Below are 52,074 nucleotides of genomic sequence, written 5' to 3' on the forward strand. Positions count from 1 at the left end.
ACCCACTGTCACTGAAGCCGCTGCGGAGGCCGCCGACGCCGTGAGCGAACAGCCCCCGGCAGAGCTGCCGGAGCCGGTGACGGAAGAACCCACTGTCACTGAAGCCGCTGCGGAGGCCGCCGACGCCGTGAGCGAACAGCCAGCTGGCAAGAAGGCACGGCAAGGCAAGGCCAGGGCCTGACCATGGAGCTGATCAGCCTGGAACAGGCACGAGCACATTGCCGTGTCGATACGGACGATGACGCGCTGTTGGAGCTTTACGGGACCGCGTCAGAAGGGGCTGCTCAGCAGTTTCTCAATCGCCGTGTGTTCAAAGACACTGAATCCATGGCCGCCGCAGTCCTGGATGGTACGGCGGGCGTCGATCCTATGCTGGCCAACGACTCAATCAGGGCGGCAATCCTCCTGATGTTGGGGCATCTGTACCGCACGCGTGAGGACGTGCAGGGCAGCGACGGGGCGACGGTCCAAGTCCCGATGGGAGCCCATAGCCTGCTATGGCCTTATCGAATCGGCCTCGGGGTCTGACATGAGCCTGCCGGCAGGTAAGCTCCGCCACCGCCTGCTGATCCAGCGGCAGGTGACGACCAAGGACGAGGACGGCGTGCAGACCACGACGTGGGTCGACGTGGCCACGGTATGGGCTTCGGTTGAGCCGCTCTCGGCCCGCGAGTTCATCCAATCCGGGCAGACCCAATCGGCGGTCACCGCACGCATCACCATGCGCCACCGCGATGGACTGCTGCCGTCGATGCGCCTGATACACCGCGGCGAGATCTTCAACGTTGCAGGTCTGCTGCCTGACAAGACGTCTGGGCTGGAGTACATCACGATCCCGGTTTCGGCCGGCGTCAACGACGGGCAGTAGTCGACATGAAGGTCGAGTTCAACATCAGCGGAATACCCGGGATCATCCGGACGCTGAGCAGCCTACCGGCCGAGGTCGTGAGCAAGAAGGGTGGGCCGGTGAAGCTGGCGCTGGCCAAGGGGGCGCGCTTCCTGCGCGACAAGGAGCGCCAGAACCTGCAGGCCGTGCTGGAGCCTGGCGACGAGTCCACCGGCCTGCTGGCGCAGAACATCATCGCCACGCGTGGTAAGGCGCCCAGCGACGGCAACGGCGAGCGCTACCTGGTCCGGATCAAGCGCAGGATGTACCCGGGCCGCAAGGGGGAGCAGGTCAGCACCCTGAAGTCGGCGCAGCTGAAGGAGTATGGGTCGGTGCACCAGCCTGCGCGCTCATTCATCCGTCGAACGGTGAACGAGCGCGGAGAGGAAACGATCAACCTGGTGGTCGGCGACCTGACCGTGAGGATTGATCGACTGGTGGCGAAGCTGGCTCAGCAGAACCGGGGAGGCCGCTGATGTTCCCGAAGGTGTTTCAGACCATACACACGCCCGCGGTCGCGGCGATCGTCGGTGATCGGATTGGCCGGCATGGGTTCGTCAAGCAGACGGAGAAGCGGCCCTATATCACCTGGCAGATCATATCTGGTCAGCCCTTCGACAACCTCAGCAGTGCGCCCACCAGTGACTTCACAACGGTTCAGATCGACTGCTACTGCGGCGGCGATAACGCCGACGGTCAAGTGGAGGCGCTGGCAACCGCCGTGAGGGCTGCCCTCGACGCGGAACTGATCTGCAATCGACTTGTGGTCAACAACCGCGACCCTGACACGGGACTTTTCCGCGTCGGCATGGAAGCCGACTTCATCGACCAGCGCTGAGCCGCTGGCATCACCCCAACAGCCGCCGAAAGGCGGTTTTTCTTTGACCAGAGGACTTTGCAATGACCGATGGCGTCATCAAAACCCAGGGGTCCGAGCTCTTCACCGTGGACAAGCTGAGTTCCAGCACCGCCTCGGTCCTGAAGTTCGAGTGCCCGACTGGCATCACCGGCCTGGGCGGCGCTGCCGACCAGATCGAATCCACCTGCCTGAGCACTGTCGGTGACAAGGAGTTCGAGGGCGGCCTGGGCAATCCGGGGCAGGTCAGCGTCCCGTTCAACTTCATCCCGCGCAGCCAGTCGCACCAGATCTTGTTCGATCTGAAGGAATCGCGCGAGGTCATCGACTGGCTGATCGGCCTGAGCGACGGCGTAGCTGCGCCCACATTGGGCACCGGCGATGCCTTGGTGCCTCCCGCATCACCCTTGCGCACCTCAATCGGCTTCCGTGGCTACGTCGCGGACCTGAACATCGACATCGCCACCAACGAGATCGTGCGCGGCACGCTGACGATCCAGCGCAGTGGCAGCGTCGTCCCCCACTGGAACGGGCCGTACTCGGCCTGACGGCTCACGCAAAGACTTTCGGGGTGTCCGGCTCTGCGCGCCCAGCCGTCGCGTACCCGGCCCCCACCTACTGAGAACGGCTGATGGACAAGAGCAAGATCCTGACGAGCAACGCCCCTGTCGCGCGCGAGGTGAAGTTCAGCGACGGAACGACCGAGACCGTGCACTTCCGCCAGGTCAGCGCCGGCCAGATGCGCCGCTGGCGCGCGGCTGAAGCTTCCGGCAACGAAGACGAGACCTGCTTTGCGATGCAGCGCCTGGTGGCGGCCAGCCTGTGCGACGCCGACGGGACGCTGGTCCTGAGCGAGGCCGAGTCGCAGAACCTGACGGCGAATGGCCTCACCGACCTGTTCCCCCACGTCATGGCCGTGGCCGGGATCGGTGAAGACGCAAAAAAGTCATCGCCGAGCGTGGACGCGAGTACTTCAGCTGCATCCTAGGCCTCGCGCTCGGCAAGACTCTCGGGGAGATCGACGATCTGCCCGAGCCTGAATTTCAGCGATGGCTGGCGTTCTATCAGCTGTACCCGTTTGACGATCTGCATCGCTACCACCGACCAGCAGCGCTTATCGGCGCCAGCTTCGGCGGGTCGATTCAGAAGAACCTCGACTTCCTGCAGCCGACGCCGGTTGCCCATGAGTTCCCCGACGCCGACCTGCGAACCCTTGCAGCATTCGGCTTGAAACCCCCGAGAGGCTGATCGCATGGCAACTGCCGGCTCCATCGTCATCGACCTGTTGATGAAAACCGGGTCGTTCGTGACGGACACCCAGCGGGCCGAGAAGTCCATGAAATCCATGGGCCAGACTGCGGCGGGTGTCAGCAAGGGCATAGTGGCCGGGTTCACTGCCATCGGCAGCGTGATCGGCGGTGTGATCGCTGCATTCGCGAGCGTGGACGCAGCGATCACCGGCCTGAGCAATGCGATCAATGCTGCCGATCGCATCGACGAACTGTCGGCCAGGTTCAGCATCTCGACGGAGACGCTGTCGGGGTGGGGCTACGCTGCCAAGATGACTGGCTCGGACCTGGAGGGGCTGGTCGGGATCATCCCCAAGTTCAGCAAGAACATTGCGGATGCGTCGAAAGCCGGCAGCGACGCGGACAAGACGTTCAAGGCACTCGGCATCTCGGTCAAGGACCAGGCCGGTAACCTTCGGAGCTTCGAGGACCTTCTGCCCGAGGTGCAGAATCGGTTCGCTGGCATCAGCAACGAGACCACGAAGACCGCGCTGGCGATGCAGCTGTTCGGCAAGTCGGGCTCGGAGTTCCTGGAGTTCCTCAGTCTTGGTGCCGACGGCATGCGGACGATGGAGGAACGTGCGCGTTCGCTTGGCATCGTCATCGACTCGGACACTGCAGGGGCTGCGGCCGAGTTCAACGATCGCCTGGACGACCTGCGCGCCGCAACGCAGGGCTGGTTCACCCAGCTGGCCAGCGAGCTTTTGCCCACGCTGACTGACTTGACCACGCAGCTGGTAGACGTTGCCAAGGAGGGAGGTGGCGTCCGCGATGTCGCTCACGGGATCGCCTCGGCGTTCCGCGAGATCGGCAAGGCGGCTGAGATCTTTGGGGTGGTCGAGGACTGGCTCGATCGGCTGCGGGGCGGCCTGGTGGCGGTGGAGAAGCAGGGCAACGCAGTCATCAAGCTGGCCACCGGCCAGTACAGCGGCCTGTTCGGATCGCAGGGAGGCGGATGGGACGCCTTCGCCAAGGACTACATGGCCGGCACCGCCTATGCCGACAAGGGCTGGGCTGCCATGCAGGGTGGCGGAGCCGGCATCCCAGAGGGGGCAAGGAGCGGCCCTCGGGGTCGACGCACCCAAGCCACGGCGGAAGAGATCCAAGCAACCAAGGACCAGACCGAGCAACTGCGCCGGGCAGCGGAGTGGGAAGCAAAGCTCCAGGCCACGTGGGCGGAGGGCGAGAAGAAGAAGTCGGCGGCTGCAACGCAGCAGGACAAGCAGGCCAAGAAGCTGCAGGACTCCTATCGGTCCACCAATGAGCAGCTGGAGCGGCAGATCGCCCTGTTCGGCGATAGCTCGGAGCTGAGCCGGGTCAACTACGAGATCCAGTCCGGCGGCCTGAAGGGCATCGACGCGGCCGCGCAGTCCGCGCTCCGTTCCAGCGCTTCGCTGCTGGATATGCTCGGCAACATCGACGAGGCCGAATCGATCATGGGCGAGAGCGCCCAGAAGTTCGCCGACGCCTTCGACGGCATGTTCGGTATCGACGACGACACCAGCTCGTCGGTGGAGCAGACCTTTGGGCAGTGGAGCACCTACGCCGACCAGGCCGCCCGGAACATGCAGGATGCCTTCGCCGACTTCCTGTTCGATCCGTTCTCCGAAGGGTTGGGCGGGATGGTTCAGAGCTTCGCGAAGACGCTGCAGAAGATGGCTGCCCAGGCGGCGGCTTCGCAGATCTTCCAGATGATCGGCAGCTGGGCCAGCAGCTACAGCGGGGCGGGGTCGAGCTGGATCAACGCGGTCGGCAGCGCAATCGGTGGGATGGCTGGCGGCCGCGCCGGTGGCGGCCCGGTTGCCGCCGGCAGCATGTACCGGGTGGGTGAGGGCGGTCGGCCCGAACTGTTCGACCAGGGTGGGAAGACCTATCTGATCCCCGGCGACGCTGGTTCGGTTCGCCCTATCACCGCAGGCATGCCCGCATCCGCCATTGGCGGCGGTGGCGGGATCACCAACAACTTCAACACCACGATGAACATTTCGTCCGATGGCACCAGCACCACCCAACAGGGCGATGGCAGCGAGGACGCTCGCCGGCTCAATCAGTTCTTCACTTCCAAGATGAACGAGTGGGCCACCCAACAGTCGCGGCCCGGCGGCCTCTTCCATCAGATGAGGGTGAGCAATGGCTGAGGTCTTCACCTGGTGCGTGCGCACCGAGATCACAGGCACCGGCGACTTCCTCACCCGTGAGGCCAGGTTCGGCGACGGCTATCGGCAGACCGCTGCTGATGGCCTGAACAACGAAACGCAGTCCTGGCCGATTTCCATCGTCGGACGCAAGTCGAAGGTTAGGCCGGCGCTGGCCTTCCTGCGCGCCCGCAAGGGTGCGGTGTCTTTCCTGTGGACGCCACCGCTCGGCGTCCAGGGCCTGTACCTGTGCAAGACGTACAACCTAATTCCCCATGGCAATGACGTGTTCACGCTCAACGCCACGTTCGAACAGACGTTCCAGCCGTAAGGAGTAACCATGGCCCGCCAGATTATCGACACGACCACTGACCATGGAACCTACAAGGGCGACCCGGCGAAGACCGCCTTCGAAAAGACCAACGATAATTTCGGTCAATTGTTCGGTCCGGACAGTCCATCGCTTCCCAAGTCCGGTGGCACTCTTAATGGTGACATGGTGATCTACGGGGGAACGCTTCGCGTTACCCCAAACACCTCAGGTGACCAACTGTTCTTCCGAACCGAGGGTGCATCAGGCGTGACTCTGGACGCCGTAAACAACGCGAACAGTAGTTACTCCCCTTTGTCCATTCGTGGCTCTGCCATCAATCTCAATGGGCCGGTGTCGGTAAGTGGTGGAATATCTGCAAATCTCACATTTGCCAGCACAACGTCGAACGTCGTGCTGGCGACAGGTGCCAGTGGTAGCGCTGTATTTCTGAGGCCGAATGGAGCGACCAACAGCTCTGGTCAGCTCTTGTTGGCGCCAGACGGATCCTGCAGTGCGGTGTCCTTCAATCCAACTTCTTCGGCCGATGTGAAGGACTTCATAGAGGGCTACAGTGGTGATGCTGACACGGACCTCAATCGTCTCGTCGTGATCACCCACAAGTACCGGCCGGAGTTCTTGGAGAGCGAGAAGAGCTACCTGAGCCTACTTGCGGAGAATGTCCACAGCGTCGTTCCTATTGCGACAGATGGTGACTATGACGTGGCAGAGAAAGAGCCCTACGAGCGGCCGGTGAAGGTCACGGTGCAGGTCCCCAACGAGAGCGGCGACGGCACCCATTCCGTCGAGATGGATGCCATTGAAACAGCATGGCGCGAGGTAACTCGTCATGTGCCGATGAACATCAACTTGATGGCTATAGTTGCGCTGTGTGTACGTGGCCACCAGACGAAGGACAAGCGCATCCGCGACCTGGAGGTGGCGGTTGCGGGCCTTGAGCAAGCGCTGGCTGATTTGCAGGCCGGCGCGTCATGATCACCGCCGATGCTCAGCAACTCGAACCAGGTGGTCGCATCACCCTGTTCGAACTGGACGCCAGCAGCTTCGGCGCCGATCAGCTGTTCTTCCACGCGCACCTGCAGTCGGGCGTGATCTGGTGGCAGGGCCAGGAGTACGGTCCCTGGCCGATCGAGGCCACCGGCTTCTCCCGCACCAGCGATCAGCCGCCGAATCCTCGCCTGAAGGTCAGCAACATCGACGGCCGGATCACTGCCCTGTGCCTGCTGTTCGACGATCTGGTTGGCGCGCGCGTGATTCGCCGGCAGACCTTGGCCAAGTACCTCGACGCGGTGAACTTCCCCGACGGAAATCCGACCGCCGACCCGGGCGAGCACTTCCAGGACGAGATCTGGTTCGTTGAGCGCAAGGTCTCCGAGACGAAGGAAACGGTCGAGTTCGAGCTGACCACAGCGATCGACCTCAACGGCGAGCAGCTGCCCGGCCGCCAGGTCATCGCCGGGGTCTGTGGCTGGCTGATCCGGGGTGGCTACCGCGGCCCCTACTGCGGCTACAACGGCCCGGCCGTGGCCGATGCCAACGACGTGCCCACCACCGACCCCGCGCGTGATCAGTGTGGCGGCAGGGTGGGGAGCTGCAAGCTGCGCTTCGGCGCCGACAAGCCCCTGCCCTACGGCGGGTTCCCGGCCGCCGGTCTACTGAGGACCTGATTGATGTCGATTTTCATGGTCAAGCGGTTGTATCGGCAGGGTCACGGTGATTTCATCGCTGCCCAAGCGAATGTCTACGTACGGATGAGTTGCGGTCGGCTGCACTTGGTCCGCAATCTGCACGGAAAAGTCGGCCATGAGCATGAAAGCAACTACACCTTCAGCGCCGACGCACCTTCCGGCGAAGTTGTGGTTGATGCCGCGCCTGATGTCAGGGTTGACGTGGTCAGGTTGAGCTGACGAATCCCCGCGATTCAAACCCGAGTTCATTACCCAGGCCCGCCCAGTGCGGGCCTTTTCTATGGGCGACACCCATGCAACAGACGACCCTGCAGGCCATCCAGGCGCACGCCGTGGCCGAGTACCCGCGCGAGTGCTGCGGCCTGATCGTGGCCGGCGACGATGGCGAGGCCTATGTCCCCTGCCGCAACGTGGCCACCACGCCCAGCGAGCACTTCCGACTTCCGGCAGAGGACTATGCCGATGCTGAGGATGTGGGCGAGGTGCTGGCCGTTGTGCATAGCCACCCGAACGCCCCTGCCTCGGCTTCGGATGCTGACCGCGTCATGTGCGAGGCCAGCGGCCTGCCGTGGCACATCGTCAGCGTGGGCCAGGTCATCGGTGCCGATCCCGAGTGCGGCGACCTGCAGACCATCGAGCCGTGCGGCTACGAGGCGCCGCTGGTGGGCCGGCAGTTCGCCCACGGCCAGTTGGACTGCTACAGCCTGGTGCGCGACTTCTACGACCGAGAGCTGGGCATCAGCCTCAGCCAGTACGAGCGCGACGACGACTGGTGGGAGAAGGGCCAGGACCTGTACAGCCTTGACCGGCTCCGCGCCGAGGGCTTCGACCTGATCGACGGCGAGCCGCAGCGCGGCGACATGGTGCTGATGCAGATCCGTTCGCCCGTCCCGAACCACGCCGGTGTGTACCTCGGCGACGGCCAGCTGCTCCATCACATGCACGGCCGCCTTTCGGAGGTCATCACCTACGGCGGCATGTGGGCCGAGCGTACCCGTTACATCGTCCGCCACAAGGAGGCAGCCCGTGTCTGAGCGACTGCGCACCGTCCGCCTCTACGGCCAGCTGGGCAGCCGCTTCGGCCGCTCTTTCCGGTTGGCCGTGAACAGTCCTGCCGAGGCTGTGCGCGCCCTGTGCGCGGTCCTGCCGGGCTTCCAGCAGTACCTGGCCCGTGCGAAGGAGAACGGCATGGCCTTCGCAGTCTTCGTCGGCAAGCAGAACCTGACGAAGGATCAGCTGCAGGACCCGCCCGGGAACGAGGACATCCGCATTGCACCGGTTCTACTCGGAAGTAAGCGCGGAGGAGTGCTCCAGACCATCATCGGCGTGGTGCTGATCGTCATTTCGTACGTGTTCCCGGTTACGGCGCCGTACCTGCTGCAGCCAGGTATTGCCATGGTCATCGGCGGCGTGGTGCAGATGCTTGGGCCGCAGCCGAAGGGCTTGGGATCGCAGGATAGTCCCGAGAACCGTCCGAACTACAGCATGAACGGGACCGTCAACACCCAGGCGCAAGGCAATCCGGTGCCGGTGGCGTATGGCGGCCATGACACGAAGGGCATGCTGACGGGTTCCGCAGTCATCAGTGGCGGCATCATGGCGGAGGACCAGCTTTGAACCTTCCTGTCCCAACTTCTATCGCGCAGGCGGTGCAGCTGGCCGGCGCCGGTGGCAAGAGCGGCAGCAACGGCCGCACGCCTGTGGAGACCCCGGACAGCCTGCACTCGATGGCCGTGGCCAGGATCATCGACCTGGTCAGCGAGGGCGAAATACGTGGCCTGGTCGCCGGCAATCAGTCGATCTACCTCAATCAGGTTCCGATCCAGAACCCGGATGGTGGGCTTAACTTCGCTGGCGTCACCGTCGATACCCGATCCGGAACGCAGGACCAGGAGTACATCCCCGGCTTCCCTTCGGTTGAGAACGAGATCGGGGTGAATGTCGAGCTGCGCAGCGACCAGCCGATCGTGCGCACGGTGAGCGGCTCCGACCTGTCAGCAGTTCGCATCCGGCTGGCTGTGCCTGCGCTGCAGAAGGTCGATGAGGAGAATGGCAACCGCAACGGGTATTCCATCAGCTACGCGGTGGACCTTTCCGTCGATGGCGGCGCTTACACGACTGTGCTCAACGATGCGATCACGGGCAAGACGACCACTCAGTACGAGCGCAGCCGCCGCATTGACCTGCCGACCGGCTCGCAGTGGCAGATCCGCATTCGCCGACTGACCCCGAACCAGAACAACTCTCTGATCTCGGACACGGTGAACGTGCTGTCGATGACCGAGATCATCGATGTGAAGCTGCGCTACCCGAACTGCGCTCTGGCCGCAGTGCAGGTCGACGCAAGCGCCTTCCAGAGCGTGCCGTCACGCTCTTATCGGATATGGGGCCGCATCGTCCGAGTGCCCAGCAATTACGACCCCATCGGGCGGACGTACAGCGGCGTGTGGGACGGGACCTTCAAGTCGGCATGGACGAACAACCCCGCATGGGCGTTCTTCGACATCGTCACGAACGACCGCTTCGGTCTCGGCAATCGCATCCCCCTGGACTGGGTTGATAAGTGGCGGCTGTACCAGATCGCCCAGTACTGCGATCAACTCGTCAGCGACGGGCAGGGCGGCCAGGAGCCCCGGTTCACCTGCAGCTTGTATCTCCAGACGCGAGCGGACGCGTACAAAGTGGTGCAGGACATGGCCAGCATGTTCCGCGGCATCAGCTTCTATGCGGCGGGGCAGGTCATGGCCTCGGCGGACATGCCCAAGGATCCAGGCGCCACCTACAGCCCGGCAAACGTGGTCGATGGTCAGTTTCGCTACGAGGGCAGCGGCAGGAAGGCGCGGCATACCGTAGCACTGGTGTCCTGGACCGACCCCGACGACTTCGGCCGGCAAAAGGTCGAGCCGGTGCAGCACCTGGATGGCATCGCACGCTACGGTGTGAACCAGACCGAGGTTACTGCCATAGGCTGCCATTCTCGCGGCCAGGCGCAGCGCATCGGCAACCACATTCTCTTCACCGAGAACCTTGAAACGGAGACGATCCGGTTCGCCGTCGGCCTCGATTCTTTGAACTGCATGCCTGGTGACGTGATCCAGGTGTCCGATCCGAACCGGGCAGGCCGTCGCAACTCTGGTCGCGTCCGCGCCGCCAGTGCCAACAGCCTGACGCTGGACCTCGTTCCGGAAGCCATGGAGATCGGCGACACGCTGCTGGCCACGCTCCCCAGCGGTAGGACGGAGGCGCGGACGATCAATAGCGTCAACGCATCGACTGGCGTAGTCACGGTGTCGGCCCCATGGAGCGCCGTGCCTGTTACGCAGTCGGTATGGGCCACAGAGTCCAGCGATCTGGTGCTGCAACTGTTCCGTGTGATCGGCATCGAGGAGGGCGAGGGGCTGACCTTCAACGTGACGGCGCTGAAGCACGTCCCAGGGAAGTACGCCGCGATCGACGATGGCACCCGGCTGGAGCTGCCGCCGATCAGCATCATCCCGCCCAGTGTGCAGCCGCCGCCGACCAATGTGGCCCTGTCTTCGCACGTGGTGATCGAGCAGGGCATCGCCACTCCGACGCTGACCATCCAATGGGAGCCAGCCGACAAGGCCATTGCTTACGACGTCGAGTGGCGCCGCGACGACCTCAACTGGGTGCGCCAGGGGCGGGTGGCCACCACCAGCATCGAGGTGCCCGGGATCTATGCCGGCCAGTATCTTGCGCGCGTGAGGGCGGTGAACGCGCTCAATGCCGTCTCGCTCCCGGCTATGAGCCCGCTCACGACGATTGCCGGCAAGACCGAGCCGCCGCCGGCGGTGACCTCTCTGACTGCCACGTCCATCGTGTTCGGGATCCGACTGGCGTGGGCATTCCCGCCTGGGGCGACCGACACCCAGCGCACTGAGATCTGGCGCAGCGCCGGCCCGAATCGCGAGACGGCCACGAAGCTGGGCGACTATGCCTACCCGCAGAACCGTCTCGAACTGGACGGCTTGGCCGCCGGTGCGCGGTTCTACTTCTGGGCAAGGCTGGTTGACCGCAGTGGCAACATCGGCCCGTGGTATCCGGCGGGCGCTGGAGTGATGGGAGAGGCCAGCACAAACCAGTCGGACTACGACGCCTACTTCTCGGGACGGATAACGGAGAGCGCGCTTGGTCAGGATTTGCTGACCAAGATCGAGAGCATCGACCAGATCGTGCCACTGATCTGGGAGGCCGGCGCCACCTATCAGCCTGGCGATACCGTCGTGTACAACGGCAAGATCTGGCTGTGGAACGACAGCACGGCAGGCAATGAGGAGCCGCCGGGCACGAAGTGGAAGGACGTGGGCGACGCGATCGCTCAGGCAGGCGCGGTGGTTGGCCGGGTAAACACCCTGGAGCTGCAGGTCAACGACCCGGAGACCGGCCTGCAGGCCATTGGCCAGAAGACCGACGGCCTGTTCGCACAACTTGACGTCCATGCTGCCGGTGACAGCGACTGGGGTGCAGGTGACTCCACGGTGTTCGCTGGCACGCTCACCATCCAGACGGTCATTGCAGAGGGTGACTACGCCCTGGCGCGCCGGCAGGAAACAGTTGAGGCGAGCGTTGGCGAAACTCAGGCGATCGTGCAGCAGACCTCTCAGGCCGTCGTGGACATGGATGGTCGGATCAGCGCGTCGTGGAGCTTGAAGCTACAGGTCGCGGCCAACGGTCAGTACTACGCCGCTGGCATGGGCATCGGCATCGAGAATCAGCCCGACGGCAGCTACCAGAGCCAGATCCTGTTCCAGGCTGACCGGTTCGCGGTGATCAACCTGGTGAACGGCCAGGTGACCACGCCGTTCGTGATTCAGGGCGGGCAGACGTTCATCAGCCAGGCGCTGATCGGCACGGCATGGATCACCAATGCGAACATCGCCGACGCGGCTATCACCAACGCGAAGATTAGTGGCGTAATCCAGTCCGACGACTACTCGCCGGGCCAGACCGGCTGGCGGATCAACAAGGTTGCAGGTGGTGGGTTCGAGTTCAATGGCACTGTCGCAGGCGGATACCGGATGAACATCACCAACGAGGGCGTTTACGTCTACTACCCGAACGGGGTCCCTGCGGTCGAACTTGGAGTGCTGCTGTAATGGCCGACGTGGGTCTGCGTGTTCGCAACGAGAGCGGGTATGTGGAGACCTCGGTCACCACCAAGCTGTCGAAGATGATCGGGTCCTACAGGTTTCCGCTCTACAACCCGGTTAACTCCAACAACAAATGGGTGGCACCTCCTGAAGCGAACGGGGGGCTCGTCGTCAACGATTTCTCCGGTGGCGAGCCCTTCTACTACTTCACCTGCGAGGGGCAGCGGTCGGTGTACGGGATGCTGGTGCCTTCGGTGACCATCTCGGGCAACAGCATCAACTGGTCCTGGGATCCTGACGTGGTGAACTACCACGTCAGGATGGAGATGTTCTTGAGCCAGTCGATCACCAACACCGTGGGCGGCATCACCCTTCACTACGGGATCTACAGCTGATGGCCGTCGGACTTCGCGTGCGGAACCAAGGAACCGGGCAGATCCAGATCGGTGCTGGCTATCGAAACCTGCAGTTGGCTAAGTCGGGAACCCTCGATACCGGTTCCTTTCAGGGCAGATCCACGGGTGGATCCCCCCCGTTCGCCTCTTCGTCTCCCTATGGGTTGCTGGCGAGCACTGCCGGAACAACGAACCTGCACGTGGTGAGGTACATCAACGACAGCGTCGCGTTCATCACTGGGTTTTCCATTGTCCAGTCGGGTTTGAGCTGTTACGTGTTTGCAGCGAACAATGCCCCGAACAAGACATTGGAGTACTACACCTTCGACGCTACCGAGCGGGCCGCTTCAGGGCCGGTGGGGCTGCGCATGCGCGGGGAGGACGGGTCAGTCTTCTATGACTCGAGGCGGAAGGGGGTGCGCGTGCTGCAGGTTGTGCCGCTGCCGCCGCCGCCGGTCAACACGCCGTTCGTTGAGGTCGGCCAGTTCTTCCCTGGCACCAAGATTGGCATCGCCATCCCATCTCCCAGGTTCTATTACGCATCGATATCCCGGGACCGGTGTACTGCCTACGCCGATGCTTTCCACATGACGAGCGACAATAGAGTCTTCATGTCGAAGCATGAGACGTTCTCGCAGACCCTGATCACCAACACCTTCCCGGTCGGCGGCGTGACTATGGGCCCTCAGAACGCCACGATCTTCATCGTGGACCTGACAGAGGTGCCGCTGGGGTTCGGCTGAGTACGCTAGGTTTACCAAGATCACAGCCGCGAGCAGTTGCTGTATCGTTGCGCCATGAAGACCGTGGCCTCGATCGCTGCCGCCTTGTTCGTGGCAGTCGCAACCCTAAGCTGTCGTGCTGAGTCTCTTGCGGTTCCATTGGCGCATGAAGGCGAAGCCAGTCGATGCATCGCAGCTGTCGTCAAGGATATGAAGGTGGCCTGGCCGGGCAACCAGACCATCAACATCGTCGCGTTCGGTCATAGCGTACCGGCGGGCTATGCGATTACCCCCGAGGTTCGAAAGAAGGACGCCTATCCTAGGCTGCTCGAAGACGCCCTGGCCGATCGATATCCGCATGCCGTGTTGAATGTCATCACCTCTGGTGTAGGTGGGCAGAATTCAACGCAGGGCCTGGCTCGCTTTCAGCGAGATGTGCTAGATCACCACCCGCGCGTGGTGCTCATCGATTTTGCGTTGAATGACCGACCGCTGGGTGTTGAGGTGGCTAAAGGCAATCTGACCAAGATCGTCGATGGTGTGCGTTCTGTGGGGGCGTGCCCAGTACTACTGACGCCGACATGGGATGAGCAGGCATCTCCGAACCAGCCCGGCGACGCACTGGGTGAGCAGGCCGCCATGATCCGTGGGTTGGCAAAGCAGCTGGACGTGCCGTTGGCAGACAGCCTTGCTGCTTTCGCCGCCTATAGGGGGAATCGGCACTTGTTGATGGCGCAGTTCAACCATCCGAACAAGGAGGGCCACAAGATCGTGCTTTCGCAGATCATGCCCTTGTTTGAGAAGTGAAGGTTAAGCAACCTGCTGCAGCAGGTCCTCGCGGTTGTTCCGCGGCGTGTTCACCGCGCGGCTGACGCGGTAGGCCTCCATGGCCGGGGGCTCGCTGGCCAGCAGCATCGCCATGGCGTCGTCGGGGCTGGCGGCCATCCACTCATCGATCTGGGCGGCCTGCAGCCACACCGGCATGCGGTCATGGATGTCAGCGGAGACGCCGCTGCTGTCGCCGGTGATGATGGTAAAGGTGCCCAGGTTGCCGTCGGGTAGAAGGGGGCTGGTGTCCTCCCACAGCCCGGCGGCCAGCAGCGGCCAACTGGCATGGATGAACCACGGATCCTTCTTCCCGTCCTCGGGGCTCACCGACCACTCGTAGTAGCCGGCCATGGGGATGACGCAGCGGCGCTTCTTGAACGCCGACCGGAAGGCGGGCTTGGTGACAACCGTCTCGATTCGGGCGTTGATGGTCGAGCCCTGCAGGCCCTTGGCCTTGGCCCAGAACGGCAGGAGGCCCCAGGCCAGCCGGGTTACCTGTCGGCCTTCGCCCCGGTCCAGAATCACTGAGGCGCGCTGTGTCGGCGCGAGGTTGTAGCTGGTCTGGATCTCGGCCAGGCCCGGGGCAAGGTCAGCCAGCCCCGGCTGGCTGAAGTCGATCACGGGGAGCTGGACGAATCGGCCGCACATGGCCGGAGGGTAGCCCTGAAGGCCGTGGCCGGGGCGTGATCCCGAACGGTTCAGCCGGTGAACGATCCCTTGTCGCAGCCTTTGCGACCGCCGGCCGTATCCTTCAGGCCATGCAGTACTCCCACGGCTTCCGCACCGCCCCGATCCCCTCTGGCTGGGTCCAGACCGGCGAGCGCTGGGCGCTTTGGTACAACGGCCGGGAGACGGCCAGCGTCACACCTGGCGGCGGCCCTGGGGTCCGGTTATGGATGGAAGGCCAGAAGATGTGGCAGGTGAAGGAAGTGCGCGCAGCCAACGTCCGGCAGGCGAAGCGGTACGCCGAGCGCTGGTGCGCAGCGCGGCTGTATCCCGAGCTGCCTCTGCGTGAGGCCGTCGCCCGTCTGACCGACAGCACGCCGGTCCAGTTGCCCCCGCCACTGCCTGGTCTGCCGCCGACCCGCGAGCAGCAGCAACAGGCTCGGCGCTTGGCTGAGGCCGGAGCGAAGGAGATCGAGCGGATCAAGGCAGCGCTGGAGCCGCGCAAGCCGCCGACAGAGACGAAGCCCCGCGCGAGGGACGTCCGTAGCAAGGCGCGGTTGAGGGCGGGGCTGGAGCAGATGCGGCGGGGCGTGTAGGCGTCATCCGGCCCGCAGCTTCACCACGTTGCCATCGCGCAGGCCATCGAGGTAATCCGCCCAGACCTGCATCATCCGCACACGCTCCTGCAGGTGCGATGTGCGGTTGTAAGCCCGACCGTTGGGATCCTTCACCGCGTGAGCAAGCTGGTGCTCGATGATGTCCGGGCGGAAGTGCAGGACCTCGTCCAGAATGGTGCGAGCCGTCGCGCGGAAGCCGTGGCCGGTCATCATCGTGCGGTCGTAACCCATGTTGCGCAGCGCTGCGGTAACGGCGTTCTCCGACATCGGGCGTTTGGGGTCGCGGGCGCCAGAGAACACCCACTTGTGCCGGCCGGTTATCGGCTTGATGTCCTCCAAGATCTGCAGCGCCTTCCTGGACAGCGGCACCAGGTGCACAGCACGCATCTTCATCTTGTTGGCGGGGATGGTCCACACGGCCGCGTCGAGGTCGAATTCCTCCCATTCCGCATGTCGCAGTTCGCCAGGACGCAGGAACACCAGCGGCGCCAGGCGCAGCGCCGCGCGGGTGACGGCAGATCCGCTGTATGCCTCGATGGAGCGCAGCAGGCCACCAAGCTGCACGGGGTCGGTAATCGCCGCATGGTGGGCCTCCTTGGGTGGCGCGAGCGCTCCCTTCAGGTCCGCAACGGGGTTCCGCTCGGCGCGGCCGGTGGCCACGGCGTACCGCATGATCTGGCCGCAGTTCTGCATGATCCGGTGCGCGGATTCGATCGCGCCGCGGTCCTCGATGCGACGGGCCACCCGAAGGAAGTCAGGAGCGGTGAGTTCACCTACGGAACGCGACCCGATCCACGGGAATACGTCGTTCTTCATCCAGGCCTCGACCTTCTCCGCATAGCTGGGCACCCAGGGGCGTGTGGCCAGCCACTCATTGGCGATGGTCTCGAAGCTGTCCGAGCCTAAGGCGGAGTGGGCGAGGGCGGCAGCCTTCTTCTGCGCGCCCGGGTCGACGCCTCGGGCCAGTAGCCGGCGGGCTTCGTCGCGGGCCTCGCGGGCGCGCGCCAAGGAGACATCCGGGTACAGGCCGATCGACAGCAGTTTCTCCTTGCCGGCGATGCGGTACTTCCAGCGCCAGCTGCGCGCGCCGGTCGGGGTGAGATAGAGGTACAGGCCGCCACCGTCGGTGATCTTCTGCGGCTTGTCGCTGGGCTTGGCGCGCCTGATGGCTGCGTCGGTCAGTGGCATTGGGGGTATCGCTTCAGTGGGTGCGGTCGGATACCCCTTGATATACCCCCACCGTCTCATGGATTGAAACGGATTGCCCCGGTCTGCTGCGGACAATAAAAAAGCCCGGAAACCCTTGTGATGCGGGGGTTTCCGGGCTTCTCCGGTCCTTGGCGAACCGTTCGTTGGTGGAGGTGGGCGGAATTGAACCGCCGTCCGAAGGCACTCCATCCCCAGCACTACATGCTTAGCTCACCGTTGGATCTCGTCCCCGAACAGCACGGCGTGCAAAGCGCATCCGGGAACCAGCCTGTTGTGTTCTAGTGCCGGACTGACAGGCAGCCACCCAGCGCGATTCCATGATAGTGACTCTACACCGCGAGCATGGACACAAGCGGTTTCGAGGCTTAGGCCTTAAGCGGCCAGAGCGTAGTTGTCGTCGTTGGCAACTAGAGTTTTGCAGCTGGATTTACGAGGAAAGCTACCCCCTCGGCATGCGCCAGGCGACTTCACAACCCCCGTCGAAACCAATGCACCCCCGGTTTCTACAGTGCTGCAAGGTACAGGGCCGATGCCGCGTTGCCACGGTCAGGGCCTGCCCAACGGTTGCAATGCTACGGCAAAACAGCTGAACAGTCACCTTTGCAATCCACAACACGTTGTAGAGCCACCGTCATAGCGGATTGGTAACGTCATGGGCACGAATTTGCGACACACTGGCCATCACGATCCAGGCCAGGACAGACACGGAGACTGTGGGTGACCGAGGCAAGCCAACAACGCAGCCTGCGACAGCTGATCGGGCCGGTCGGTGCCGACTATCGGCGGCGCGCGTTGCCGCCCGGCTGGGTCTGGGCCGTGCTGGCGGTGCTGCTGGCGGCCACCTGGGTGACGGAGTTGCCGGCCACGGCCGCGGCGGCACTGGTCGCCAGCGCGGTGGTGGTGCACTGGTCGCAGCGCGGTCGCATCCATTGGCTCGGCTGGCGCCTACCGGGCCTGGCCGTACTGGCGGCCCTGCTGTGGGGGCCGGAAGTGCTGTCGCAGTGGTTCGAGCACGGGCTGGCCGTGGTCCTGATGTCGCTGGCCAGTCTCAGTATTGGCGTGCACGTGTGGCAGTCGCGGCAGTTGGCGCGCCAGCTGCAGGGCGCCGCCGATGCGCTGGATGATGCCCAGTTGCTGTCGTTGCTGCCCGATGATGCCGCGCAGCTGGCCCAGCAGTGGCGGGAAGGCGATGACCGCTACGCGCCGGAACTGGCGGTGGTGATGCACCTGGCGGTGATGCACGCGGCGCTGGCGCCGCGCATGCGCGGGCAGGGCATGCTGGCGGGGTGACCCGCCTTTTGTAGCGTCGAGCCATGCTCGACTGCTTTTCTTACCGAAGCCGAGCATGGCTCGGCTCTACAGAAGACCAAGACAGCCGAGCATGGCTCGGCTTTACAGGGTGATGCGCAGCGGCCTTACGCGTCGCGGTTGCCGCGACGCATCACGCGCTGCTTCTCGATCGCCCAGTCGCGGTCCTTGGCGGCATCGCGCTTGTCGTGGGTCTGCTTGCCCTTGGCCAGCGCGACTTCGAGCTTGATCTTGTTCTTGCTCCAGTACATCGCGGTGGGCACGATGGTGTAGCCATCGCGCTCGACCTTGCCGACCAGCTTGTCGATCTCGCTCCGGTGCAGCAGCAGCTTGCGCTCGCGCCGGTCGTTGGCCACCACGTGGGTGGAGGCCTGGATCAACGGGGTGATCTGGGCGCCGATCAGGAAGATCTCGCCGTGCTTCACGTAGGCGTAGGCATCGATGATGTTGCCGCGGCCAGCGCGGATCGACTTCACCTCCCAGCCCTGCAGTGCCAGGCCGGCCTCGAAGCGTTCTTCGATGTGGTACTCGTGGCGGGCACGCTTGTTCAACGCGATGGTCTTGTTGGCCGTCGCGCTCTTTGCTTTATCCTTGCCGCTGTTCTTGCTCATTTCCGTATTGTCTCCGATTCGGGCCCGCCCGGTCGATTGCCGAAACGTCCTGTATTCATGCCTACTATCCGCCGCAGCGCCCTGGTCGAACATTCGTCCGCGCGCATGTTCGACCTGGTCAACGATGTCCAGGCCTATCCGCGCCGCTTCCGCTGGTGCTCGGCTGCCCAGATCCTGGAGCAGGGCGAGGACCGGCTGGTGGCGCGCCTGGACTTGGGCCTGGGTTCGTTCAGCACCTGGTTCCAGACCGAAAACACCCTGCAGCGCCCGCACAGCATCGACATGCAGCTGCGTGATGGCCCGTTCAAGCAGTTGCACGGCCGCTGGGAATTCCATGCGCTGGCCGAGGACGCCTGCAAGGTCACCCTGACCCTGGAATTCGAGCCCAGCTCGCGCCTGCTGGGGCCGGCCCTGGCGATCGGCTTCCAGGGTCTGGCCGATCGGATGGTCAATGATTTCGTCCGCGTCGCCGACGAGGCCTGAGCGATGATCGAGGTCGAGGTGGTGCTGGCCTGGCCGCAGCAGGTGCTGTCGCGCCGGCTGCAGCTGGACGAGGGCGCGACCGTGGCCGATGCCATTGCCGCCGCCGCGCTGGAAGGCAGTGACCGATGCCCGGCCGTGGCCGTGCATGGCGTACTGGCGCGCCCGCAGCAGGTGTTGCTGGAGGGTGACCGCATTGAGCTGCTACGCCCGTTGCTGGCCGACCCCAAGGACAACCGCCGGCGCCGCGCGCTCGGCGGTTGATACCCGCAACCCGTCCGTGGGGACGGGCAGGGGGCCTCAGCGGCCCTTCTTCTTCTTGTCCTTCGGCAGGTTGCGGCCGAACTGGCGCACGGTCTGCTGGGCCAGGGCCTTGTCGTTGCCCGGGAAGTAATCGCCTTCCCAACGGGTCACGGTGTCATTCTCGAAGAACACCACGAAGTTCTTCACTTCAGTACGTCCCAGGCGGTTCACCCGCTGGCTGGAGGTGTAGTCCCAGCGCTGGGCGTGGAACGGATCGGGAATGGACGGGGTGCCCAGCAGCGCGGTGACCTGCTGCTTGCTCTGCCCGACCTGCAGCTTGGCCACGGCATCTTCCCGGATCAGGTTGCCCTGATAGATGGGTTGCTTGTAGATGATGCCGCACCCGGTGGTGGACAGGGCGACGGCGGCGACCAACAGGAGATTGCGCATCGGGACTGGCGGTTGGGGAAATCAAACCGATGATACACTCCCGGCGTGCCACCGCGACCCAATCCGAGGCAGCTGGCGCTAAATCGCCAATGAACGGAGACCTATGGAAACCCACGACCTGCGTAAAGTCGGCCTGAAGGTGACCCATCCGCGGATGCGGATCCTGGCGCTGCTCGAGCAGCGCAATGCCCAGCACCACATGACCGCCGAAGACATCTACCGCCAGCTGCTGGAGCATGGCGACGAGATCGGCCTGGCGACGGTGTACAGGGTGCTGACCCAGTTCGAGGCCGCCGGCCTCGTGCTCAAGCACAATTTCGAGGGCGGCCAGGCGGTCTACGAGCTTGACCGTGGCGGCCACCACGACCACATGGTCGACGTGGACAGCGGCAAGATCATCGAGTTCGAGAGCCATGAGATCGAGGAGCTGCAGCGCAAGATCGCAGCCGACCACGGCTACGAACTGGAAGAGCACTCGCTGGTGCTGTACGTGCGCAAGAAGCGCAAGTAAGCCGATCCGGCCAGCCAGATGCGACGAAACCCCGGGCCTGCCCGGGGTTTTTCGTTGCTGGGGTCAGGGTCTGTTCCCTTCAGGAAAGGGCTCTGAGCCCGGGCGCCCCGCGGAGTCGGATCCCTTTGCACGAGCAAAGGGCTCTGACCCCTTGCGACCCAGCAGGATCTTCAGATCCACCGCCTCGGCCATCGCCCGGTTCCCCGCATCACCCGGATGCAGGTGATCGCCGGAGTCGTAGGCAGCGGCCATCCGTGACGGATCGGCCGGATCGCGCAGGGCCGCGTCCAGGTCGATCACCGCGTCGAACGGCCCGTCGGTGCGCAGCCAGGCATTGAGCTGGCGGCGCACGGCGTCCTTGTCCGGGTGGTAGTAGTCGTCCAGCGGCGTGCCGGGCAGGGCGCCGGCGAACGGCATCAGGGTGGCGCCGAGGATGCGTAGACCCCGCCGATGGGCCTGTTCGGCCAGGGCGCGGTAGCTTGCCTGCAGCTCGGCAAGCGTGGGCCGCGCCTGCTTGCGGGCGAAGGCGGTGCCGGGCCAGCTGATGTCGTTGATGCCGATCAGCACGATCACGCTGGACACGCCAGGCTGATCCAGTGCATCGCGTTGGAAGCGGGCGAGCGCGGATTCCCCCATGCCGTCGCGCAAGAGGCGGCCACCGGAGATGCCGGCATTGACCACGGCGATGCCCCGCGGTGCCAAACGCGCGGCCAGATGGTCGGTCCAGCGCTGGTCCTGGTCGAGGCTGGCGGTGGCGCCGTCGGTGATCGAATCGCCGATCACCACCACGCTGCGTGCGCTGGTCGGCGCCTCGACCTCGATGCCGGCCAGGAACAGGCGGGCCGTGGTGCTGCTGGCCCCGCTCAGGGCCTGGGCCTGGCTCTGGTCGCCAGGCGCAATCCAACTGGTCTGCCTGCCCTCCCAATGGAACGTCTGTACCGGCATCGGCCCCGGCACGAAGACGCTGACCTGCAGCGCCTGCCGGTCAGCCGTGGCCAGTGGCAGCGGATCGCTCAGCCGTTCCTGCCCGGGGCCGATCAGTACCCCGGGCTGGCCTTCGAAACTGAGCGGCTGCGGGGTGTCCCCCGCCCGGGCGGCCACGCTCGCCGCCCCGATCCGCAGTGGTTGAGTGCCGTAGGCATTGCTCAGCCGCACCCGCAGCCGGGGCCCGCCCAGGCTGATACGTGCCGTCTGGCGGAAGGTCTGGTCCTGCAGAGCGGCTGGGACCAGGGTCGGAAACAGGAATTCCGCGCCCCAGACCGGTTGCGGGCTGGCCTGCCAGCTGGCGACCCAGTGTGGCGCAGGGGCGTCGCTGGCGGCGCTGGCGGCACTGGACAGGCCGATCAATGCGGTTGTGACGAACTGGCTGAAACGATTCATCGGGCAATCCCGGGTGGAGGGAAGGCCATGGTGATTCCGTACTCATCTGTGAACTAGACTGCGCATGGACAATCATCTGTGAACTGGATTCATTGCCATGGCGCGCTCCGACATCAACCGATCCGGCGAACTGGAAGTGTTCGTGCGGGTGATCGAGACCGGGGGCTTTTCCGCAGCCGCCCGAACGTTGGAGATGACCCCGTCGGCGGTCAGCAAGCTGGTGGCGAGGCTGGAACAACGGCTGGGGACGCGCCTGCTGCAGCGTTCCACCCGCCAGCTGCAGCTGACTCCCGAGGGCTGCGCGTTCTACGAGCGCGGCCTGCGCGTGCTGGCCGACCTGGACGAGGCCGAGCGCTGCGCCAGTGCTCACGCCGAGCCGCGTGGACGCCTGCGGGTCAATTCCAACGTGCCGTTCGGCCAGCATTTCCTGTTGCCGTTGCTGCCGGCGTTCCTGCAGCGCAATCCGCAGGTAGGCGTGGACCTGACCCTCAACGACGAGGTGATCGACCTGCTGGAGCAGCGCACCGACGTGGCGGTGCGGGCCGGTCCGCTGAAGAGCTCGAGCCTGGTGGCGCGGCGGCTGGGCGCGACGCGGATGATGATCGTGGCTGCGCCCGCCTACGCGCAGCGGCATGGACTGCCGCGCAACGCCGAGGAGATGCAGTCGCACAACCGGCTGGATATCGGCCATGCGCGCGCGATGCAGGGCTGGCCGTTGCTGCAGGACGGGCGCGAGCGCATGCTGCTGCCCAGTGGCAACGCGCGCGCCAGCAACGGCGATGCGCTGCGCCAGCTGGTGTTGGGTGGGTTGGGCATGGCGCGGCTGGCAGCATTCCAGGTGCAGCAGGATATTGCCGCCGGGCGCCTGCTGCCGGTGCTGGAAGAGGCCAACCCCGGTGACCTGGAAGAGGTGCACGCGGTGTTCCTGGGGCAGGGCGGCTACCTGCCGCTGCGGGTGCGCGCGTTTCTTGATTTCCTGGTGGAGAACGTCGACCTGACGCAGCCACGGGGGTAGCGCCGGCCGCTGGCCGGCAACCTCACGATCTTCGCCCACCCGTGTTGGGTTGCTGGCCAGCGGCCGGCACTACCGCGCGGAAGCCGGGCCTATGCCCGGCTCGGGCGGCGTTACACCTGCAGCAGCTTGCGCGCGGCGGCGCGCGCTTCCTTGCTCACTTCCACGCCGCCGAGCATGCGCGCCAGCTCTTCCTCGCGCGCCTTGCTGTCCAGCTTTTCCACGGCGCTCTGGGTCATGCCTTCCACCGGGGCCTTGCTGACCCGGTAATGGGCATGGCCCTTGGAGGCAACCTGCGGCAGGTGGGTCACGCACAGCACCTGGCGCTTCTCGCCGAGCGCGCGCAGCTTCTGGCCGACGATGTCGGCTACCGCGCCGCCGATGCCGGAGTCGACTTCGTCGAACACCATGGTCGGTACGGCATCCAGGTCCAGCGCGGCCACTTCGATGGCCAGCGAGATGCGTGACAGTTCGCCGCCGGAGGCCACCTTGCGCAGGGCGCGCGGCGGCTGGCCGGCATTGGCTGCGACCAGGAATTCCACGCGCTCGGCACCCTGCGGGTCGGGCTTGCCGGCGTCCTGCGGTTCCAGCTCGATCAGGAACTGGCCGCCGCCCATGCCCAGCTCGGCGATGATGCCAGTGGTGGTGGCCGACAGCTCGGCAGCAGCGCTGCGACGGCTGGCGGTCAGCACTTCGGCCTGTGCGCGCCAGGCGGCGGCGGCCTTGTCGATCTCGCCGGCCAGGCGCTGCAGGCGTTCGTCGGCGCCGCGCAGCTGTTCCACTTCGGCGTGCATGCGCTCGCGCTGCGCACCCAGCTCGTCCATCGGCACGCGGTGCTTGCGGGCCAGGTCGTGCAGACGGCCGAGGCGGCGCTCGTTCTCCTCGAACTGTTCCGGGTCGGCGTCGAGGTCGTCATGCACCCGATCCAGCAGCGACAGGGCTTCGTGCAGCTGGATCGAAGCGTTCTCGATCAGGCCATCCACCTCGCCCAGGCGCGCGTCGTGCTCGATCAGGCGCGACAGCTCGTGGCGCACCTGCTGCAGCAGGTCCAGCGCGGAGCTGCCGTCGTCGCCGTTGAGCTGGTTGCTGGCGGCCTGGCAGGCGCTCAGCAGGGCGCTGGCATGGGCCTGGCGGCGGTGGCTGGCGCCGAGTGCGGCAATCGACTCCGGCTCCAGGTCTTCACGGTCCAGCTCGCGCAGCTGGTGCTCCAGGAAGCCGATCCGGTCACTGACGTCGCCCTGTTGCGACAGCGCCAGCGATTCATCGACCAATGCCTGCCAGGCCGCGGCGGCGCGTCGCACCTGGCGGCGTTCGTTCTCGTTGCGCGCATAGGCGTCGAGCAGGGCCAGCTGCGACGGGCGCGTCAGCAGGGCCTGCTGTTCGTGCTGTCCGTGGATCTCCACCAGCAGCGAGGCCAGGTCGCCCAGTTGCGCCAGGGTCACCGGGCGGCCGTTGATCCAGGCCCGCGAACCGCCATCGGCGCGGATGACCCGGCGCAGCTGGCACTGCTCCTCGTCGTCCAGCTCGTTGTCGGCCAGCCACTGGCGTGCAGCCTGCAGCTGCTCCAGCGCAAACTCGGCCGAAAGCTCGGCGCGCGCGGCGCCGTGGCGGACCACGCCGCTGTCGGCGCGCAGGCCGGACAGGAAGCCCAGCGCGTCGACCATCAGCGACTTGCCGGCGCCGGTCTCGCCTGAAACCACGGTCATGCCTGGCCCGAACTCCAGTTCGGTGGCGCGGACGACGGCGAAATCCTTGATCGAAAGATGTCTGAGCATGGGTAAGGGGGTATCAGCAGCCGCGCAACGCTAGCACGCGGGCGAGGGAGGTCCAATGACTTGCCAAGGTGATGCGCCGCCATTATCTAGTGTCCGTGTCTCACAGGTTGATTCCATGCACGGTTCTCCCGACCAGCTTGCCCCGCGTGCGCGCCATCTGCTGCGCACGCTGATCGCGCGTTACATCCAGGACGGCGAGCCGGTCGGCTCGCAGACACTGGCGCGCGTGGCCGGCCTGGAGGTCAGTCCGGCCACCATCCGCAACATCCTGGGTGACCTGGAAGACCTGGGGCTGCTGGCCTCGCCGCACACCTCCGCCGGGCGCGTTCCGACCGCGCATGGCTACCGCGTGTTCGTCGACAGCTTGCTGCAGATGCAGCCGCCGGGCGAAGGCGAGCTGGCCCGGTTGCGGCAGGAACTGGCTGGCGGCGGCAGCACCCAGGCCCTGCTCGGCAGCGCCTCGGAGCTGTTGTCGGCGATGAGCCACTTCGTCGGCGTGGTCAGCGCGCCGCGACGCGAGCAGTTCGCCTTCCGCCAGATCGACTTCGTGGCGCTGGACGGGCGCCGGGTGCTGGCGATCCTGGTGTTTGCCGACAACGAGGTGCAGAACCGCGTCATCGAAACCCGGCAGGAGTTCGCGCCGGGCCAGCTGGAGCAGGTCGCGAACTACCTCAATGCCCATTTCGCCGGCCTGCCGATGGCCGAGATCCGCACCCGACTGCTGCTGGAACTGCGCGATGCCCGCTCCGAGCTGGAACAGCTGCTGGCGCACAGCATCGAGCTGGCCGAGCAGGCCCTGCAGCCGGCGGCCGACGACATGCTGGTGGCGGGCCAGACCCGCCTGATGGGGGTGCAGGACCTGTCCGACCTGGAGCGCCTGCGCGAGCTGTTCGAGCTGTTCTCCAGCAAGCGCGAGATCCTGCAGCTGCTGGAGCGGACCATCCAGGCGCCCGGCGTGCGCATCTTCATCGGCGAGGAGACCGGGATGATGCCGCTGCAGGGCGTCTCGCTGGTCACCGCCCCTTACACGGCCAATGGCCAGGTGCTGGGCGTGCTGGGGGTGATCGGCCCCAAGCGGATGGCGTACGACCGCGTGATCCCGCTGGTCCAGGCTACCGCCGATGTACTGGGCGCGGCGTTTTCGCCAGCCGGCCGCCCGCCGGGAACATCCGACGCTTGAAACGCAGCATCCCGCCCACACTAGGGTGGGTGGAGGCGGAGATTGACCGCCAGGGACCCAGACATGAACCACGAACAGCCAGATATCGAATCCCAGCAGAGTGCCGCCGATGCGGCCGCCACCGCCGGCGTCAACGACGAAGTCGAGCGCCTGCGCGCCGAAATCGAACAGGTCAAGGCCGATGCCCTGCGTGAGCGCGCCGACCTGGAGAACCAGCGCAAGCGCGTTGCCCGTGACATCGAACAGGCCCGCAAGTTCGCCAACGAGAAGCTGCTGGGCGATCTGCTCCCCGTGTTCGACAGCCTGGATGCCGGCCTGAAGGCCGCCGGCGACGACCCGCACCCGCTGCGCGAAGGCCTGGAGCTGACCTACAAGCAGCTGCTGAAGGTGGCCGCCGACAACGGACTGGTCCTGCTGGACCCGATCGGCCAGCCGTTCAACCCGGAACACCACCAGGCCATCAGCCAGGTGCCGACGCCGGGCGCCGCCCCGGGCAGCGTGGTGACCGTGTTCCAGAAGGGCTACCTGCTCAACGAGCGCCTGCTGCGGCCGGCGCTGGTGGTGGTGGCCGCCGATTGATGGACCAGGCCGGGCTTTGCCCGGTCCCGGTTGTGCCAGGCCATGCCTGGCAAGGTTTTCCAGGCGCTGAACACAGCGTTCGGGAGATGGCTTGAATGTTCCACGAGCCTCCCCCACATCGTATTCATCCACCGGCCGAACGGCCGGACTGACACCAACAAGCATCCTCAGGAGTCTCCCCCATGGGCAAGATCATTGGTATCGACCTCGGCACCACCAACTCGTGCGTGGCGATCATGGACGGCGGCAAGGCCCGCGTCATCGAGAATTCGGAAGGCGATCGCACCACCCCGTCGATCGTCGCCTACACCAAGGACGGCGAAGTCCTGGTCGGTGCCTCGGCCAAGCGCCAGGCCGTGACCAACCCGAAGAACACCTTCTACGCGGTGAAGCGCCTGATCGGCCGCAAGTTCACCGACGCCGAAGTGCAGAAGGACATCGCGCACGTCCCGTACAGCATCCTGGCCCATGACAATGGCGACGCCTGGGTGGCCACCAGCGACGGCAAGAAGATGGCTCCGCAGGAAATCTCGGCCAAGGTGCTGGAAAAGATGAAGAAGACCGCCGAGGACTTCCTCGGTGAGAAGGTCACCGAAGCGGTCATCACCGTGCCGGCCTACTTCAACGACAGCCAGCGCCAGGCAACCAAGGACGCCGGCCGCATCGCCGGCCTGGACGTCAAGCGCATCATCAACGAGCCGACCGCGGCCGCGCTGGCCTATGGCCTGGACAAGGGCGACAACAAGGATCGCAAGATCGTGGTGTACGACCTGGGCGGCGGCACCTTCGACGTCTCGGTGATCGAGATCGCCAACGTCGACGGTGAAAAGCAGTTCGAAGTGCTGGCCACCAACGGCGACACGTTCCTGGGTGGCGAAGACTTCGACAACCGCGTCATCGAGTACCTGGTTGAAGAGTTCAACAAGGACCAGGGCATCGACCTGCGCAAGGATCCGCTGGCCCTGCAGCGCCTGAAGGATGCTGCCGAGCGCGCCAAGATCGAGCTGTCCAGCGCCCAGCAGACCGAAGTGAACCTGCCGTACGTCACCGCTGACGCGTCGGGTCCGAAGCACCTGAACATCAAGCTGACCCGCGCCAAGCTGGAAGCCCTGGTGGACGACCTGATCAAGAAGTCGATCGAGCCGTGCCGCGTCGCCCTGAACGATGCCGGCCTGCGTTCGAGCGACATCAGCGAAGTGATCCTGGTCGGCGGCCAGACCCGCATGCCGAAGGTGCAGCAGGCGGTGACCGAGTTCTTCGGCAAGGAACCGCGCAAGGACGTCAACCCGGACGAAGCCGTGGCACTGGGTGCTGCGATCCAGGGCGGCGTGCTGGGCGGCGACGTCAAGGACGTGCTGCTGCTGGACGTGACCCCGCTGTCGCTGGGCATCGAGACCATGGGCGGCGTGTTCACCAAGATCATCGAGAAGAACACCACCATCCCGACCAAGGCCTCGCAGGTGTTCTCCACCGCCGAGGACAACCAGTCGGCCGTGACCGTGCACGTGCTGCAGGGTGAGCGCGAACAGGCCCGCTTCAACAAGTCGCTGGCCAAGTTCGACCTGTCCGGCATCGAGCCGGCCCCGCGTGGCCTGCCGCAGGTGGAAGTGTCCTTCGACATCGACGCCAACGGCATCCTGCACGTGTCGGCCAAGGACAAGAAGACCAACAAGGAACAGAAGGTCGAGATCAAGGCCGGTTCGGGCCTGTCCGAGGAAGAGATCGCGCGCATGGTCGCCGACGCGGAAGCCAACCGCGAAGAAGACAAGAAGTTCCAGGAACTGGTGCAGGCCCGCAACCAGGCCGACGCCCTGATCCACGGTACCCGCAGCGCCATCACCGAGCACGGCAGCAAGGTCGGCGGCGATGTCATCGGCAAGGTCGAGGCGGCCCTGGCCGACCTGGAAACCGCGATGAAGGGTGACGACAAGGCACAGATCGAAGCCAAGTCGAAGGCACTGGAAGAAGCTGGCCAGTCGCTGTTCGCCGCGGCTTCGGCCGACCAGGGCGGTGCCCCGGGTGCCGACGCCGGCAATGCCGGCAAGGCGCAGGACGACGTGGTCGACGCCGAGTTCACCGAAGTCAAGGACGACAAGAAGTCCTGATCCGGACCGACACGGGACGCTGGCCACCAGCGTCCCGTTGTCGCATCAGGGTCCTGACCGCCCACCGGCGTGTCGGGGCGCCCGACGCAAGAGCGGACCTGGTTCCGCTCTTCCGCTTTGACGAATCCCGACTTTCCGGAACCAGATCCACGATATGAGCAAGCGCGATTATTACGAAGTGCTGGGCGTTGCCCGCACCGCCACCGACGACGAGCTGAAGAAGGCGTACCGTCGCTGCGCGATGAAGTTCCACCCGGACCGCAACCCGGGTGATGCGGCGGCCGAAGCCTCCTTCAAGGAGTGCAAGGAAGCCTACGAAGTGCTGTCCGACGGCAACAAGCGCCGCATGTACGACAGCCATGGCCACGCGGCGTTCGAGCACGGCATGGGCGGCGGCGGGCCGGGCGGCCCGGACATGAACGATATCTTCGGCGATATCTTCGGCAACATCTTTGGCGGCGGTGGCGGTGGTCCGCGCCAGGCGCGTCGCGGCGCCGACATCGGCTACGTGATGGAGCTGGACCTGGAAGAAGCCGTGCGCGGCGTCGAGCGCCGCATCGAGATTCCGACCCTGGCCGAGTGCGGCGACTGCGATGGCAGTGGCTCGGAAGATGGCAAGGTCGAAACCTGCAATGTGTGCCATGGCCGCGGCCAGGTGCGCATCCAGCGCGGCATCTTCGCCATGCAGCAGGCCTGCCACAACTGCGGCGGCCGTGGCCAGATCATCGCCAAGCCCTGCAAGACCTGCCACGGCAACGGCCGTGTCGAGGAAGACAAGGTGCTGTCGGTGAAGGTGCCGGCCGGCGTCGATACCGGCGACCGCATCCGCCTGCAGGGCGAGGGCGAAGCCGGTCCGGCCGGTACGCCACCGGGCGACCTGTACGTGGAAGTGCGCGTGCGCGAGCATGCGATCTTCCAGCGCGATGGCGACGACCTGCACTGCGAAGTGCCGATCCGCATCTCGCAGGCGGCACTGGGTGACACCGTGCGCGTGGCCACCCTCGGCGGCGAAGCGGAGATCCGCATTCCGGCCGAGACCCAGACCGGCAAGCTGTTCCGCCTGCGCGGCAAGGGCGTGCGTTCGGTGCGCAGCCGCAGCGAGGGCGACCTGTACTGCCGCGTGGTGGTGGAGACTCCGGTCAACCTCACCCCTGAGCAGCGCAAGCTGCTGGAACAGTTCGAAGCCACCTTCGTCGGCGAGGAAGCACGCAAGCATTCGCCGAAGTCGGCCACCTTCATGGATGGCGTGAAGGGCTTCTGGGACCGGATGACGTCCTGAGTTTTTCAACCGAAGCGTTGAGCGGCAGCGCCGGGCCATGCCCGGCGTTTTCGTTTGCGATCAGCGGAAAAACGCCGCCGGCGTCTGCCCCAGCTGGCGCTTGAACATGCTGGTGAACGCACTGGGGCTGTCGTAGCCCATCGCCAGCGCGACATCGATGACCTTGTCGCCGACCGCCAGCCGCTCCAATGCGGCCAGCAGTCGCGCCTGCTGTCGCCACTGGCCGAAGGTCATGCCCAGTTCGCTGGCGAAATGACGCTGGATGGTTTTCACGTCCACTTCCAGCGCCTGTGCCCAGTCCTGCAGCGTGGCGTCGTCGCCGGGGCGCTTCTGGATGTGCTGGCAGATCCGCTGCAGGCGCGGGTCGGTGGGCGAGGGCAGGTGCAGCGGCAGTACGTCCATGCGATGCAGTTCGTCCAGCAGCAGGCGCACCACGCGGCCATCGCGGCTGTCTTCGATGTGCTCGCCCTTGATCAGGGTGGCTGCCTGCAGCAGTTCGCGCAGCAGCGGTGCCACCTGTACCGCGAACGGTTCGGCCGGCAACTGCGGGGCGAACGACGGATCGATGTACAGGCTGCGCATGTGCACGGCGGCAATGCAGTCCACCGCGTGCACCATGCCCGCCGGCATCCAGATCGCACGGGTGGAGGGCACGACCCAGCGACCGACTTCCGAGCGCACCACCATCAGCCCCGAGATGGCATAGACCAGCTGGTGGCGCTGGTGCTTGTGGCCTGCGATATGGGTGCCTGCCGGGTACTGGGTAACCCGGTAGGTGACCGGACGATGCAGTGGCACATCACGCCACGGCGCAGCCGGGTCGACATCGCCGGCAATGTCCTTTTTGCGATAGGCCATGACCCGAACGCGGCAGAAGGGAGGGGAGGGCAACCGTAGCATGCGTGGCTCGCCCCCAACCTGACTGCGTCCATGTCCGCCTTGGCTTCTCCCGCAACGACCTCACGTCCGGTGGCTCCCGGTGTGCTGGCAGCTATTTCCACCTCGCATGTCGTCAACGACATGATGCAGTCGCTGATCCTGGCCATCTATCCAGTGATCAAGGGCGGCTTCAACCTGAGCTTCACCCAGATCGGCCTGATCACGCTGACCTACCAGCTGACCGCTTCGATCTTCCAGCCACTGGTTGGCGCCGCCACCGACCGTCGCCCGGCGCCGTACTCGCTGCCGATTGGCATGGCCTCGACCCTGTGCGGCATGCTGCTGCTCGGCTTCGCGCCGAACTATGCGGTGGTGCTGATGGCTGCGGCGATGGTCGGCATTGGTTCGGCCATTTTCCATCCGGAAGCATCGCGCATTGCGCGGCTGGCCTCGGGTGGCCGCCATGGCTTCGCGCAGTCGGTGTTCCAGGTGGGCGGCAATTTCGGTACCGCGCTCGGTCCATTGATTGCTGCAGCGGTGATCGTGCCGCATGGCCAGCATGCCGCGTCGTGGTTTGCCGGCGCCGCGCTGATCGGCATTGCACTGCTGACCTATGTCGGCCGCTGGTACGCGCTGCACCTGGGCACCCCGGGCCCGGCCAGCACCGCCTCGATGGCGCCGCGCCATCCCCCGCGCACCGTGGCCAAGGTGCTGGCGATCCTGCTGGTGCTGATCTTCAGCAAGTACTTCTACATGGCCAGCATCGGCAGCTACTTCACCTTCTACCTGATCCACCACTTCGGCATTCCGGTGGCACAGGCGCAGCTGCATCTGTTCGCATTCCTGGTGGCGTCCGCCGCCGGCGGCTTCCTCGGTGGCCCGCTGGGCGATCGCATCGGCCGCAAGCCGATCATCTGGACCTCGATCCTGGGCGTTGCGCCGTTCGCACTGATGCTGCCGCATGCCGATCTGTTCTGGACCACGGTGCTGGCGGTGCTGATCGGTTTCGTGTTGTCTTCGGCGTTCTCGGCCATCGTGGTCTATGCCCAGGAGATGATGCCGCACCGCATCGGCATGGTGTCCGGCCTGTTCTTCGGCTTTGCGTTCGGCATGGGTGGACTGGGTGCTGCCGTGCTCGGCCTGCTGGCGGACAAGACCAGCATCGAGTACGTCTACCAGTTGACTGCGTTCCTGCCGCTGCTCGGCATCGTGGCGGCGTGGCTGCCGCCGTCGCGGCCTGCTGTTCACTGAGGGGTTTTTGGTTTGCAGGGCTTGCAGCCCTGCACCCGCAGAGGCAACGTCAACAGCAGAAGCGGGCTATCCGTGGGTGGGCGGGGTGGGTCCGGCTGCAGGGGACGCCGTAAACCCATCCCTGGGGGCTTGGCCGCGGCATCCATGCCGCGGACACCCCTTCAACCGGACCCACCCCGCCTTCGACAATTGGCCGCGATCTGTTGGAGCAGCACTCTGCTCTGGTGGGTGTCGACCTTGGTCGACACGGTAGATCCACGCCATGCGTGGATGACTCATTCGATATCTGACAGATGTGTCGACCAAGGTCGACACCTACCAACAGCGCGGAACAACAGCCGCAATTACCAACAGCCGCGTGAACCTGTCGAAGGCGGGGCGGTGTCGGAGTGCGGGGTGTCAGCCGCATGGATGCCGCTGCCAAGCCTACAAGGACGTACTTGCGGCGTCCCCGCACTCCGACACCGCCCCGCCACCCCACGGATAGCCCGCTCTGGCTTTTGATGTTGACGTTGATTCTGCAGGCGCAGGGCTGCAAGCCCTGCCGAACCGCCCACCGGGCGTAGAATGCGGCCATGAGCGAATCCCTTGATAACCACCTGGTCCACGGCCGCCGCCAGCGGCCCGACGGCCCGTCGCCGATCGATGTCATCTCGGTCCAGTCGCAACTTGTCTACGGCCACGCCGGCAACAGCGCCGCCGTGCCGCCGATGCGCGCTCTCGGCGTGCGCGTAGCAGAAATTCCGACCGTGTTGCTCAGCAACGCGCCGTTCTACGACACCACGCGCGGTCGCGTGCTGCCCGCCGACTGGTTCGCCGACCTGCTGCTGGGCACCCACGAGCGCGGCCTGCCGCAGCGGGCGAAGATGCTGGTGTCCGGCTACTTCGGCAGCACCGCCAACGGTGCGGCCTTCGCCGACTGGCTGGACGACATCCTGCCGGCCTGCCCGCAGCTGCGTTACTGCCTGGATCCGGTGATTGGTGATACCCACACCGGCCCCTACGTGGAACCGGGCCTGGAAGCGATCTTCGCCGAGCGCCTGCTGCCGCATGCCTGGCTGGTGACCCCGAACGCCTTTGAACTCAATCGCCTCACCGGTATGCCGGCGCTCGCCGAGGCCGATGCCATCGCCGCCGCACGCACGCTGCTGGATCGTGGCCCGCACTGGGTGATCGCGCACAGCGTGGGCGGCACCCCGGGTGAACTGGTGACCCTGGCTGTCGGCCGCGAGGAGACCTGGCGCTGGACCTCGCCCCTGCTGCCGGTGGACGTGGCCGGTACGGGTGATGTGCTGATGTCGCTGGTGGTGTCGTTCCTGCTGCGCGGCGAATCGATGCAGCAGGCGATCTCGCGTGCGATTGCCGGCACCCACGCGGCCCTGGAGGCGACCCTGGACAACGGCTTCGAAGAATTCGACGTGATCGCTGCAGCGCCTGCCGCGCTGGCCGAGGGGACGCGCTTCCGCGCCGAACGCGTGGCATGAGCGGCCTGCTCGAACGCACGCCGCGCACGGTCGGCATCGTCGGCAGTGCCGGCGCCTACGGACGCTGGCTGACCCGCTTCTTCCAGCAGCACATGCAGCTGCGGGTAATCGGCCATGATCCGGCTGATCCGGGCTCGCATACGCCGGAACAGCTGCTCGCGCAGGCCGATGTGCTGGTGTTCTCGGCGCCGATCCGGCATACGCCGGCGTTGATCGCCGAGTACGTGCGGCAGTCGGCCGGCCGCGAGCAGGACCGCCTGTGGCTGGATGTGACCTCGGTGAAGGAGGCGCCGGTGCAGGCGATGCTGGCCTCGCAGGCCGAGGTGGTCGGGCTGCACCCGATGACCGCGCCACCGAAAGCGCCGACACTGAAGGGTCGGGTGATGGTGGTCTGCGAAGCGCGGCTGCGGCACTGGCAGCCATGGGTCGATTCGCTGTGCACGGCGCTGCAGGCTGAGTGCGTGCGGGCCACGCCGCAGCATCACGACCAGATGATGGCGCTGGTACAGGCGATGGTGCATGCCACCCACCTGGCCCAGGCCGGCGTGCTGCGCCAGTACCAGCCGCAGCTGGGCGACCTGGCCGCGATGATGCCGTACCGGTCGGCATCGTTCGAACTGGATACGGCGATCATCTCGCGCATCCTGTCGCTGAACCCCGCGATCTACGAGGACATCCAGTTCGGCAATCCGTACGTGGCGCCGATGCTGGAGCGCTTGATCGGCCAGCTGCAGGCCCTGCAGGCCCAGGTCGGGCAGGGCGACGACACTGCACGCAGTGCATTCCGTGAGCAGCTGCTGTCGGCCAACCACAGTGCCTTCGGCGAGCAGGCACTGGCCGAGGGCAACTACACCTTTGAACGCGTGGGCTATCTGCTGGCTGACCTGACCGAGCGCAATGCGTTGTCGGTGCACCTGCCGGAAGATCGGCCGGGCTCACTGCGTGAACTGCTGAACGTGTTCGAGCAGCACCGCATCAGCCTGGCCTCGATCCATTCCTCGCGCACGCCTGGCGGCGAAGTGCATTTCCGGATCGGGTTCGTGGCCGGCAGCGATCCGGGGGCGATCAGTCGCGCGGCCGCCGAAGTGGACGCTAGCGGCATCGGGCGGGTGCTGGGCTGAGCACATTCATCCACAGGCGGTGTGGATGGTTTCTGAGCAAAGGTGTGGATAACCTCGCTCAGCCCTTGGTAGTAAAGGCTGTCAAGATGGTTGGTCAAAAATTGATCACGCTTTTTGTAGGGTCGAGCCAGGCTCAACCGCCTTTGGCAAAAAGCGTGTCGACCAAGGTCGACACCTACCAGAGCGAGGCGATACGGCCAGTGCCCACCAAGGTGGGCACCCACCAGGCAGGGGGGCAGCGCTAGATCATCAACCGCAGCTCACCACCACTGGTGGTGAACTCGCGTCCGTTGCGCACCAGATGACGCCCATCATCCAGCTCATAACGCGGCGTGGCTTCGGAGTGGTGTCCGCTGCCATTCGCCTCGGGCTTGAACTCGATGATGATGTGGCTTTCGCCATTGCTGTCGACTGCGGGGAACTGACGGAACGACATCGTCTACCTCCTTCAGCGGATGCGGCTGATGCGGGGCCAGCTTGGTCCGGCCGATGTTAGCCGGCCGTCATCAATCGATGAACTGCAGTCGTGCCAGTTCAGCGTACAGTCCGCCTTCGGCCAGCAGTTGCGCGTGCGTGCCCTCGGCGACGATGCGGCCCTGGTCCATCACCACGATGCGGTTGGCCTTGAGCACGGTGGCCAGACGGTGGGCAATGACCAGCGTGGTGCGGCCCGCCATCAGGCGTTCCAGCGCTTGCTGCACGCCGTGCTCGCTCTGCGCGTCCAACGCGCTGGTGGCTTCGTCCAGCAGCAGGATCGGCGCATCCTTCAGCAGTGCGCGGGCAATCGCCACACGCTGCTGCTGGCCACCGGACAGGCGGGCGCCGCGCTCGCCCAGCTCACTGTCATAGCCCTGCGGCAACGCGCGCAGGAATCCGTCCGCCTCGGCGGCGCGTGCGGCATCTTCCACCTCGCTGTCGCTGGCCTGCAGGCGGCCATAGCGGATGTTGTCGCGCGCGCTGGCGGCAAACAGCGTCGGCTGCTGCGGAACCAGCGCCAGCTGTCCGCGCAGCTCGGCCGGGTCGACCTGGCGCACGTCGATGCCATCCACGCAGATGCGGCCACTGGCCGGATCGTGGAAGCGCAGCAGCATCGACAGCACCGTGCTCTTGCCTGCGCCGGACGGGCCAACCAGGGCCACGGTCTCGCCCGGGCGCACGTGCAGGTTGAAATGGTCCAGCGCCGCCTGGTCTGGCCGCTGCGGGTAATGGAACACCACGTCGTCGAACCGGATCTCGCCACGCAGCGGCTGCGGCAGCACGTGCGGCTGCGCCGGCGCGCGGATCTCGATGTCTTCCTGGAGCAGTTCGCCGATGCGGCCCATGCCGCCGGCCGCGCGCTGCAGTTCGTTCCAGACTTCGGCCAGGGCACCGACCGAACCACCACCGATCAGCGCGTACAGCACGAACTGGCCAAGGGTGCCTGCGCTGAGGCGGCCATCGATGACATCGTGCGCGCCCAGCCACAGCACGCCGACGATGGCGCCGAACACCAGCAGGATGGCGCTGGCGGTGACCAGCGACTGCGCACCGATGCGGCGGCGGGCGGCCTTGATGGCATCGCCCAGTGCATGGTCGAAGCGGCCGCGCTCGTAGGGTTCGCGTGCATGCGCCTGCACCGTCCTTACGGCGCCCAGGGTCTCGCTGGCCAGGCTGTTCGCATCGGCGATGCGGTCCTGGCTGCTGCGCGCGACGGTGCGCAGCTTGCGCGCACCGATGATGATCGGCAGTACCGCAAGCGGAATGCCCAGCAGCGACCACGCCGCCAGCCGCGGGCTGGTGACGAACAGCATCGCCAGGCTGCCGACCACCGTGACGCTGCTACGCAATGCCACCGACATGGTCGAGCCGACCACGCTGCGCAGCAGCTCACTGTCGGCGGTCAGGCGCGAGACCAGCTCACCGCTGCGGCTGCGGTCATGGAAGCCGGCACCGAGCTGGATGAGGTGTGCGTAGAGGCGGCTGCGCAGGTCAGCCACGACCTTTTCGCCCAGCAGCGACACGAAGTAGAAGCGCGCGGCGGTGGCCAGGGCCAGCACCACGGCCACCAGCATCAGCAGGGCGAAGGCACGGTTGATCTGGCCGCCGCTGCTGAAGCCGTGGTCGATCATCTGCTTGACCGCCGGCGGCAGGCTCAGCGTGGCCGCCGAAGACACCGCGAGGGCCATCAGCCAGGCGGTGAACAGGCCACTGTGGCGGCGCACGAACGGCCATAGCGTGCGCAGGCTGCCAAGGCGGCGCAGCGGCGGGGGTGAGGCGGGGGCGCCGTCCTTGTCAGTCATCCTGGTGGTCGTCTTCTATGCGGATACGGTCACGAGTGGCGTCGCGCAGGCGGATTTTCAATGCGTCGACCTGATCGGCCGGCAATTCGACCCGCAGGCACACCCCGTTCGCGTCGAACTGTTCATCGCGCTTTTCCGCGCCGAACCCCGGAAGGGCCGCATGCAGGGTGCCCAGGTCTTCGAAGCCGGCCTGCAGCTGCAGCCGTGCCATGGCGACCAGCGCCAGCCGCGGCGCGGTGCGCAGGCATTCTGCGGCGGCGCCACCGTACGCCCGGACCAGGCCGCCGGCGCCGAGCTTGATGCCACCGAACCAGCGCGTCACCACCACCATCACCCGGTCGAAGCCCTGCCCGTCGATCGCGGCCAGGATCGGCCGCCCGGCGGTGCCTGCCGGCTCGCCATCATCGCTGGAGCGGTAGTCCTGGCCATGCCGGTAGGCCCAGCAGTTGTGTGTGGCGTCGGCCACGGCAACCTGTTGCAGGAACGCCAGCGCTGCGGGGGCGCCGTCGATCGGCGCGGCATGGGCGATGAAGCGGCTGTGTTTGACTTCCAGCGTGTGGCTGACGGGCTGGGCGAGGGTATCGAGCATTCCCGCCATTCTACGGTGTTGCCGGGTACCCCCGCCCGTTTCAGTCGTCCAGCAGCGGGCGCAGGTCGCGCGGCAGGCGCGCTTCCGGATATTGCTGGATGTAGCGCTCCAGGCTGGCGCGGGCGAGGTCGCGCTGGTCCTGGTCACGGCGCTCGCGGATTTTCTGCAGCCACTGCCGGCGTGGCAGGCGCGCGTCGGCGTCCACCTCGGCCTGCACGGTATCCGCGCTCAGGCCCGCATCGCTGCCGCGGCGCATGATGCCCGGAGCCGAACGGCTGGGAGCCTCACGCTTCATCGAGGTGATCTCCACCCGATCCAGCGCCTCCGCCCGCTCGACCTCGGCGGCATTGGCTGCTGGTGCCGGTGCAGGTGCCGCGGCCGTGCGTGCTTTCAGTGCCCCGGACGCTGCCGGCGCGAATGCCGGTGCAGGTGCCGGTGCCGAGTAGGCGGCGGGTGCCGGTGGCGCAGGCGGCGCTGCTGCCGGTGCTGCCGTCGGCGCTGGCGGGAGGGCCGCAAAGGCGGTATCGGCGGCCGCATCCGCAGCCATCGATCGTGCAGCCTGGGCCGGCGCTTCAGCGGTTTCGGCCGGCGCCGGCTCGGGCGCGCGTGCGATGGACGGTGCCGGGGCAGCGGCAACAGGGGCGGCCTCGGGTGCTGCGGGCGCAGCGCTTGGTTGGGCGCCCGCCACAGCGCTGTCGGCTGCACTGCGGTCAGCGGCCTGATCGGCAGCCGCAACGTCTTCTGCCGCTGCCGGTGCCGCAGCAACAGCGGCCTCACCGGCCGGAACCGGCGGCGGTTCCGGACGCAGCTGCCAGGCGATGCCGATGGCAAACACCATCGAGGCGGCGATGCCGAACACCGCCGGCCAACGCGGGCGTGTGCGCTGCGTGCGCGGCGCCTCGGGAGAGGCGACCGCATCGGCCGCCGGCGCGTCCACGGCAGCGCGGGCCGCGGCCAGGATGGCAGCGTCCAGTGCGGCGGGCGGAGCCTGCTCGGCGCGACGGCCGAGCAGCCGGGCCAGCTCGCGTTCTTCCGGCGTCAGCGGTTCGTCTCGGTTCATGCGTTCAATCCCGCACGCAGCTTGTCCATCGCATAGCGCAGCCGCGATTTCACGGTTTCCCGGCCTACGCCGGTGATCTGGCCGATCTCCTCCAGGCTCAGTTCCTGATCCAGCCGCAGTTGCAGCACTTCGCGCTGCTCAGGCGGCAGTTGTTCCATCGCCAGCTGGATGCGGCGACGTTGTTCGAATTCGGAAAGCTCGCCTTCCGGGGTCTGCCCATCCTCGATCGCGGCCAGGCGCAGATCGGCATCGGCCGGGGCAGCCGGGCGGTGGCGGGCGGCGCGCCAATGGTCGTTCAGGCGGTTGTGGGCGATGCGGAACAGCCAGGTGGTGAACGCCGCGTCCGGTTGCCACCCAGCACGGGCGCTGATCACCCGCTGCCAGACGTCCTGGAAGATCTCCTCGGCCAGCGCGGTGTCGCGCAGTTGCCGCAGCAGGAAGCCGAACAGGCGCTTGCGGTGGCGCCCATACAGGCTTTCGAACGCGCGCAGGTCGCCACCGGCCCAGGCCAGCATCAAGGCTTCATCGGTTGGCAGTGCGCTGGCTTCCACGGCGTACAGGGTAAGGCCTGCAGGCGGTGGCGCATAGCCGGTGGCAGGGGCGGGCAGGGCGAGGTTCATGGCATGGAAGCAGCTACGGACAGCACGAAAAACGTACGGGCGCACGATTCGGGGTTTACGGGCTTCCATTGCCCCCCGGGTGGCGCGCTATGCTCGGCGGCTCAGGGGAGGCGACGCACAGACGGCGCCAAGAGATTGTCATTTGTCCACGCATGCTGAATCGGCGGAAGAGCCACTACACGAGGCCGTGTTGAGCACGGCGCTGGTGCGCGCGTTGCATGCGCTTTTGCCGGAAACGGCCGTGGTCCGCGTTGGCTGGGACGACCCGCAGCTGGGGAGTGGCCGGGGGGGCTGGCCCTTGCCTGCGATTGACAGCGCTGCGTCCGTGGAGCCCGCCACCGGCGATGGCCAGCACGGCTGGGAGTATGACGGTGCGCGGCTGCTGCTGTCGGTTGCGGGCGCGGTGCCTTCAGCCGCGTGGTGGGGGCTGGCCCGGCAGGCGATGGAGCTGGCGCTGCAGCGCGGCCGCCAGGCCGGCCAGATCAAGGCACTGGAAGAGGCCGAACGGCTGCAGCAGGCCCTGTTCCAGATTGCAGATCTGGCCGGTGCCGACCTGGAAATGCCCGAGATGCTGCGCCACGTGCATGGTGTGCTGGGCACGCTGATGTATGCCGAGAACTGCTACATCGTGGAATACGACGATGTGCGCGACCAGATACGCTTCCTGTACTTCGCCGATCAGGTCGATGACTTCGTCGCCGATCCCACGCAGAGCCATGACGCCAGCGAGATGCCGCGCAGCCTGACCGTGGCGCTGTTGCGCCATGGCAAGCCGCTCAGTGGTCCCTCGCGCAGGCTGCTGGCGCAGGTGATGGAACAGGAGCACGACCCGCAGCGTGGGCCCGAAAGCCTGGACTGGCTGGGCGTGCCGATGCTGCGGGACGGCCGCGTCTGCGGCGCCATCGTGGTTCAGAGCTATGAACAGGCAGCCCGCTATGGCGAGGCCGAGCGCGCATTGCTGGGCTTCGTTGCGCAGCACGTACAGACCGCGATGGACCGGCGCCAGGCGCAGGTGCGGCTGGAGCAGCAGGTGGCGCGGCGCACCCAGGAACTGCAGCGCGCCAACCGCAGCCTGCAGGATGAGGTGGCAGAGCGTCGCCGTGCCGAACAGTTGCAGACCGCGCTGTACAACATCGCCGAGATGGCGATGTCGGCCGACAGCCTGGACCAGTTCTATGGACAGGTGCATGGGGTGGTCGGGCGCCTGCTCGACGCACGCAATTTCTACATCGCCCTGGTCAACCCGGCCGGCAACGGCCTGGACTTCGTGTATTCGGTGGACGAGCACAATGCCAGCCGCGCGCCACGGCCGTTCAGCCGGGGCCTGACCGAATACGTGGTGCGCAACCGGCGCCCGCTGCTGGCGTCACGCGCGCAGATCGATGCGCTGCTGGCCAGTGGTGAAGTGCGCGAGTCCGGCGCGCGCTCGCATTGCTGGCTGGGCGTGCCGTTGCTGCGCGACGATGAGGTGGTGGGTGCGATCGTGGTGCAGAGCTACAGCGAGAACAGCACGTTCAGCGTGCACGACCAGCGGCTGCTGACCTTCGTTGCGCAGAACATCGGAACCGGGCTTGCGCGCCAGCGCGACCAGCAGCGGCTGCGTTCGGCACATGCCGAGCTGGAAAAGCGCGTTGAGGAACGCACCCGCGAACTGGCCGAGGTCAACGAAAAGCTGCTTGGGCAGATCGGTGAGCGCCTGCGTGCCGAGCAGCGCCTGACCCACCAGGCCATGCACGATGCGCTGACCGGCCTGCCCAACCGCCTGCACCTGCTGGATCGCCTGCAGGATTCACTGGCGCTGGCCAAGCGTGAGGGCGGACCGGTGTTCGCCGTGCTGTTCCTCGATCTCGACCGCTTCAAGCTGGTCAACGACAGCATCGGCCATGCCGCCGGCGACCGCATGCTGGTGGAAGTGGCCAAGCGCATCGTGTCGATGGCGGGTAACGAAGATGTGGTGGCCCGGCTCGGCGGTGATGAGTTTGCTGTTCTGCTGCAGTGCCCGCAGGGCCTGGCGCAGGCACTGGATTTCGGCCAGCGGCTGCTGCTGGCGTTGCAGGAATCGATGTGGATCGCCGGGCGCGAACTGTTTCCGTCCGGCAGCCTGGGCATTGCCCTGTGGAATCCGCGCTACCGCACCGGAGAAGAGCTGCTGCGCGATGCGGATGCGGCCATGTACCGGGCCAAGGCGCAGGGCCATGACCGCTGTGCGATCTTCGACGAGGACATGCGCGAAGAAGCCATGCGCAGCCTGGACCTGGAAGCCGATCTGCGCCGTGCGATCAACAACCGCGATTTCGTACCGTTCTACCAGCCGATCGTGCGCTTGTCCGACGGCGAAGTGGTCGGTCACGAGGCGCTGCTGCGCTGGCAGCATGAGCGCCGTGGCCTGCTGCTGCCCGGCGCGTTCCTGGAGCTGGGTGAAGAGAGCGGCCTGATCGAACAGGTGGACTGGCTGATCTACGAGCAGGTCATCGCGGGGCTGGCACGGGGAGGCGAAGGCTACGTCTCGGTGAACGTATCGCCCCGGCATTTCCGCTCGGCAGAGTTCAGTGATCGCCTGTTCGGCCTGCTCGACAGCTGTGGTGCCGATCCGCGCCGGCTGCGCCTGGAAATCACCGAGGTGGCGTTGCTGGACGACGGCCCGCACACGCTGCGTATCCTGCAGGGCCTGCGCGAGCGCGGCATCCAGGTGCAGCTGGACGATTTCGGTACCGGGTTCTCCGCGCTGTCCTACCTCCACCGTTTCCCGATCAGCACGCTGAAGATCGACCAGAGCTTCATCGCCGGCCTGCACGGTCCGGAAGTGCAGAGTACGCGGGCGCTGGTGGAAGGCGTGCTGTCGCTGGCGCGCACGCTGGGCATTGAGACCATCGGCGAAGGCATCGAGACCGACGCGCAGCGGCAGACCCTGCGTGAACTGGGCTGCGACTACGGCCAGGGCTACCTGCTGGGGCGGCCCGCGCCCTGGGCGCACGCGGCGGCCTGAGCCACCGCGTGCAGCCGCATCATCGCAGGGCGGCGCGGCGCTTCTCGTCGATCCACTTCGAGGCCTGGGCCGGCTGGTAGTTCTTCATCCACTCCAGCATCTCTTCGATGTCCGAGCCGTACCACAGGTCCTGGCGCTGGTCCGGATGCAGGAAGCGTTCTTCCACCATGCGATCGATCATGCCGATCAGCGGGGCGTAGAAGCCGTCCACATCGAGGAATGCGCATGGCTTGTTGCCGATGCCCAGCTGGCGCCAGGTCAGCATCTCGAAGATCTCTTCCATGGTGCCGAAGCCGCCGGGCAGGGCGACGAAACCGTCGGCAAGATCGAACATGCGCGACTTGCGCTCATGCATCGAACCGACGATCTCCAGTTCGGTCAGGCCACGGTGCGCCACTTCCCAGTCGGCCAGCTGGCGCGGGATCACGCCGGTCACCTCGCCGCCAGCGGCGAGCACGGCATTGGCCACGGTTCCCATCAGGCCGACGTTGCCGCCGCCATACACCAGGCGCAGGCCGTCGCGGGCGATGCGGTCACCCAGGGCAATGGCGCGTTCGGTGTAGGCCGGCTTGCTGCCAGCGTTGGAACCACAGTACACACAGATCGATTTCATGGATCTTCCTGTCTCTTGGCCGGAAACGAAAACGCCCCGTCGCCAACCGCAGGGCGGTCGGGGACGGGGTGTCCTTGGATTATGAGCCCTTCTGTAGAGCCGAGCCATGCTCGGCTGATCTTCGTTCAGATCGCGGCAAAGGCCGAGTCGAGCACGGCTCGACTCTACAAACGCCAAGCAGGCTTACGCGGCAGCGGCCTGCTCGCGGCGCGGGCCTTCACGCAGGGCGCGGCCGACCATGCCTACCAGCAGGTCCAGCTCCTCGCTGTCCATGCCGAAGTGCGGAGTGAAGCGCAGCGAGTTTTCGCCGCCATGGATCACGTTGATGCCGTGCTGGCGCAGCCATTCCTCGGTGGAGTTGGCGCCGTAGCACTTGAACTGCGGGGCCAGCTCGCAGGAGAACAGCAGACCGGTGCCCTGCACCTTGGTGATCAGCCCGCCCAGCTCGTTCTTCAGCTGTTCCAGCTTGCGCACGGCCTCGGCACCGCGTTCGGCGATGTTGGCGCGCACCTGCGGGGTCAGCTGGGCCAAGGTGGCGCAGGCCACGTCCAGCGCACGCGGGTTGCTGGTCATGGTATTGCCATAGATGCCCTTGCGGTACAGCTGCGCGGCATGCTCGGTCACCGCCAGCACCGACAGCGGGTACTGCGCGGCGTTGAGGGCCTTGGAATAGGTCTCCATGTCCGGCGGGTCGAGGCCTTCGAAGCCCGGGTAATCGACCACCGACAGCACGCCATGCGCGCGCAGGCCGGCCTGGATCGAGTCGAGCAGCAGTAGGCTGCCGTGGGCACGGGTCAGTTCGCGGGCCACGGCATAGAACGACGGCGGCACCGAACGCCCCGGGTCGCCTTCGCCCATCACCGGTTCCAGGAACACCGCCTCGATGAACCACTGGTTGCGTGCGGCGTCCTCGAACACCTTGCGCAGGCCGGCTTCGTCGTACGGCGCCACGGTGATCACCGAGTCCTCACCGCGGTAGCTGGCCAGGTGCTGCATGTAGCTCTTGCGGCTGGAATCGGAATACAGGGCAGGGCGGTCGGTACGGCCATGGAAGCTGCCCTTGACCACCACGCGCTTGATCGCAGCGCCAGCGTGGCGCGCACCCGGGTCGGTCTGCAGCTTGGCGTTGACGTCGGCGATGCGGGCGGCCAGGCCGACCGCTTCGGAACCGGAATTCAGGCACATGAAACGGGCGAACGGGCAGCCGCCACGGCGGTGGCCGATCTCGGCGCGCAGGGCGGTGATGAAGCGCTGCTGCGACAGGCTGGGGGTCATGATGTTGGCCATCACCTGCGGGCGGGCCATCGCCTCCAGCACGGCGTCCGGGGTGTGCCCGAAGCCGAGCATGCCGTAGCCGCCGGCGTCGTACAGCACGGCGCCCTTCAGGGTGACCACCCATGGGCCGCGCGCAGCCAGTGCCACGTACGGGGTCACCGCGTCATCGGCATAGAAATTGACGAAACCGTCCTGCATCGCGTCGATCTGCGCCTGTTCGTCCTGCGCCAGCAGCGGCCCCAGGTCGGCCTGCACGCGCGCGAATTCCTCGGCAGCGGCGTCCACCGCGGCGATCAGCTGCGGGTGGTTGGCGGACAGGGCGGTCAGGGTGGCATCGTCCAGCCCGGTGGTGAGACGGGTGCCGGGCTGGCTGCGCAGGGGGGCGAGGCGTTCGATGAAGCTCATTGCAGATCTCCTGAAACAATGGGTCGCACGGGTCTTCAAAAGCAAAACGCGCGTCATCACGCGCGCTTGGGGCAGGCTCGTGCAGCGGACTTCCGGCTCGATGCTAGCACTTGTTTTTTTGCGCGATAACCCCGCAGAAACCTGCTGCATAGCAGCATTTTCCGCGACGTTCGTCGCGGAGCACGCCGGCTCGCAGACGCTGGACGTACAATGCGCGCCATTGTCGACCTGTTGCCGCCCACCGCCTTGAAGAAGTCCGATTTCCATTACGACCTGCCGGCTGAACTGATCGCGCAGGCCCCGCTGGCCGAACGTTCCGCAAGCCGCCTGCTGCTGGTACCGCCGGCGCCCGATGCCTTCACCGACCTGCAGGTGCGCGACCTGCCGTCGCTGCTGCAGCCGGGCGACCTGCTGGTGTTCAACGACACCCGGGTGATCCCGGCGCGCCTGTTCGGGCAGAAGGCCAGCGGCGGCCGCGTGGAGATACTGATCGAGCGCCTGCTCGGTGGCCAGCAGGCCCGTGCCCAGGTGGGCGCCAGCAAGTCACCGAAGGCCGGCAGCCGCATTGCGCTGGATGCCGGCGGTGAAGCCGAGGTGCTGGGCCGCGATGGCGAGTTCTACGTACTGCAGTTCCATGTGCCGGAATCGCTGGAACAGTGGCTGCTGCACGCCGGCCGCCTGCCGCTGCCGCCGTACATCCAGCGCGAGCCGGGCGTGGACGACCGCGAGCGCTATCAGACTGTGTTCGCGCGCGAAGTGGGGGCGGTGGCGGCGCCGACCGCCGGCCTGCATTTCGACGAACCGCTGCTGGCCGCACTGAAGGACAAGGGCGTGGAGTTCGGGCACGTCACCCTGCACGTGGGTGCAGGCACCTTCCAGCCGGTGCGTGCCGATGACCTGAAGGACCACGTGATGCACCGCGAGTGGCTGAACGTGGGTGCCGAGCTGGTGCAGCAGGTGCGGCGCACGCGCGCCGCCGGCGGCCGCGTGATCGGCGTCGGCACCACCGTGGTGCGCGCGCTGGAAAGCGCGATGCGCGACGGCGAGCTGCTGCCGTTTGCCGGCGAAACGCAGATCTTCATCACCCCGGGTTACCGCATCCGCAGCGTCGACGCGATGGTGACCAACTTCCACCTGCCGGAAAGCACGCTGCTGATGATGATCTCCGCGTTCGCCGGCAAGGAGCGCGTGTTCGAGGCCTACCAGCACGCGATCGAGCAGCGCTACCGCTTCTTCAGCTACGGCGACGCGATGCTGCTGTTCCCGCAGGCGGGGTAGGGCCACAGCCTCTGCTTGTGGTGGGTGCGCACCGTTGGTGCGCACTTGCAGGTGCCTGGAGCCCCGGAAAGCCACGCTTGGCGTGGCTCTACTGCCGCTGGAATCAGTAGATCCACGCCATGCGTGGATGGCATCCCAACGTTCTTCCCGGCAGAAGGTGCACTGCGAGTGATGTGGTGACCACCCGCCAAGGCCAGTGGCGACGAAGGTGAAACCGCGCCCCGCGAGGTTTGTCGCTTTTTTCAGGATTAAGCGGGCAGCCCGCCGACAGGCGGTCGTCCAAGGCCTGCGACAGCGGGCTAGGATCGCATCGCGCAGACCCCGGGGAGGGGTCGGTGCCCCACCAAGGAGAACGTTCATGCGCCGGATTGCCGGGTTGTGCCTGATCGTGTGTGGCCTTTCGTCCTGTTCCAGCGTGCCCGATGTCGCCTACTGGCCCGAGCATGAGGCCCGTCCCCTCGCATTGCCTGCGCGCAGCGAGCGAATGGTGATCGAGATCAATGATGCCGGGGGCTTCCATTGGCCGGGCCAGTTCAACCGCCTGCAACGCTGGCTGGCGGCGGAACCTGTCGATCTCCCGGTGGTGGTCTTCATCAACGGCTGGCACCACAACGCATCGCCCAATGACAGCAACTTCACTGATTTTGAAGAATTCCTTGGCAAGGTCGAGGCCAAGGCGGGAACCCCGGTGAGGGGGCTCTATGTGGGGTGGCGTGGTGACTCCTACGATACCCCGCTGGCCTGGGAGCCGAGCGACTTTCTGACGGTTTGGGATCGAAAGAACGCCTCGGTGACAGTAGGGGAGAACGGGCTGGCGCAGGTGGTGGCCCTGTTGCGCGAGCAGCATCCGGAGAGGGCGGTCTACATGATCGGCCACAGTTTCGGCGGCTCAGCCCTGTTCCATGCCATCAAGGATGGCCTGGTGCAGGAGCAGTTGGATGGCCTTGAGTACTTCATGCTCAACCCGGCAGTGGCCGAGCGTGAGTTCGACGAGGTCGAGCAGGCGCTGGTATCCGCGTGGGCAGCGTCACCGGCATTTGCCGGAACAGTATCGATCACGGCTGCTGACGCTTTGCGCCAGCATCGAAAGGTGACGGTGCTGCAGGCGCAGGGCGACAAGGCCGTCGGTATGGGCTACCGGATTGCGTTCAGGGGCACGCCCATTGGATTTGACCGTCAGCGCCAGACCCATCGAGCCTGGGTCTGCGCCACGGCCGATGCCTGTCCGCCACCGCCGCTGGACGCCTGTACCGCAACGCTTGCCGATGGCCGTTTCGTTCTGCGCGCCCGGACCATACCGGGCCAGGGCTGTGCGCCAATGCAGCAACGTCCGGTCTGGGTGATCGCAGGCGCAGACAGTGTCTCGGCCGACCACAACGACATCCTGAACTCGATCCAGGCGGACGCCCTGGCCGACCTGGTGGCGCAGCGCTGGCGGCTGCGGGCAGGGCGCTGAACGGCGTAGACAGGTCGTGGGGTTCGTCGGCGCCGGGTTTTGGGGGACAATAGGCAACTATTTGCCCGAATGACCGCTCCATGTCCCGACTGCAGTTCCAGCTCCAGACCCGCGACGGCCGTGCCCGCCGTGGCCGCCTGACCTTCCCGCGTGGCACGGTGGAAACGCCGGCCTTCATGCCGGTGGGAACCTATGGCTCGGTCAAGGGCATCCTGCCGGACCAGGTGCGTGCGCTGGGCGCCGAGATCATCCTCGGCAATACCTTCCACCTGTACCTGCGCCCGGGCCTGGACATCATTGCCGACCACGGCGGCCTGCACGGCTTCTGCCGCTGGGATGGCCCGATCCTGACCGACTCCGGTGGCTTCCAGGTGTTCTCGCTGGCCCACCGCCGCAAGATCACCGAGCAGGGCGTGACCTTTGCCTCGCCCACCGACGGCGCCCGTGTGTTCCTGGGCCCGGAAGAGAGCATGAAGATCCAGAAGGTGCTCGATTCGGACGTGGTGATGATCTTCGACGAGTGCACCCCGTACCCGGCCACCGAGGATGTGGCGCGCCGGTCGATGGAGCTGAGCCTGCGCTGGGCCCAGCGCAGCCGCAACGCGCATGACGAGCTGGGCAATGACGCGGCCCTGTTCGGCATCGTCCAGGGCGGCGTGCACACCGACCTGCGCAGCCGCTCGGCCGAGGCCCTGCAGGCGATCGGCTTCGACGGCTACGCCATCGGCGGCCTGGCTGTGGGCGAGCCGGAGCACGAGCGCAACGCCATGCTCGACCACCTGGACCCGGAGCTGCCAAGCGACCGTCCGCGCTACCTGATGGGTGTGGGCCGGCCGGAGGACCTGGTGGAAGGAGTGGCCCGCGGCGTGGACATGTTCGACTGCGTGATGCCCACCCGCAACGCTCGCAACGGCCACTATTTCACCTCGTTCGGCACCGTTCGCATCCGAAATTCCCAGTACGCGCGGGACATGGACCCGATCGAGCCGGGCTGCGGCTGCGTGGCCTGCACCGGCGGTTACACGCGTTCCTACCTGCGCCACCTGGACCGCTGCAACGAGATGCTGGCGCCGATGCTCGGTACCCTGCACAACCTGTTCTATTACGAAAAGCTGATGGCCGACATCCGCGCGGCCATCGAGGCGGGAACCTTCCTGGCCTTCCGCGAGTCCTTCTACGCGGCACGCGGGGCGGTGGCCCCGCCCCTGTAACCCGAACGCCCCTGCCAAACGGCCCAAGGACGAACGCCCGGGGCCGTGGCATACTTCAAGGCTGACCCAGATCCGCGGTCGACACCTCGTGCCCGTGAAAGGGCCGAAGCGCCGCCCAACCAAAGGACCAACGATGAACCTGCTTGCTTTCCTGATTCCCGCCGCCCACGCCCAGGCCGCCGGCGGCCAACCGCAGGGCATGGGCCTGACCACGCTGCTGTTCCCGGTCATCCTGATCGCCATCATGTACTTCCTGATGATCCGCCCGCAGATGAAGCGGCAGAAGGAGCACAAGGCCATGCTGGAGAAGATCAAGCGTGGCGATGAAGTGCTGACCAACGGCGGCATCGCCGGCATCGTCACCGACATCGGCGACAACTTCATCACCATCGAAGTGGCTGACAACGTGCGCATCCGCGTGCAGAAGGGCGCTGTCGGCAACGTGCTGCCGGCCGGTACCCTGAAGTCGGCCCAGTAAGCCACTCCCTTTCCGATGCACAACCGCGGCGCCGGGGATGGCGCCGCGCGGGACCCAAGCAATGCTCGAATTTCCACGCTGGAAGTACGTCGTCATCCTGATCGTACTGGCGCTCAGCGCGCTGTACGCGCTGCCCAACATCTACCAGAAGGACCCGGCCCTCCAGATCACCGCCAACCGTGGCGGGCAGATCGACGATGCGCTGCGCGACCGTGTGCTGGCCGACCTGAAGAAGGCCGGTATCACCGCCGTCGGTGCTGAGAAGGAAGGGGAGAGCCTGATCGTTCGCCTGCCGGACCTGAAGGCGCAGTCCGCTGCCAGCGACGCCCTGCGCGACACCGTCGGCGAAAAGTACACCGTGGCCCTGAACCTGGCCTCGACCGTGCCGGACTGGCTGGCCAACCTCGGCGGTCGCCCGATGGTGCTGGGCCTGGACCTGCAGGGTGGTGTGCACTTCGTGCTGCAGGTCGACCAGAAGGCCGCCCTCGACAAGCGCCTGGACGCCTACACCGAAGACGTGCGCAGCACCCTGCGTGACGCGCGCATCGCGTACCAGTCGGTGGAGCGTCGCGCGGACAACAGCATCGTGGCCAACCTGAGCCCGTCCGCCGGTGATGGCGCCGCACAGCGTGCCCGTGCGGCGCTGGTGAAGGCGCAGCCGACGCTCGGCTACGACGTCAGCGGCAACCGCATCACGGTGACCGTGCCGGAGACCGAGATCGCGCAGATCGCCAATGGCGCCATCGAGCAGAACATCAACACCCTGCGCAACCGCGTGAACCAGCTCGGCGTCGCCGAGCCGATCATCCAGCGCCAGGGTGCCGACCGCGTGGTAGTGCAGCTGCCCGGCGTGCAGGACACTGCCGAAGCCAAGCGCATGATCGGCGCCACCGCCACCCTGGAATACCGCGCGGTGGTCGAGGGCAATGCGCAGGACGCCATCGACTCCGGCCGCATCCCGCCGGAAGCGAAGGTCTATCAGCGCCGTGACGGCGGCGGTCCGATCCTGCTGAACAAGCGCGTGATCGTCACCGGCGACCAGATGGTCGGCGCGCAGGCGGTGACCGACTCCACCAGCGGTGCCCCGGCGGTCAGCGTGACGCTGAACAACGTCGGCGGCCAGCGCATGTTCGACTTCACCAGCGCCAACGTGAACAAGCCGATGGCGGTGGTGTATACCGAACGCGTGCCGACCGTGACCCTGGTTGACGGCCAGGAAGTGCGTGGCTTCAAGGTCAACGAGGAAGTGATCTCGGTGGCCAACATCAACGGCGTGTTCGGCAAGAACTTCCAGACCACCGGCCTGCAGAAGAAGGAAGCCGACGATCTGGCCAAGCTGCTGAAGTCCGGCTCGCTGGCCGCGCCGATGGACTTCGTCGAAGAGCGTGTGGTCGGCCCGAGCCTCGGCGCCGAGAACGTCAAGAACGGCATGCGCGCAGTGGTGTTCGCGTTCCTGTTCACCCTGGTGTTCTTCAGCGTGTACTACCGCATGTTCGGCGTGATCACCTCGGCAGCGATGCTGTTCAACCTGCTGATCGTGGTGGCGGTGATGTCGCTGTTTGGCGCGACCATGACCCTGCCGGGCTTCGCCGGCCTGGCGTTGTCGGTGGGCCTGTCGGTGGACGCCAACGTGCTGATCAACGAGCGTATCCGTGAAGAGCTGCGTGCCGGTGTGCCGGGCAAGACCGCGATCGTGACCGGTTACGAGCGTGCCTCGGGCACCATCCTCGACGCCAACCTGACCGGCCTGATCGTCGGTGTGGCGCTGTTCGCATTCGGTACCGGTCCGCTGAAGGGCTTCGCACTGACCATGATCATCGGTATTTTCGCCTCCATGTTCACCGCGATCACCGTGTCGCGTGCGCTGGCGACGCTGATCTACGGCCGTCGCAAGAAGCTCCAGAACGTGGCCATCTGACGGGACGACACGCACAATGAAACTGTTTCCGCTGCACATCCTCCCGAACGACACCAAGATCGACTTCATGCGCTGGCGCCATGTCGCCATGGCAGTCACCATCGTGGTGTTCCTGGCCTCGGTCGCCATCATCGGCATCAAGGGCTTCAACTACGCGCTGGACTTCACCGGCGGCACCCTGATCGAAGCCCGCTTCGACAAGCCGGTGGACGTCGAGCAGGTCCGCAACAAGCTCGAGCAGAGTGGCTTCGAAGGCGCCCAGGTCCAGAGCGTCGGTGGCAACACCGACCTGCTGATCCGCCTGGCCCCGCACGGTGAGCATGCGCCGGGTACCGGTGACGCCGCCGCCGAGGACAAGGCCACCGCTGCCGCCGTGGTGAAGGCGCTGTCTTCTGCCGACAACCAGGCCACCGTGCTGCGCAACGAGTTCGTCGGCCCGCAGATCGGCAAGGACCTGGCGATGAATGGCCTGTATGCGACCATCTTCATGCTGGCCGGCTTCCTGATCTACATCGCGGTGCGCTTCGAGTGGAAGTTCGCGGTCACCGCCAGCATCGTGGCGATGTTCGACCTGATCGTGACGGTCGCATACGTGTCCCTGCTGGGTCGTGAGTTCGACCTGACCGTGCTGGCCGGCCTGCTGTCGGTGATGGGCTTTGCGATCAACGACATCATCGTGGTCTTCGACCGCGTCCGCGAGAACTTCCGTAGCCTGCGCGTGGACTCGATGGAGGTGCTGAACCGTTCGATCAACCAGACGCTGTCGCGTACGGTGATCACCGCGGTGATGTTCTTCCTGTCGGCGCTGGCCCTGTACATGTACGGCGGCAGCTCGATGGAAGGCCTGGCCGAGACGCACATGATCGGTGCGGTGATCGTGGTGCTGTCTTCGATCCTGGTGGCGGTGCCGATGCTGACGATCGGCTTCCTGCGCGTCAGCAAGCAGGACCTGCTGCCGAAGGCGAAGGACGTCGAGGCCCTGGCCCGTCGCCCGTAAGCGCCTGCTGCACGCAGCACACAGAGAACCCCGCGCAAGCGGGGTTTTTTGTGTGCAGGGCTTGCAGCCCTGCACCCGCGGTAGTGCCGGCCGCTGGCCGGCAACAGCAACAGCGTGCATTCCGTGGTTGGGCGGGGCGGTGTCGGAGTGCGGGGACGCCGCAAGTACGTCCGTGTAGGCTTGGCAGCCGCATCCATGCGGCTGACACCCCGCACTCCGACACCGCCCCACCTCTGACAGATTCCGGCGGCTGTTGGTAGGTGTCGACCTTGGTCGACACATCTGTCAGATATCGATAATCAAACTGGAATCAGATCTACCGTGTCGACCAAGGTCGACACCCATCAGAGAAGAATGCTGTCCCGACAGGTCGCGGAAACCTGTCGAAGCGGGGTGGGTCCGGTTGCGGGGGCGTGAGCCGCATGGATGCGGCGACCGAGCTTACATGGGTGAGGGCGCTTTGCTTGCGAAGCACTGCTTCGCAAGCGCCCGAACGCACAGCCGCCAGCGGCTGGGCCGGGCCCCGGA

General features: G+C 66.0%; 53 protein-coding genes and 1 other RNA gene. 39 read left to right on the plus strand and 15 right to left on the minus strand.

Annotated features, from left to right (window positions below):
• The 19 genes from AC5P60_RS19155 to AC5P60_RS19245 all read left to right on the plus strand — a co-directional run.
• A partial coding sequence (locus tag AC5P60_RS19155; RefSeq protein WP_495201804.1) for a hypothetical protein occupies positions 1-181 on the plus strand: 181 nt, incomplete at its 5' end.
• Between the two features lie 2 nt (positions 182-183).
• A complete protein-coding gene (locus AC5P60_RS19160; protein WP_242898940.1) occupies positions 184-528 on the plus strand; it encodes a head-tail connector protein in 345 nt (114 codons plus the stop codon).
• Between the two features lies 1 nt (position 529).
• A complete protein-coding gene (locus tag AC5P60_RS19165) occupies positions 530-868 on the plus strand; it encodes a phage head closure protein (RefSeq protein ID WP_242898939.1) in 339 nt (112 codons plus the stop codon).
• Between the two features lie 5 nt (positions 869-873).
• Positions 874-1,362, plus strand: a complete 489-nt coding sequence (locus AC5P60_RS19170) for a hypothetical protein (RefSeq protein WP_242898938.1) — start codon at positions 874-876, stop codon at positions 1,360-1,362.
• Positions 1,362-1,724, plus strand: a complete 363-nt coding sequence (locus AC5P60_RS19175) for a DUF3168 domain-containing protein (protein WP_242898937.1) — start codon at positions 1,362-1,364, stop codon at positions 1,722-1,724. Before AC5P60_RS19170 ends, AC5P60_RS19175 begins: the two co-directional genes overlap by 1 nt.
• 62 nt (positions 1,725-1,786) lie before the next feature.
• Positions 1,787-2,290, plus strand: a complete 504-nt coding sequence (locus tag AC5P60_RS19180; RefSeq protein WP_088470487.1) for a phage tail tube protein — start codon at positions 1,787-1,789, stop codon at positions 2,288-2,290.
• Between the two features lie 83 nt (positions 2,291-2,373).
• Positions 2,374-2,730: a phage tail assembly chaperone family protein, TAC gene (locus AC5P60_RS19185; protein WP_180859114.1), complete on the plus strand. Its 357-nt coding sequence runs from the start codon at positions 2,374-2,376 to the stop codon at positions 2,728-2,730.
• 98 nt (positions 2,731-2,828) lie between these two features.
• Positions 2,829-2,990, plus strand: a complete 162-nt coding sequence (locus AC5P60_RS19190; protein WP_425529290.1) for a hypothetical protein — start codon at positions 2,829-2,831, stop codon at positions 2,988-2,990.
• A 4-nt stretch (positions 2,991-2,994) separates the two neighbouring features.
• Positions 2,995-5,169 (plus strand): hypothetical protein, encoded by a 2,175-nt coding sequence (locus AC5P60_RS19195; RefSeq protein WP_242898935.1) that lies wholly within the window; start codon positions 2,995-2,997, stop codon positions 5,167-5,169.
• The gene (locus AC5P60_RS19200) at positions 5,162-5,497 is read left to right on the plus strand and encodes a phage tail protein (RefSeq protein ID WP_242898934.1); all 336 of its coding nucleotides are present in this window, start codon (positions 5,162-5,164) and stop codon (positions 5,495-5,497) included. The genes AC5P60_RS19195 and AC5P60_RS19200 overlap by 8 nt, the downstream gene beginning before the upstream one ends.
• Positions 5,498-5,506: 9 nt before the next feature.
• Positions 5,507-6,472 carry a hypothetical protein gene (locus tag AC5P60_RS19205; RefSeq protein WP_242898933.1) on the plus strand — a complete coding sequence of 322 codons (966 nt, stop codon included), beginning with the start codon at positions 5,507-5,509 and terminating at the stop codon, positions 6,470-6,472.
• The gene (locus tag AC5P60_RS19210; RefSeq protein WP_242898932.1) at positions 6,469-7,164 is read left to right on the plus strand and encodes a phage minor tail protein L; all 696 of its coding nucleotides are present in this window, start codon (positions 6,469-6,471) and stop codon (positions 7,162-7,164) included. Before AC5P60_RS19205 ends, AC5P60_RS19210 begins: the two co-directional genes overlap by 4 nt.
• Before the next feature lie 3 nt (positions 7,165-7,167).
• Complete coding sequence (locus AC5P60_RS19215) at positions 7,168-7,404, plus strand: hypothetical protein (protein ID WP_242898931.1); 237 nt, start codon at positions 7,168-7,170, stop codon at positions 7,402-7,404.
• 74 nt (positions 7,405-7,478) lie between these two features.
• Positions 7,479-8,219, plus strand: a complete 741-nt coding sequence (locus AC5P60_RS19220; protein ID WP_242898930.1) for a C40 family peptidase — start codon at positions 7,479-7,481, stop codon at positions 8,217-8,219.
• Positions 8,212-8,802 carry a tail assembly protein gene (locus AC5P60_RS19225; RefSeq protein WP_242898929.1) on the plus strand — a complete coding sequence of 197 codons (591 nt, stop codon included), beginning with the start codon at positions 8,212-8,214 and terminating at the stop codon, positions 8,800-8,802. The genes AC5P60_RS19220 and AC5P60_RS19225 overlap by 8 nt, the downstream gene beginning before the upstream one ends.
• Positions 8,799-12,302 carry a TipJ family phage tail tip protein gene (locus tag AC5P60_RS19230; RefSeq protein ID WP_242898928.1) on the plus strand — a complete coding sequence of 1,168 codons (3,504 nt, stop codon included), beginning with the start codon at positions 8,799-8,801 and terminating at the stop codon, positions 12,300-12,302. Before AC5P60_RS19225 ends, AC5P60_RS19230 begins: the two co-directional genes overlap by 4 nt.
• Positions 12,302-12,691: a hypothetical protein gene (locus tag AC5P60_RS19235; RefSeq protein ID WP_088470495.1), complete on the plus strand. Its 390-nt coding sequence runs from the start codon at positions 12,302-12,304 to the stop codon at positions 12,689-12,691. The genes AC5P60_RS19230 and AC5P60_RS19235 overlap by 1 nt, the downstream gene beginning before the upstream one ends.
• Complete coding sequence (locus AC5P60_RS19240; protein ID WP_088470496.1) at positions 12,691-13,434, plus strand: hypothetical protein; 744 nt, start codon at positions 12,691-12,693, stop codon at positions 13,432-13,434. Before AC5P60_RS19235 ends, AC5P60_RS19240 begins: the two co-directional genes overlap by 1 nt.
• Before the next feature lie 54 nt (positions 13,435-13,488).
• Entirely contained in the window at positions 13,489-14,220 is a 732-nt protein-coding gene (locus AC5P60_RS19245) for an SGNH/GDSL hydrolase family protein (RefSeq protein WP_088470497.1), read from the plus strand.
• Positions 14,221-14,223: 3 nt separating this feature from the next.
• Here AC5P60_RS19245 and AC5P60_RS19250 read toward each other — a convergent pair whose 3' ends face one another.
• Entirely contained in the window at positions 14,224-14,889 is a 666-nt protein-coding gene (locus tag AC5P60_RS19250) for an SOS response-associated peptidase (protein WP_242898927.1), read from the minus strand.
• A 110-nt stretch (positions 14,890-14,999) separates the two neighbouring features.
• Between AC5P60_RS19250 and AC5P60_RS19255 the strand changes: the two genes are divergently transcribed.
• Positions 15,000-15,503, plus strand: coding sequence for a hypothetical protein (locus AC5P60_RS19255; RefSeq protein WP_242898926.1), 504 nt, complete (start codon positions 15,000-15,002; stop codon positions 15,501-15,503).
• Between the two features lie 3 nt (positions 15,504-15,506).
• On the opposite strand, the gene AC5P60_RS19260 is transcribed toward AC5P60_RS19255, so the two are convergent.
• The gene (locus AC5P60_RS19260; protein ID WP_242898925.1) at positions 15,507-16,712 is read right to left on the minus strand and encodes a tyrosine-type recombinase/integrase; all 1,206 of its coding nucleotides are present in this window, start codon (positions 16,710-16,712) and stop codon (positions 15,507-15,509) included.
• A 165-nt stretch (positions 16,713-16,877) separates the two neighbouring features.
• Positions 16,878-17,231: a transfer-messenger RNA gene (gene ssrA / locus AC5P60_RS19265) on the minus strand.
• Between the two features lie 219 nt (positions 17,232-17,450).
• Between ssrA and AC5P60_RS19270 the strand changes: the two genes are divergently transcribed.
• Positions 17,451-18,023 carry a hypothetical protein gene (locus AC5P60_RS19270; protein WP_033834399.1) on the plus strand — a complete coding sequence of 191 codons (573 nt, stop codon included), beginning with the start codon at positions 17,451-17,453 and terminating at the stop codon, positions 18,021-18,023.
• A 125-nt stretch (positions 18,024-18,148) separates the two neighbouring features.
• Here the strand turns inward: AC5P60_RS19270 and smpB are convergent, their stop codons facing one another.
• On the minus strand, positions 18,149-18,652 hold the full coding sequence (smpB, locus tag AC5P60_RS19275) for an SsrA-binding protein SmpB (protein WP_005409231.1): 504 nt from the start codon (positions 18,650-18,652) through the stop codon (positions 18,149-18,151).
• A 57-nt stretch (positions 18,653-18,709) separates the two neighbouring features.
• Here smpB and AC5P60_RS19280 point away from each other — a divergent pair, with 57 nt between their 5' ends.
• Both AC5P60_RS19280 and AC5P60_RS19285 read left to right on the plus strand, forming a co-directional pair.
• Complete coding sequence (locus tag AC5P60_RS19280; RefSeq protein ID WP_005409232.1) at positions 18,710-19,135, plus strand: type II toxin-antitoxin system RatA family toxin; 426 nt, start codon at positions 18,710-18,712, stop codon at positions 19,133-19,135.
• Positions 19,136-19,138: 3 nt separating this feature from the next.
• Entirely contained in the window at positions 19,139-19,396 is a 258-nt protein-coding gene (locus AC5P60_RS19285) for an RnfH family protein (RefSeq protein ID WP_005409233.1), read from the plus strand.
• Positions 19,397-19,432: 36 nt separating this feature from the next.
• On the opposite strand, the gene AC5P60_RS19290 is transcribed toward AC5P60_RS19285, so the two are convergent.
• Positions 19,433-19,825 (minus strand): outer membrane protein assembly factor BamE, encoded by a 393-nt coding sequence (locus AC5P60_RS19290; RefSeq protein ID WP_005409234.1) that lies wholly within the window; start codon positions 19,823-19,825, stop codon positions 19,433-19,435.
• 103 nt (positions 19,826-19,928) lie between these two features.
• Here AC5P60_RS19290 and fur point away from each other — a divergent pair, with 103 nt between their 5' ends.
• Positions 19,929-20,336 carry a ferric iron uptake transcriptional regulator gene (gene fur / locus AC5P60_RS19295; protein WP_005409235.1) on the plus strand — a complete coding sequence of 136 codons (408 nt, stop codon included), beginning with the start codon at positions 19,929-19,931 and terminating at the stop codon, positions 20,334-20,336.
• A gap of 63 nt (positions 20,337-20,399) precedes the next feature.
• Here the strand turns inward: fur and AC5P60_RS19300 are convergent, their stop codons facing one another.
• Positions 20,400-21,716, minus strand: a complete 1,317-nt coding sequence (locus tag AC5P60_RS19300; RefSeq protein WP_483692809.1) for an SGNH/GDSL hydrolase family protein — start codon at positions 21,714-21,716, stop codon at positions 20,400-20,402.
• A 97-nt stretch (positions 21,717-21,813) separates the two neighbouring features.
• Here AC5P60_RS19300 and AC5P60_RS19305 point away from each other — a divergent pair, with 97 nt between their 5' ends.
• Complete coding sequence (locus AC5P60_RS19305) at positions 21,814-22,731, plus strand: LysR family transcriptional regulator (protein ID WP_033834401.1); 918 nt, start codon at positions 21,814-21,816, stop codon at positions 22,729-22,731.
• Between the two features lie 110 nt (positions 22,732-22,841).
• Here the strand turns inward: AC5P60_RS19305 and recN are convergent, their stop codons facing one another.
• Positions 22,842-24,503 carry a DNA repair protein RecN gene (gene recN / locus AC5P60_RS19310; RefSeq protein WP_483692808.1) on the minus strand — a complete coding sequence of 554 codons (1,662 nt, stop codon included), beginning with the start codon at positions 24,501-24,503 and terminating at the stop codon, positions 22,842-22,844.
• Positions 24,504-24,618: 115 nt separating this feature from the next.
• On the opposite strand from recN, the gene hrcA reads away from it, so the two are divergent.
• From hrcA to dnaJ, 4 genes are all read left to right on the plus strand, one after another.
• Positions 24,619-25,683 carry a heat-inducible transcriptional repressor HrcA gene (hrcA, locus tag AC5P60_RS19315; protein ID WP_005409239.1) on the plus strand — a complete coding sequence of 355 codons (1,065 nt, stop codon included), beginning with the start codon at positions 24,619-24,621 and terminating at the stop codon, positions 25,681-25,683.
• A 63-nt stretch (positions 25,684-25,746) separates the two neighbouring features.
• Positions 25,747-26,262, plus strand: coding sequence for a nucleotide exchange factor GrpE (gene grpE / locus AC5P60_RS19320; RefSeq protein WP_005409240.1), 516 nt, complete (start codon positions 25,747-25,749; stop codon positions 26,260-26,262).
• Between the two features lie 182 nt (positions 26,263-26,444).
• A complete protein-coding gene (gene dnaK, locus AC5P60_RS19325) occupies positions 26,445-28,367 on the plus strand; it encodes a molecular chaperone DnaK (RefSeq protein ID WP_005409241.1) in 1,923 nt (640 codons plus the stop codon).
• A gap of 154 nt (positions 28,368-28,521) precedes the next feature.
• Positions 28,522-29,646 carry a molecular chaperone DnaJ gene (dnaJ, locus tag AC5P60_RS19330; protein ID WP_005409242.1) on the plus strand — a complete coding sequence of 375 codons (1,125 nt, stop codon included), beginning with the start codon at positions 28,522-28,524 and terminating at the stop codon, positions 29,644-29,646.
• Positions 29,647-29,706: 60 nt separating this feature from the next.
• On the opposite strand, the gene AC5P60_RS19335 is transcribed toward dnaJ, so the two are convergent.
• Complete coding sequence (locus AC5P60_RS19335; protein ID WP_495201805.1) at positions 29,707-30,504, minus strand: AraC family transcriptional regulator; 798 nt, start codon at positions 30,502-30,504, stop codon at positions 29,707-29,709.
• A gap of 72 nt (positions 30,505-30,576) precedes the next feature.
• On the opposite strand from AC5P60_RS19335, the gene AC5P60_RS19340 reads away from it, so the two are divergent.
• The 3 genes from AC5P60_RS19340 to AC5P60_RS19350 all read left to right on the plus strand — a co-directional run bounded on the left by AC5P60_RS19340 (position 30,577) and on the right by AC5P60_RS19350 (position 34,381).
• Entirely contained in the window at positions 30,577-31,776 is a 1,200-nt protein-coding gene (locus AC5P60_RS19340) for an MFS transporter (RefSeq protein WP_483692806.1), read from the plus strand.
• A gap of 575 nt (positions 31,777-32,351) precedes the next feature.
• On the plus strand, positions 32,352-33,260 hold the full coding sequence (gene pdxY, locus AC5P60_RS19345) for a pyridoxal kinase (RefSeq protein ID WP_049430620.1): 909 nt from the start codon (positions 32,352-32,354) through the stop codon (positions 33,258-33,260).
• Positions 33,257-34,381 carry a prephenate dehydrogenase gene (locus AC5P60_RS19350; RefSeq protein WP_149500936.1) on the plus strand — a complete coding sequence of 375 codons (1,125 nt, stop codon included), beginning with the start codon at positions 33,257-33,259 and terminating at the stop codon, positions 34,379-34,381. The genes pdxY and AC5P60_RS19350 overlap by 4 nt, the downstream gene beginning before the upstream one ends.
• A 241-nt stretch (positions 34,382-34,622) precedes the next feature.
• Here the strand turns inward: AC5P60_RS19350 and AC5P60_RS19355 are convergent, their stop codons facing one another.
• The 5 genes from AC5P60_RS19355 to AC5P60_RS19375 form a co-directional block, all read right to left on the minus strand.
• Positions 34,623-34,817, minus strand: coding sequence for a hypothetical protein (locus tag AC5P60_RS19355; protein WP_049442817.1), 195 nt, complete (start codon positions 34,815-34,817; stop codon positions 34,623-34,625).
• A gap of 70 nt (positions 34,818-34,887) precedes the next feature.
• Positions 34,888-36,660 (minus strand): ABC transporter transmembrane domain-containing protein, encoded by a 1,773-nt coding sequence (locus AC5P60_RS19360; protein ID WP_483692805.1) that lies wholly within the window; start codon positions 36,658-36,660, stop codon positions 34,888-34,890.
• On the minus strand, positions 36,653-37,249 hold the full coding sequence (locus AC5P60_RS19365; protein WP_005409249.1) for an IMPACT family protein: 597 nt from the start codon (positions 37,247-37,249) through the stop codon (positions 36,653-36,655). The genes AC5P60_RS19360 and AC5P60_RS19365 overlap by 8 nt, the downstream gene beginning before the upstream one ends.
• Before the next feature lie 40 nt (positions 37,250-37,289).
• Positions 37,290-38,309, minus strand: a complete 1,020-nt coding sequence (locus AC5P60_RS19370; protein ID WP_483692804.1) for a hypothetical protein — start codon at positions 38,307-38,309, stop codon at positions 37,290-37,292.
• Positions 38,306-38,824, minus strand: coding sequence for an RNA polymerase sigma factor (locus tag AC5P60_RS19375; protein WP_239667795.1), 519 nt, complete (start codon positions 38,822-38,824; stop codon positions 38,306-38,308). The genes AC5P60_RS19370 and AC5P60_RS19375 overlap by 4 nt, the downstream gene beginning before the upstream one ends.
• 292 nt (positions 38,825-39,116) lie before the next feature.
• On the opposite strand from AC5P60_RS19375, the gene AC5P60_RS19380 reads away from it, so the two are divergent.
• Positions 39,117-41,915 carry a bifunctional diguanylate cyclase/phosphodiesterase gene (locus AC5P60_RS19380; protein WP_483693036.1) on the plus strand — a complete coding sequence of 933 codons (2,799 nt, stop codon included), beginning with the start codon at positions 39,117-39,119 and terminating at the stop codon, positions 41,913-41,915.
• 19 nt (positions 41,916-41,934) lie between these two features.
• Here the strand turns inward: AC5P60_RS19380 and AC5P60_RS19385 are convergent, their stop codons facing one another.
• Positions 41,935-42,528: an LOG family protein gene (locus AC5P60_RS19385; RefSeq protein ID WP_005409253.1), complete on the minus strand. Its 594-nt coding sequence runs from the start codon at positions 42,526-42,528 to the stop codon at positions 41,935-41,937.
• Between the two features lie 183 nt (positions 42,529-42,711).
• Positions 42,712-44,208, minus strand: a complete 1,497-nt coding sequence (locus tag AC5P60_RS19390; RefSeq protein ID WP_005409254.1) for an aminotransferase class III-fold pyridoxal phosphate-dependent enzyme — start codon at positions 44,206-44,208, stop codon at positions 42,712-42,714.
• 210 nt (positions 44,209-44,418) lie between these two features.
• Between AC5P60_RS19390 and queA the strand changes: the two genes are divergently transcribed.
• The 6 genes from queA to secF all read left to right on the plus strand — a co-directional run bounded on the left by queA (position 44,419) and on the right by secF (position 51,546).
• Positions 44,419-45,486: a tRNA preQ1(34) S-adenosylmethionine ribosyltransferase-isomerase QueA gene (queA, locus tag AC5P60_RS19395; protein ID WP_005409255.1), complete on the plus strand. Its 1,068-nt coding sequence runs from the start codon at positions 44,419-44,421 to the stop codon at positions 45,484-45,486.
• A gap of 358 nt (positions 45,487-45,844) precedes the next feature.
• Positions 45,845-46,942: an alpha/beta hydrolase gene (locus AC5P60_RS19400; protein WP_483692803.1), complete on the plus strand. Its 1,098-nt coding sequence runs from the start codon at positions 45,845-45,847 to the stop codon at positions 46,940-46,942.
• 80 nt (positions 46,943-47,022) lie between these two features.
• On the plus strand, positions 47,023-48,153 hold the full coding sequence (gene tgt, locus AC5P60_RS19405) for a tRNA guanosine(34) transglycosylase Tgt (RefSeq protein ID WP_005409256.1): 1,131 nt from the start codon (positions 47,023-47,025) through the stop codon (positions 48,151-48,153).
• Between the two features lie 133 nt (positions 48,154-48,286).
• A complete protein-coding gene (yajC, locus tag AC5P60_RS19410; protein WP_005409257.1) occupies positions 48,287-48,631 on the plus strand; it encodes a preprotein translocase subunit YajC in 345 nt (114 codons plus the stop codon).
• A 61-nt stretch (positions 48,632-48,692) separates the two neighbouring features.
• Positions 48,693-50,549 (plus strand): protein translocase subunit SecD, encoded by a 1,857-nt coding sequence (gene secD, locus AC5P60_RS19415; protein ID WP_483692802.1) that lies wholly within the window; start codon positions 48,693-48,695, stop codon positions 50,547-50,549.
• Positions 50,550-50,565: 16 nt separating this feature from the next.
• Positions 50,566-51,546, plus strand: a complete 981-nt coding sequence (secF, locus tag AC5P60_RS19420) for a protein translocase subunit SecF (RefSeq protein ID WP_005409259.1) — start codon at positions 50,566-50,568, stop codon at positions 51,544-51,546.
• Positions 51,547-52,074 lie beyond the last annotated feature (528 nt).

It is taken from the genome of Stenotrophomonas sp. YJH_SMC_120 (assembly GCF_059368675.1).

Coding starts and splice junctions, on each gene's coding strand:
- secF (WP_005409259.1), top strand. CDS start 50,566: ATGAAACTGTTTCCGCTGCACATCCTCCCGAACGACACCAAGATCGAC.
- AC5P60_RS19210 (WP_242898932.1), top strand. CDS start 6,469: ATGATCACCGCCGATGCTCAGCAACTCGAACCAGGTGGTCGCATCACC.
- queA (WP_005409255.1), top strand. CDS start 44,419: ATGCGCGCCATTGTCGACCTGTTGCCGCCCACCGCCTTGAAGAAGTCC.
- dnaJ (WP_005409242.1), top strand. CDS start 28,522: ATGAGCAAGCGCGATTATTACGAAGTGCTGGGCGTTGCCCGCACCGCC.
- AC5P60_RS19180 (WP_088470487.1), top strand. CDS start 1,787: ATGACCGATGGCGTCATCAAAACCCAGGGGTCCGAGCTCTTCACCGTG.
- AC5P60_RS19250 (WP_242898927.1), bottom strand. CDS start 14,889: ATGTGCGGCCGATTCGTCCAGCTCCCCGTGATCGACTTCAGCCAGCCG.
- AC5P60_RS19340 (WP_483692806.1), top strand. CDS start 30,577: ATGTCCGCCTTGGCTTCTCCCGCAACGACCTCACGTCCGGTGGCTCCC.
- smpB (WP_005409231.1), bottom strand. CDS start 18,652: ATGAGCAAGAACAGCGGCAAGGATAAAGCAAAGAGCGCGACGGCCAAC.
- AC5P60_RS19245 (WP_088470497.1), top strand. CDS start 13,489: ATGAAGACCGTGGCCTCGATCGCTGCCGCCTTGTTCGTGGCAGTCGCA.
- AC5P60_RS19285 (WP_005409233.1), top strand. CDS start 19,139: ATGATCGAGGTCGAGGTGGTGCTGGCCTGGCCGCAGCAGGTGCTGTCG.
- secD (WP_483692802.1), top strand. CDS start 48,693: ATGCTCGAATTTCCACGCTGGAAGTACGTCGTCATCCTGATCGTACTG.
- AC5P60_RS19255 (WP_242898926.1), top strand. CDS start 15,000: ATGCAGTACTCCCACGGCTTCCGCACCGCCCCGATCCCCTCTGGCTGG.
- AC5P60_RS19170 (WP_242898938.1), top strand. CDS start 874: ATGAAGGTCGAGTTCAACATCAGCGGAATACCCGGGATCATCCGGACG.
- AC5P60_RS19215 (WP_242898931.1), top strand. CDS start 7,168: ATGTCGATTTTCATGGTCAAGCGGTTGTATCGGCAGGGTCACGGTGAT.
- tgt (WP_005409256.1), top strand. CDS start 47,023: ATGTCCCGACTGCAGTTCCAGCTCCAGACCCGCGACGGCCGTGCCCGC.
- AC5P60_RS19300 (WP_483692809.1), bottom strand. CDS start 21,716: ATGAATCGTTTCAGCCAGTTCGTCACAACCGCATTGATCGGCCTGTCC.
- AC5P60_RS19370 (WP_483692804.1), bottom strand. CDS start 38,309: ATGAACCGAGACGAACCGCTGACGCCGGAAGAACGCGAGCTGGCCCGG.
- AC5P60_RS19375 (WP_239667795.1), bottom strand. CDS start 38,824: ATGCTGGCCTGGGCCGGTGGCGACCTGCGCGCGTTCGAAAGCCTGTAT.
- AC5P60_RS19400 (WP_483692803.1), top strand. CDS start 45,845: ATGCGCCGGATTGCCGGGTTGTGCCTGATCGTGTGTGGCCTTTCGTCC.
- AC5P60_RS19385 (WP_005409253.1), bottom strand. CDS start 42,528: ATGAAATCGATCTGTGTGTACTGTGGTTCCAACGCTGGCAGCAAGCCG.
- AC5P60_RS19355 (WP_049442817.1), bottom strand. CDS start 34,817: ATGTCGTTCCGTCAGTTCCCCGCAGTCGACAGCAATGGCGAAAGCCAC.
- AC5P60_RS19305 (WP_033834401.1), top strand. CDS start 21,814: ATGGCGCGCTCCGACATCAACCGATCCGGCGAACTGGAAGTGTTCGTG.
- AC5P60_RS19195 (WP_242898935.1), top strand. CDS start 2,995: ATGGCAACTGCCGGCTCCATCGTCATCGACCTGTTGATGAAAACCGGG.
- AC5P60_RS19280 (WP_005409232.1), top strand. CDS start 18,710: ATGCCTACTATCCGCCGCAGCGCCCTGGTCGAACATTCGTCCGCGCGC.
- yajC (WP_005409257.1), top strand. CDS start 48,287: ATGAACCTGCTTGCTTTCCTGATTCCCGCCGCCCACGCCCAGGCCGCC.
- AC5P60_RS19365 (WP_005409249.1), bottom strand. CDS start 37,249: ATGCTCGATACCCTCGCCCAGCCCGTCAGCCACACGCTGGAAGTCAAA.
- recN (WP_483692808.1), bottom strand. CDS start 24,503: ATGCTCAGACATCTTTCGATCAAGGATTTCGCCGTCGTCCGCGCCACC.
- AC5P60_RS19335 (WP_495201805.1), bottom strand. CDS start 30,504: ATGGCCTATCGCAAAAAGGACATTGCCGGCGATGTCGACCCGGCTGCG.
- AC5P60_RS19360 (WP_483692805.1), bottom strand. CDS start 36,660: ATGACTGACAAGGACGGCGCCCCCGCCTCACCCCCGCCGCTGCGCCGC.
- AC5P60_RS19260 (WP_242898925.1), bottom strand. CDS start 16,712: ATGCCACTGACCGACGCAGCCATCAGGCGCGCCAAGCCCAGCGACAAG.
- hrcA (WP_005409239.1), top strand. CDS start 24,619: ATGCACGGTTCTCCCGACCAGCTTGCCCCGCGTGCGCGCCATCTGCTG.
- AC5P60_RS19205 (WP_242898933.1), top strand. CDS start 5,507: ATGGCCCGCCAGATTATCGACACGACCACTGACCATGGAACCTACAAG.
- grpE (WP_005409240.1), top strand. CDS start 25,747: ATGAACCACGAACAGCCAGATATCGAATCCCAGCAGAGTGCCGCCGAT.
- AC5P60_RS19235 (WP_088470495.1), top strand. CDS start 12,302: ATGGCCGACGTGGGTCTGCGTGTTCGCAACGAGAGCGGGTATGTGGAG.
- AC5P60_RS19290 (WP_005409234.1), bottom strand. CDS start 19,825: ATGCGCAATCTCCTGTTGGTCGCCGCCGTCGCCCTGTCCACCACCGGG.
- AC5P60_RS19185 (WP_180859114.1), top strand. CDS start 2,374: ATGGACAAGAGCAAGATCCTGACGAGCAACGCCCCTGTCGCGCGCGAG.
- fur (WP_005409235.1), top strand. CDS start 19,929: ATGGAAACCCACGACCTGCGTAAAGTCGGCCTGAAGGTGACCCATCCG.
- AC5P60_RS19160 (WP_242898940.1), top strand. CDS start 184: ATGGAGCTGATCAGCCTGGAACAGGCACGAGCACATTGCCGTGTCGAT.
- pdxY (WP_049430620.1), top strand. CDS start 32,352: ATGAGCGAATCCCTTGATAACCACCTGGTCCACGGCCGCCGCCAGCGG.
- AC5P60_RS19350 (WP_149500936.1), top strand. CDS start 33,257: ATGAGCGGCCTGCTCGAACGCACGCCGCGCACGGTCGGCATCGTCGGC.
- AC5P60_RS19390 (WP_005409254.1), bottom strand. CDS start 44,208: ATGAGCTTCATCGAACGCCTCGCCCCCCTGCGCAGCCAGCCCGGCACC.
- AC5P60_RS19175 (WP_242898937.1), top strand. CDS start 1,362: ATGTTCCCGAAGGTGTTTCAGACCATACACACGCCCGCGGTCGCGGCG.
- dnaK (WP_005409241.1), top strand. CDS start 26,445: ATGGGCAAGATCATTGGTATCGACCTCGGCACCACCAACTCGTGCGTG.
- AC5P60_RS19200 (WP_242898934.1), top strand. CDS start 5,162: ATGGCTGAGGTCTTCACCTGGTGCGTGCGCACCGAGATCACAGGCACC.
- AC5P60_RS19240 (WP_088470496.1), top strand. CDS start 12,691: ATGGCCGTCGGACTTCGCGTGCGGAACCAAGGAACCGGGCAGATCCAG.
- AC5P60_RS19165 (WP_242898939.1), top strand. CDS start 530: ATGAGCCTGCCGGCAGGTAAGCTCCGCCACCGCCTGCTGATCCAGCGG.
- AC5P60_RS19220 (WP_242898930.1), top strand. CDS start 7,479: ATGCAACAGACGACCCTGCAGGCCATCCAGGCGCACGCCGTGGCCGAG.